At 69.3% G+C, this 55,275-nt stretch carries 56 protein-coding genes, 1 tRNA gene and 1 pseudogene (1 of these 58 only partly in view); 31 read left to right on the top strand and 27 right to left on the bottom strand.

Annotated features, from left to right (window positions below):
• Both GAS53_RS08570 and GAS53_RS08565 read right to left on the bottom strand, forming a co-directional pair.
• On the bottom strand, positions 1–312 hold the 5' portion of the coding sequence (locus GAS53_RS08570) for a response regulator transcription factor (RefSeq protein ID WP_151476865.1). 300 nt of this gene lie to the left of the window's left edge; only the first 312 of its 612 coding nucleotides appear in the window; it begins with the start codon at positions 310–312; the stop codon falls past the left edge of the window.
• Positions 306–1,376 (bottom strand): sensor histidine kinase, encoded by a 1,071-nt coding sequence (locus GAS53_RS08565; protein ID WP_151476864.1) that lies wholly within the window; start codon positions 1,374–1,376, stop codon positions 306–308. Before GAS53_RS08565 ends, GAS53_RS08570 begins: the two co-directional genes overlap by 7 nt.
• Positions 1,377–1,564: 188 nt before the next feature.
• On the opposite strand from GAS53_RS08565, the gene GAS53_RS08560 reads away from it, so the two are divergent.
• Genes GAS53_RS08560 through GAS53_RS56125 form a run of 4 tightly spaced genes read left to right on the top strand, consistent with a single transcriptional unit; the run spans position 1,565 to position 3,532 of the window.
• Positions 1,565–2,791 (top strand): tannase/feruloyl esterase family alpha/beta hydrolase, encoded by a 1,227-nt coding sequence (locus tag GAS53_RS08560; RefSeq protein WP_151476863.1) that lies wholly within the window; start codon positions 1,565–1,567, stop codon positions 2,789–2,791.
• Between the two features lie 7 nt (positions 2,792–2,798).
• Positions 2,799–3,173, top strand: coding sequence for a type II toxin-antitoxin system RelE/ParE family toxin (locus GAS53_RS08555; protein WP_192583034.1), 375 nt, complete (start codon positions 2,799–2,801; stop codon positions 3,171–3,173).
• A 9-nt stretch (positions 3,174–3,182) separates the two neighbouring features.
• A complete protein-coding gene (locus GAS53_RS56130; protein ID WP_225858807.1) occupies positions 3,183–3,362 on the top strand; it encodes a hypothetical protein in 180 nt (59 codons plus the stop codon).
• Complete coding sequence (locus GAS53_RS56125; RefSeq protein ID WP_263974113.1) at positions 3,347–3,532, top strand: helix-turn-helix domain-containing protein; 186 nt, start codon at positions 3,347–3,349, stop codon at positions 3,530–3,532. The genes GAS53_RS56130 and GAS53_RS56125 overlap by 16 nt, the downstream gene beginning before the upstream one ends.
• Before the next feature lie 279 nt (positions 3,533–3,811).
• Here GAS53_RS56125 and GAS53_RS08545 read toward each other — a convergent pair.
• Positions 3,812–3,885 (bottom strand) — tRNA-Gly (locus GAS53_RS08545).
• Between the two features lie 273 nt (positions 3,886–4,158).
• Between GAS53_RS08545 and GAS53_RS55035 the strand changes: the two genes are divergently transcribed.
• The 7 genes from GAS53_RS55035 (at position 4,159) to GAS53_RS08520 (ending at position 8,194) form a co-directional block, all read left to right on the top strand.
• On the top strand, positions 4,159–4,320 hold the full coding sequence (locus tag GAS53_RS55035) for a hypothetical protein (protein WP_192583020.1): 162 nt from the start codon (positions 4,159–4,161) through the stop codon (positions 4,318–4,320).
• Positions 4,321–4,396: 76 nt separating this feature from the next.
• Positions 4,397–4,972 (top strand): dCTP deaminase, encoded by a 576-nt coding sequence (dcd, locus tag GAS53_RS08540; protein ID WP_151476862.1) that lies wholly within the window; start codon positions 4,397–4,399, stop codon positions 4,970–4,972.
• Positions 4,973–4,983: 11 nt separating this feature from the next.
• Positions 4,984–5,493 (top strand): phosphoribosyltransferase, encoded by a 510-nt coding sequence (locus GAS53_RS08535; protein ID WP_151476861.1) that lies wholly within the window; start codon positions 4,984–4,986, stop codon positions 5,491–5,493.
• Positions 5,494–5,665: 172 nt separating this feature from the next.
• Positions 5,666–6,070, top strand: coding sequence for a pyridoxamine 5'-phosphate oxidase family protein (locus tag GAS53_RS08530; RefSeq protein WP_151476860.1), 405 nt, complete (start codon positions 5,666–5,668; stop codon positions 6,068–6,070).
• Between the two features lie 174 nt (positions 6,071–6,244).
• A complete protein-coding gene (locus GAS53_RS55030; RefSeq protein WP_192583019.1) occupies positions 6,245–6,382 on the top strand; it encodes a hypothetical protein in 138 nt (45 codons plus the stop codon).
• Positions 6,382–7,446 (top strand): DMT family protein, encoded by a 1,065-nt coding sequence (locus GAS53_RS08525; protein ID WP_225858825.1) that lies wholly within the window; start codon positions 6,382–6,384, stop codon positions 7,444–7,446. Before GAS53_RS55030 ends, GAS53_RS08525 begins: the two co-directional genes overlap by 1 nt.
• Positions 7,447–7,591: 145 nt before the next feature.
• The gene (locus GAS53_RS08520) at positions 7,592–8,194 is read left to right on the top strand and encodes a hypothetical protein (protein WP_151476858.1); all 603 of its coding nucleotides are present in this window, start codon (positions 7,592–7,594) and stop codon (positions 8,192–8,194) included.
• A gap of 17 nt (positions 8,195–8,211) precedes the next feature.
• Here GAS53_RS08520 and GAS53_RS08515 read toward each other — a convergent pair whose 3' ends face one another.
• Positions 8,212–9,462, bottom strand: coding sequence for a sulfite oxidase (locus GAS53_RS08515; protein WP_225858806.1), 1,251 nt, complete (start codon positions 9,460–9,462; stop codon positions 8,212–8,214).
• Positions 9,463–9,614: 152 nt separating this feature from the next.
• Between GAS53_RS08515 and GAS53_RS08510 the strand changes: the two genes are divergently transcribed.
• Positions 9,615–11,024 carry an FAD-binding oxidoreductase gene (locus GAS53_RS08510; protein WP_151476857.1) on the top strand — a complete coding sequence of 470 codons (1,410 nt, stop codon included), beginning with the start codon at positions 9,615–9,617 and terminating at the stop codon, positions 11,022–11,024.
• 27 nt (positions 11,025–11,051) lie between these two features.
• On the opposite strand, the gene GAS53_RS08505 is transcribed toward GAS53_RS08510, so the two are convergent.
• The 7 genes from GAS53_RS08505 to GAS53_RS08475 all read right to left on the bottom strand — a co-directional run bounded on the left by GAS53_RS08505 (position 11,052) and on the right by GAS53_RS08475 (position 18,677).
• Entirely contained in the window at positions 11,052–12,056 is a 1,005-nt protein-coding gene (locus tag GAS53_RS08505; RefSeq protein ID WP_151476856.1) for a Yip1 family protein, read from the bottom strand.
• Positions 12,057–12,146: 90 nt separating this feature from the next.
• Complete coding sequence (locus tag GAS53_RS08500; protein ID WP_151476855.1) at positions 12,147–12,542, bottom strand: nuclear transport factor 2 family protein; 396 nt, start codon at positions 12,540–12,542, stop codon at positions 12,147–12,149.
• Positions 12,543–12,644: 102 nt separating this feature from the next.
• Positions 12,645–13,391, bottom strand: a complete 747-nt coding sequence (locus GAS53_RS08495; RefSeq protein ID WP_151476854.1) for a bleomycin resistance protein — start codon at positions 13,389–13,391, stop codon at positions 12,645–12,647.
• A gap of 68 nt (positions 13,392–13,459) precedes the next feature.
• The gene (locus tag GAS53_RS08490; RefSeq protein ID WP_151476853.1) at positions 13,460–14,920 is read right to left on the bottom strand and encodes an FG-GAP-like repeat-containing protein; all 1,461 of its coding nucleotides are present in this window, start codon (positions 14,918–14,920) and stop codon (positions 13,460–13,462) included.
• Between the two features lie 330 nt (positions 14,921–15,250).
• Positions 15,251–16,723, bottom strand: a complete 1,473-nt coding sequence (locus GAS53_RS08485) for a VCBS repeat-containing protein (protein WP_151476852.1) — start codon at positions 16,721–16,723, stop codon at positions 15,251–15,253.
• A 291-nt stretch (positions 16,724–17,014) separates the two neighbouring features.
• On the bottom strand, positions 17,015–18,322 hold the full coding sequence (locus GAS53_RS08480) for an FG-GAP repeat domain-containing protein (protein ID WP_192583018.1): 1,308 nt from the start codon (positions 18,320–18,322) through the stop codon (positions 17,015–17,017).
• Positions 18,323–18,494: 172 nt separating this feature from the next.
• On the bottom strand, positions 18,495–18,677 hold the full coding sequence (locus GAS53_RS08475; protein WP_151476850.1) for a DUF1737 domain-containing protein: 183 nt from the start codon (positions 18,675–18,677) through the stop codon (positions 18,495–18,497).
• 71 nt (positions 18,678–18,748) lie between these two features.
• Here GAS53_RS08475 and GAS53_RS08470 point away from each other — a divergent pair, with 71 nt between their 5' ends.
• Positions 18,749–19,171, top strand: coding sequence for an SgcJ/EcaC family oxidoreductase (locus tag GAS53_RS08470; protein ID WP_151476849.1), 423 nt, complete (start codon positions 18,749–18,751; stop codon positions 19,169–19,171).
• A 32-nt stretch (positions 19,172–19,203) separates the two neighbouring features.
• Here the strand turns inward: GAS53_RS08470 and GAS53_RS08465 are convergent, their stop codons facing one another.
• Positions 19,204–20,571, bottom strand: coding sequence for an FG-GAP repeat protein (locus GAS53_RS08465; RefSeq protein ID WP_151476848.1), 1,368 nt, complete (start codon positions 20,569–20,571; stop codon positions 19,204–19,206).
• A gap of 69 nt (positions 20,572–20,640) precedes the next feature.
• Entirely contained in the window at positions 20,641–22,923 is a 2,283-nt protein-coding gene (locus GAS53_RS08460) for a (Fe-S)-binding protein (protein WP_151476847.1), read from the bottom strand.
• Between the two features lie 378 nt (positions 22,924–23,301).
• On the opposite strand from GAS53_RS08460, the gene dnaK reads away from it, so the two are divergent.
• From dnaK to GAS53_RS08440, 4 genes are all read left to right on the top strand, one after another.
• The gene (dnaK, locus tag GAS53_RS08455) at positions 23,302–25,164 is read left to right on the top strand and encodes a molecular chaperone DnaK (RefSeq protein ID WP_151476846.1); all 1,863 of its coding nucleotides are present in this window, start codon (positions 23,302–23,304) and stop codon (positions 25,162–25,164) included.
• Positions 25,161–25,859 carry a nucleotide exchange factor GrpE gene (gene grpE / locus GAS53_RS08450; RefSeq protein ID WP_151476845.1) on the top strand — a complete coding sequence of 233 codons (699 nt, stop codon included), beginning with the start codon at positions 25,161–25,163 and terminating at the stop codon, positions 25,857–25,859. The genes dnaK and grpE overlap by 4 nt, the downstream gene beginning before the upstream one ends.
• An 87-nt stretch (positions 25,860–25,946) precedes the next feature.
• On the top strand, positions 25,947–27,131 hold the full coding sequence (gene dnaJ / locus GAS53_RS08445; protein ID WP_151476844.1) for a molecular chaperone DnaJ: 1,185 nt from the start codon (positions 25,947–25,949) through the stop codon (positions 27,129–27,131).
• 7 nt (positions 27,132–27,138) lie between these two features.
• Positions 27,139–27,597 carry a heat shock protein transcriptional repressor HspR gene (locus GAS53_RS08440; RefSeq protein WP_151476843.1) on the top strand — a complete coding sequence of 153 codons (459 nt, stop codon included), beginning with the start codon at positions 27,139–27,141 and terminating at the stop codon, positions 27,595–27,597.
• A 132-nt stretch (positions 27,598–27,729) separates the two neighbouring features.
• Here GAS53_RS08440 and GAS53_RS08435 read toward each other — a convergent pair whose 3' ends face one another.
• On the bottom strand, positions 27,730–28,509 hold the full coding sequence (locus GAS53_RS08435) for an MBL fold metallo-hydrolase (RefSeq protein ID WP_151476842.1): 780 nt from the start codon (positions 28,507–28,509) through the stop codon (positions 27,730–27,732).
• 114 nt (positions 28,510–28,623) lie between these two features.
• Here GAS53_RS08435 and GAS53_RS08430 point away from each other — a divergent pair, with 114 nt between their 5' ends.
• Both GAS53_RS08430 and GAS53_RS08425 read left to right on the top strand, forming a co-directional pair.
• Positions 28,624–29,244: a CGNR zinc finger domain-containing protein gene (locus GAS53_RS08430; protein ID WP_192583017.1), complete on the top strand. Its 621-nt coding sequence runs from the start codon at positions 28,624–28,626 to the stop codon at positions 29,242–29,244.
• Positions 29,245–29,459: 215 nt separating this feature from the next.
• A complete protein-coding gene (locus GAS53_RS08425) occupies positions 29,460–30,029 on the top strand; it encodes a hypothetical protein (RefSeq protein WP_151476840.1) in 570 nt (189 codons plus the stop codon).
• Positions 30,030–30,122: 93 nt separating this feature from the next.
• Here GAS53_RS08425 and GAS53_RS08420 read toward each other — a convergent pair whose 3' ends face one another.
• Entirely contained in the window at positions 30,123–30,863 is a 741-nt protein-coding gene (locus GAS53_RS08420) for a class I SAM-dependent methyltransferase (protein WP_151476839.1), read from the bottom strand.
• 394 nt (positions 30,864–31,257) lie between these two features.
• Positions 31,258–31,512, bottom strand: a complete 255-nt coding sequence (locus GAS53_RS08410; RefSeq protein WP_151476838.1) for a hypothetical protein — start codon at positions 31,510–31,512, stop codon at positions 31,258–31,260.
• A gap of 392 nt (positions 31,513–31,904) precedes the next feature.
• On the opposite strand from GAS53_RS08410, the gene GAS53_RS08405 reads away from it, so the two are divergent.
• Together GAS53_RS08405 and GAS53_RS08400 are read left to right on the top strand one after the other, a co-directional pair.
• On the top strand, positions 31,905–32,378 hold the full coding sequence (locus GAS53_RS08405; protein WP_151476837.1) for a helix-turn-helix domain-containing protein: 474 nt from the start codon (positions 31,905–31,907) through the stop codon (positions 32,376–32,378).
• Positions 32,379–32,401: 23 nt separating this feature from the next.
• A complete protein-coding gene (locus GAS53_RS08400; protein ID WP_151476836.1) occupies positions 32,402–32,749 on the top strand; it encodes a hypothetical protein in 348 nt (115 codons plus the stop codon).
• Between the two features lie 98 nt (positions 32,750–32,847).
• Here GAS53_RS08400 and GAS53_RS08395 read toward each other — a convergent pair whose 3' ends face one another.
• Positions 32,848–33,429 carry a dihydrofolate reductase family protein gene (locus GAS53_RS08395; protein ID WP_151476835.1) on the bottom strand — a complete coding sequence of 194 codons (582 nt, stop codon included), beginning with the start codon at positions 33,427–33,429 and terminating at the stop codon, positions 32,848–32,850.
• Positions 33,430–33,684: 255 nt separating this feature from the next.
• Positions 33,685–34,182 carry a hypothetical protein gene (locus tag GAS53_RS08390; RefSeq protein WP_151476834.1) on the bottom strand — a complete coding sequence of 166 codons (498 nt, stop codon included), beginning with the start codon at positions 34,180–34,182 and terminating at the stop codon, positions 33,685–33,687.
• A 397-nt stretch (positions 34,183–34,579) separates the two neighbouring features.
• Here GAS53_RS08390 and GAS53_RS08385 point away from each other — a divergent pair, with 397 nt between their 5' ends.
• Positions 34,580–35,692 carry a sugar ABC transporter substrate-binding protein gene (locus GAS53_RS08385; protein WP_225858805.1) on the top strand — a complete coding sequence of 371 codons (1,113 nt, stop codon included), beginning with the start codon at positions 34,580–34,582 and terminating at the stop codon, positions 35,690–35,692.
• A gap of 123 nt (positions 35,693–35,815) precedes the next feature.
• Here the strand turns inward: GAS53_RS08385 and GAS53_RS08380 are convergent, their stop codons facing one another.
• From GAS53_RS08380 to GAS53_RS08370, 3 genes are read right to left on the bottom strand one after another with little or no spacing between them, the layout of a single operon-like run.
• Positions 35,816–36,658 carry a transglutaminase family protein gene (locus GAS53_RS08380; protein ID WP_151476833.1) on the bottom strand — a complete coding sequence of 281 codons (843 nt, stop codon included), beginning with the start codon at positions 36,656–36,658 and terminating at the stop codon, positions 35,816–35,818.
• Between the two features lie 8 nt (positions 36,659–36,666).
• Positions 36,667–37,599, bottom strand: coding sequence for an alpha-E domain-containing protein (locus GAS53_RS08375; protein ID WP_151476832.1), 933 nt, complete (start codon positions 37,597–37,599; stop codon positions 36,667–36,669).
• A gap of 56 nt (positions 37,600–37,655) precedes the next feature.
• Positions 37,656–39,200, bottom strand: a complete 1,545-nt coding sequence (locus GAS53_RS08370; protein WP_151476831.1) for a circularly permuted type 2 ATP-grasp protein — start codon at positions 39,198–39,200, stop codon at positions 37,656–37,658.
• 267 nt (positions 39,201–39,467) lie between these two features.
• Between GAS53_RS08370 and GAS53_RS08365 the strand changes: the two genes are divergently transcribed.
• Positions 39,468–40,925 (top strand): AAA family ATPase, encoded by a 1,458-nt coding sequence (locus GAS53_RS08365; protein WP_404829194.1) that lies wholly within the window; start codon positions 39,468–39,470, stop codon positions 40,923–40,925.
• Between the two features lie 197 nt (positions 40,926–41,122).
• Here GAS53_RS08365 and GAS53_RS08360 read toward each other — a convergent pair whose 3' ends face one another.
• Positions 41,123–41,803: an adenylate kinase gene (locus GAS53_RS08360; protein WP_151476830.1), complete on the bottom strand. Its 681-nt coding sequence runs from the start codon at positions 41,801–41,803 to the stop codon at positions 41,123–41,125.
• Between the two features lie 341 nt (positions 41,804–42,144).
• Positions 42,145–42,366 carry a LuxR C-terminal-related transcriptional regulator gene (locus GAS53_RS58285; protein WP_192583016.1) on the bottom strand — a complete coding sequence of 74 codons (222 nt, stop codon included), beginning with the start codon at positions 42,364–42,366 and terminating at the stop codon, positions 42,145–42,147.
• A gap of 258 nt (positions 42,367–42,624) precedes the next feature.
• Here GAS53_RS58285 and GAS53_RS08350 point away from each other — a divergent pair, with 258 nt between their 5' ends.
• From GAS53_RS08350 to GAS53_RS08340, 3 genes are all read left to right on the top strand, one after another.
• A complete protein-coding gene (locus GAS53_RS08350; protein WP_151476828.1) occupies positions 42,625–42,957 on the top strand; it encodes a hypothetical protein in 333 nt (110 codons plus the stop codon).
• A gap of 115 nt (positions 42,958–43,072) precedes the next feature.
• Positions 43,073–43,819 (top strand): ATP-binding cassette domain-containing protein, encoded by a 747-nt coding sequence (locus tag GAS53_RS08345; RefSeq protein WP_151476827.1) that lies wholly within the window; start codon positions 43,073–43,075, stop codon positions 43,817–43,819.
• A gap of 1,239 nt (positions 43,820–45,058) precedes the next feature.
• On the top strand, positions 45,059–45,745 hold the full coding sequence (locus tag GAS53_RS08340) for a hypothetical protein (protein ID WP_151476826.1): 687 nt from the start codon (positions 45,059–45,061) through the stop codon (positions 45,743–45,745).
• A 46-nt stretch (positions 45,746–45,791) separates the two neighbouring features.
• Here GAS53_RS08340 and GAS53_RS55025 read toward each other — a convergent pair whose 3' ends face one another.
• Positions 45,792–46,373 carry a helix-turn-helix transcriptional regulator gene (locus tag GAS53_RS55025; RefSeq protein ID WP_192583015.1) on the bottom strand — a complete coding sequence of 194 codons (582 nt, stop codon included), beginning with the start codon at positions 46,371–46,373 and terminating at the stop codon, positions 45,792–45,794.
• A gap of 720 nt (positions 46,374–47,093) precedes the next feature.
• On the opposite strand from GAS53_RS55025, the pseudogene GAS53_RS58770 reads away from it, so the two are divergent.
• Positions 47,094–47,421: pseudogene (locus tag GAS53_RS58770) on the top strand (hypothetical protein); the annotation flags it as partial.
• Between the two features lie 661 nt (positions 47,422–48,082).
• Positions 48,083–49,126, top strand: a complete 1,044-nt coding sequence (locus GAS53_RS08325; RefSeq protein WP_192583014.1) for a helix-turn-helix transcriptional regulator — start codon at positions 48,083–48,085, stop codon at positions 49,124–49,126.
• Here the strand turns inward: GAS53_RS08325 and GAS53_RS08320 are convergent.
• Both GAS53_RS08320 and GAS53_RS08315 read right to left on the bottom strand, forming a co-directional pair.
• Positions 49,080–50,075, bottom strand: a complete 996-nt coding sequence (locus GAS53_RS08320; protein ID WP_151476823.1) for a helix-turn-helix transcriptional regulator — start codon at positions 50,073–50,075, stop codon at positions 49,080–49,082. The two genes, GAS53_RS08325 and GAS53_RS08320, sit on opposite strands and share 47 nt — an antisense overlap.
• Positions 50,076–51,059: a helix-turn-helix transcriptional regulator gene (locus tag GAS53_RS08315; RefSeq protein ID WP_151476822.1), complete on the bottom strand. Its 984-nt coding sequence runs from the start codon at positions 51,057–51,059 to the stop codon at positions 50,076–50,078.
• Positions 51,060–51,292: 233 nt separating this feature from the next.
• Between GAS53_RS08315 and GAS53_RS56120 the strand changes: the two genes are divergently transcribed.
• On the top strand, positions 51,293–51,454 hold the full coding sequence (locus GAS53_RS56120) for a hypothetical protein (protein ID WP_225858804.1): 162 nt from the start codon (positions 51,293–51,295) through the stop codon (positions 51,452–51,454).
• Positions 51,451–51,786, top strand: a complete 336-nt coding sequence (locus GAS53_RS08305; RefSeq protein WP_151476820.1) for a Rieske (2Fe-2S) protein — start codon at positions 51,451–51,453, stop codon at positions 51,784–51,786. Before GAS53_RS56120 ends, GAS53_RS08305 begins: the two co-directional genes overlap by 4 nt.
• Positions 51,787–51,931: 145 nt before the next feature.
• On the opposite strand, the gene GAS53_RS08300 is transcribed toward GAS53_RS08305, so the two are convergent.
• Positions 51,932–52,345 carry a pyridoxamine 5'-phosphate oxidase family protein gene (locus tag GAS53_RS08300; RefSeq protein WP_151476819.1) on the bottom strand — a complete coding sequence of 138 codons (414 nt, stop codon included), beginning with the start codon at positions 52,343–52,345 and terminating at the stop codon, positions 51,932–51,934.
• Between the two features lie 142 nt (positions 52,346–52,487).
• Between GAS53_RS08300 and clpB the strand changes: the two genes are divergently transcribed.
• Positions 52,488–55,094: an ATP-dependent chaperone ClpB gene (gene clpB, locus GAS53_RS08295; RefSeq protein WP_151476818.1), complete on the top strand. Its 2,607-nt coding sequence runs from the start codon at positions 52,488–52,490 to the stop codon at positions 55,092–55,094.
• Positions 55,095–55,275: the final 181 nt, after the last annotated feature.

Genomic DNA, 55,275 nt, shown 5'->3' with positions numbered 1-55,275 from the left:
TTTCAGCAGATAGCCGGCCGCTCCGGCGCGCAGGGCGCGGGTGACGTACTCGTCGTCGTCGAAGGTCGTCAGCATCAGGATCTTTACGCCGGGGAGCCGGCGGTACAGCGCCTCGGTGGCGGCGACGCCGTCCATCTCCGGCATCCGCACGTCCATCAGGATCACGTCGGGCCGGGCGTCCGGGGCCTTCGCGACAGCCTCGGCCCCATCGCCCGCAGTGCCCGCCACCTCAATACCGTCCTGCAGGCCGAGCAGTGCGGCGATGCCCTCGCGTACCAGGTCCTGGTCGTCGACCACGAACACCCTCACCACGGGACGGCCACCTCCAACGTGGTGCCCGAGGCGGAGGTGGCGATCTCGACCGTCCCACCGGCGGCCCGCACCCGCTCGCGCAGTCCGCGCAGCCCGAAGCCCTCGGGGGCGCCGTCGAAGCCGCGGCCATCGTCATCGACCCGCAGCCGGGCGCCCTGCTCGTCGTACGAGACGTGGACCCCTATCCGTGAGGCGCGGGCGTGGCGACAGGCGTTGGCGAGGGCCTCCTGGGCGGCCCGGTAGAGCACCAGCGGCGGCCGCCGGTTCGTCCCGGTGACCGTCAGGGTGACGCGGCGGTCGTCCCCGTCCAGCCGGGCCACCAGCTCCTCCAGCGCTCCGCCGAACTCCGCATCGTCGCCGTCGCCGAGGGCTCGTACCGACGAGCGGACCTCGTGCAACGCCTGGCCGGCGGACCAGCGCGCGTTGGCCACCGCCTTGGCCGACCGCTCCGGGTCGAGGGCGCCGAACGCCTCGGCCGTCTCCAGCTGGACGCCGATCGCCGTCAAATGGTGGCCCAAGCTGTCGTGGATCTCCCGGGCCAGCCGGTTGCGCTCCCGCGCCGCGGACAGCTCCGCCACCCGCTCCCGCGCCTGCCGCTCCCGGACCGCGACGGCCGCCATGGTCGTCGCCAGGACGACGCCGAGGGCGAACATCAGCAGGTCCGAGATGTACGCGATGCGCGTCCACCACGAGTCGACGGCCACGGTGAAGGCCACGGCGACGGCGCACACACAGCCGGCGCCGAGCCAGATGGCCGTCCGGCGGCCGAAGGCGAAGTAGCCCAGGAACGGCACCAGCACGAACAGCACCCGCGACAGCCCCGAGGTGTCCAGCGCGGCCACCGCGCCGAATGCCGCCGCCCGGGCCGCCAGCACGGCGACCGCGGCGCGCGTCCCGGCCGTGCCCGTGCGGGGGCGCAGCTCCCACAGGACCAGGGCGGTGAGTACGGCGGCGAAGGCCGCGCTGCGCCAGCCGAGGCCGGGGCCGATGGCGGCGTAGTACAGGCCGCCCGCGAGGACCGCGCCGTACAGGACGGGCGGCACCCAGGGGACAGGGTGCGACATGCCGCCTCCTTCGGGGATGCCGAGGGCAGCTTATGCGGCGGGGGGCCTGGGTGGCAGTGCCGGAAGGCACGTGACCTCCGGCTGCGGAGGCGGGGGCCGGATCGCACTTCTGAGGGGCGGGGCGGGGTTCTTACGGTCGCGGTGTGCATCCGGCCGACGAGGCCGACGCAGCCGCAAAGGAGCTCCCCGTGATCCGAGCCAGACTGATCGCCCCCGCCCTGCTCTTCGCCCTGACCATCCCCGCCGCACCCGCCGCCGCGCAGACCGGGGGCTGCCCCGGGGTCCGGGTGCCCGGTGCCGAACGCGCGGTGACCTCGTGCCTGGACGACCTGACGACCGCGGGGACGACCCGCAGCGGGCACACCGACCCGGCGGACTGGGCGGGGCTGGTCGCCCCCGGCACCGTGACCCCGTCCGGGGTGCCCGGTGTGCAGGTGGACGGCTACTTCCCCGACACGTCCACCACCAACACCAACCACGGCTGGCAGCACGACGCCCAGTTCGTGCTGCGGTTGCCGCGCGACTGGAACGGCGGCCTCGTCGTCGCCGGACCGCCCGGCACCCGCGAGCAGTACGCCAACGACCCGATCATCGCCGACCAGGTGCTCGCCAAGGGCTACGCCTACGCCGCCACGGACAAGGGCAGCACGGGAGCGGCCCCGGCCACGCCCGGCCAGCGCCCCGGCGCCTCGATCGCGGAATGGCACCGGCGCGTCACCCAGCTCACCCGCGCCGCCAGAGCTACCCTCACCGGCCACTACGGGCACGCCCCCACCCGCACCTACGCCGCCGGACTGTCCGTCGGCGGATACCTCGTGCGGTGGCAGCTGGAGCACCACCCGGAGCTGTACACCGGCGGGGTGGACTGGAACGCGCTGATCTTCACCCCGGACACCAGCCTGCTCACCACCCTGCCGCCCGCCCTGCGCGCCTATCCGGCCTACGCCGACGGCGACCCGGCCGCCCACACGGCCCTGCTGACCGCCGGTTATCCGGCCGGCTCCGAGCCCGCCTGGGCCTTCAGCTTCCGCAGCCTGTGGACGCCCCTGCTGCACCAGGTCCGCACCGAACTCGACCCGGCCTACACCGGTGAGGACTCCGCGTACGACCTGTCCGCCCGCCCCCGCAGCGTGCACCGCGCCATCGCCCGGATCTCCCTGACCGGCCGGCTGACCCGGCCGCTGATCAGCGTCCAGGGCAGCCTCGACGCCCTCACCCCGCCGTCCCGCTACGCCGCGGCGTACACCCGACTCGTCGCAGATGCGGACCGTACCCGGCTGCACCGGACCATCGCGGTGCCCGGCGGGCCCCATACGGACGGGCTGACCCCGCTCGCCCCGGACTTCCGGCCGGTGCTCCCCGCCTTCGCGGCGGCGTTCACGAAGCTCGAGGGCTGGACCCAGTGTCGGCGTTGAACGCCTCCTGCACCCGCCTGGATCTACGCCCCGGGCCGACCCGCATGAGTACGCGGAGTGGTTCCGGCAGCTGATCAAGGAGGATCTCGGTTCTGCCTCCCAGGTTGCCCAGGCCGTTGCCGCACTGCGTGACGCTGGTCCCACTCTGGGCCGTCTTCTTGCAGACCGGCTGAAGGGATCGGACCTGCATCACCTCAAGGAGCTGAGGCCGGGATCGGGTGGCCGGTCCGAGATCCGGATCATCTTCGCCTTTGATCCGACTCGTTCGGCCCTGCTACTCCTCGGCGGCGACAAGGCGGGAAACTGGGATCGTTGGTACCGCGACAACATTCCTCTGGCTGAACAGCTCTACCGCGACTACGTCGGCGACACGGAGGACTGAGGAGTAGGCATGCGCAAGAAGGCCCCGCAGGACTGGGAGATCCTGGAGCAGGAGCTGTACTCGGCCGGTGTGGAACCCGCCGAGGTGGAAGCTGGTGCGCGCCGTCTGCCGGCGAAGCCCGTGGTCATCAACTCGCCGAGGCGCGCAAGCAGTACGGGCTGGCCCAGAGGGACGTGGCTGCCCGCATGAGGGTGAGCATCGCTCGCGTATCCCAGATCGAGCATGGTGAGGTCGCCACTCTCGATGTCATCGCACGTTACGTCGAGGCGCTCGGCGGCAGATTGGACCTCGTCGCCGACTTCGGTGACCACACGCTGCGGATGCCGGCCAGTGGTGATCAGGGCAGCGCGGCGGCGTAGCCTGCCCGAAGGCTTTGGAGTGGTCCCCTACGGTGCACCGCTCGGCAGCGTTCTTACGGGAAAAGCAGGCTGAGGGCTCTCCTTATATGATCTTGCGCTGCTCGGCGTGAAAACAGCAGGTCAGCGATACATACCGCTATGAGGAGCAGAGGCTTGCTCGCCTCAACTAAGCACTCGTGCCCACCGCGTGCCCAATCTTCGAGTGCGTGGCGGGGTGAAAGGCACCGGAGAGCCGGTGGCGCAACAGAAGCCCCAGGTCGCTGACCTGGGGCTTCTCTCTGGAGCGGGTGACGAGAATCGAACTCGCGCTCTCAGCTTGGGAAGCTGATGTTCTACCATTAAACTACACCCGCGTAAGACGCCGGTTCGGACGGTTTGGACCGGTGTCGGAAACGCGGAATCACCATACCTCATGCCAGGCCCCCGGCGCTGAAGCCGTGGGGCCTGTGGCTGTTCCGGGGGGTGGACGGGGCTGCGGGGAGCGGGAGTTGGGGCGTACGGTGGAGGGGTTGGAGAGGGGCCGGGCGGGATCGGAGTGCCGCCTCGAAGGCCATCCCTTTCATCCCGTAATGTGGCTTTCCTCGTCAGTCAGACGCGGCTCTTGGGGAAGGGACTCTGAGGACTTGATGGAACGCAGCACCGTCGTCCGTTGTGCCGAAGGGCACGTGTTCAGCACCGCTTCGCTTCCGATGCAGCAGGCCGAGCGGCTCGGTCCCGGCCGGCTGATCCGGTGTCCGCGGTGTGCGCGGCTCCGCAATGTCGTGCCGGTGGAGTTCGAGAAGCGCTAACCACGTTCACATCCGTACGGGCCCGCCACGATGACTGGATTGTGGCGGGCCCGCACGCTCTGCGTATCCTCGGGACGTGCTTCTCTCTGACAAGGACATCCGGGCCGAGATCCACGCCGGGCGGGTCCGCATCGACCCGTACGACGACTCCATGGTGCAGCCCTCGAGCATCGACGTGCGGCTCGACCGCTACTTCCGGGTGTTCGAGAACCACCGCTACCCCCACATCGATCCGTCCATCGAGCAGGCGGATCTGACGCGGCTCGTCGAGCCCGACGGCGACGAGCCGTTCATCCTGCATCCCGGGGAGTTCGTCCTCGCCAGTACGTACGAGGTCATCACGCTTCCCGATGATCTTGCGTCCCGGCTGGAGGGCAAGAGCTCGCTGGGGCGGCTCGGGCTCGTCACCCACTCCACCGCCGGGTTCATCGACCCCGGCTTCTCCGGACACGTGACCCTTGAGCTGTCCAACCTCGCGACCCTGCCCATCAAGCTCTGGCCGGGCATGAAGATCGGGCAGTTGTGCATGTTCCGGCTCAGCTCGCCGTCCGAATTCCCGTACGGCAGCGACCGGTACGGGTCCCGCTACCAGGGACAGCGCGGACCGACCGCCTCGCGGTCCTTCCTCAACTTCCACCGGACCCAGGTGTGAGTGCCGGCGCCATGAGTGACATACGCGAGAACCTCACCTACGAGCGCTTCGGCGTCGCCGTCCGCGAGCTCGCCCAGACCATCGCCGACGACGGGTACGAGCCCGACATCGTGCTCAGCATCGCCCGCGGCGGAGTCTTCGTCGCCGGCGGGCTCGCGTACGCCCTCGACTGCAAGAACCTCCACCTGGTGAACGTCGAGTTCTATACGGGCGTCGGTACCACCCTCGACATGCCGGTCATGCTCGCTCCCGTGCCCAACGTCATCGACTTCTCCGACAAGAAGGTGCTGATCACGGATGACGTGGCCGACACCGGCAGGACCCTGAAGCTCGTGCACGACTTCTGCCTCGACCATGTCGCCGAGGTCCGGTCCGCCGTCATCTACGAGAAGTCCCACTCGCTCGTGAAGTGCGAGTACGTGTGGAAGCGGACCGATGAGTGGATCAACTTCCCGTGGAGTGTTCTGCCTGTAGTACGTAGGTCGGGCGAGCTGATCACGCCGTCGAAGGAAGCGCTCTGACCTCCGTGCCGTAGGCGCCACCCGCAGCCGGCCCGCACCCGTACCCGCGTATCCGCACCCGTACATGGCCCAGTCCCGGATGGTCCTAGTCCTATGGAAGTAGGGCGCATGTCCGAGGCGTCCGGGCCGTCGGGCCGAGGCGTTCCGGCGGGGGTGCGGGTGAGATGGGGGCATGAGTGATCCCCTGTCTCTGCCCGGGGCCGCGGTCCGTGACCGTCTGGCCCAGGAGAAGCACGCCTGGCTGTGCACCGTGCGCGCGGACGGGTCTCCCCATGTGACGCCGGTCTGGTTCGTGTTCCTGCGGGGCACTTGGTGGATCGGTACGGACGGGGATTCGGTCAAGGTCCGCAATGTCGAGAGGTTCTCACGGGTCGCCCTGACCTTGGAGGGCGGGCGGCTTCCCGTCGTGGCCGAGGGGGAGGCGGTGTCGCACCGCGGTCTGTTCCCGGAGGAGATCACGGATGCCTTCGCCGCGAAGTACGGATGGGATGTCTCCGCCCCGTACCGACCGGGCGTGGACCGCGTTCTGCTCGAAGTCCCTGTGAGGCGCTGGCTGTTGGCCGGCGTGGCTCAGTGATCGTCCCGCCTGGCTCTCGTCCTTGGGACGGGTGTCGGGGCGCGTGCCTGATCCGGCTCCGTTAAAGAAACGCTTGCGTTTCTCTCAAGGCCCCCGTAGCTTACGTGTACGAAACCGTTTCGTATCGATGGGGGGTTCCGGGTTGTGTCCAGCCACCGCAGCAGCAAGCCGGAAATGATCGCCGCGCAGGCTCGCCGTGCCGATGCCGGTGCTGGTGCTGGTGCTGGTGCCGGTGTTGGCGTCGTCATCGGCACTGGCATCGCCTCCATCGCCGCCCGCGCGATCCTCACCGCCGTGCGGGCCCCCCGATGATGACCGCCCCGGTGTTCCTCGCCGTCGCGCTCTCCCTGGTCTCCGCGATCTGTTACGCCACGGCCGCCGTGGTCCAGGAACGGACCGCCGCCGGTACGGCGGACCTGCGCGGCACGTTCAGCCGCGGCTCGTGGTGGTGGTCCGTGGCCCTCAATGCCGCCGGTGCGCTGCTGCACGTGGTCGCTCTGCGGTACGGGCCGCTGACCCTGGTGCAGCCGCTCGGTGCGCTGAGTCTCGTGGTGGCGGTGCCCCTGGGCTCGCTGGTCGCCCGCCGCAGGACGTCGGGCATGCAGTGGCGCGGCATGGCCCTGACCCTTGCCGGGCTGACCGCGCTGCTGGCCGTCACCGCCTCGGGTCATGCGCCGGACGACACCCTGCACGTCACCGAGGTCCTCGTGGTCGCGCTCGCCGCCGCCACCGTCATCGCGGTGCTCATCCGCTTCGCCTCGGGCCGCGTCGTCTCGGGCCGCTCCGCCCTGGGCGGTCTCGCGTTCGCGGCGGCCTCCGGCATCGCCTCCGGGGTCGGCTCCACGCTGGCCCAGAAGCTCGCCGTCGGACCGGAGACCTCCTGGAGCGTGGCGGTGGTGGCGGTCCTCACCGTCGCGTTCGCCGGGGGCGGGCTGCTGCTCTCCCAGAAGGCGTATCGCAGTGGTCTCGGCGGCCCGCTCGCCCTGCTCACCCTGGTCAACCCGGTCGCCGCGTCCGCCATCGGCATCACCCTGCTCGGCGAGGGCTTCCAGTACGGCGCGACCGGCACGCTGCTCGCTCTCGCCGGTGCCGCGGCGGCCGTCCACGGCGTGCTCTTGCTCAGCCAGCCCCAGCCCCAGCCCCAGCCCCAGCCCCAGCCCCAGCTCCAACCCAAGCCCCAGCCTCAACCCCAGCCGCGCCACGACCTTCCCGTCCGCCTCGGCGGCAGTGTCGCCCAGCCGCGCGCACCACGCCGGACGGGCCCGGGCGCCGCGCCGGGCCTGCGACCCGCCCGCGTGTTCCGTTCCGCACTGCCGTCCACCGGACCGGTACGCGCGGTCACGACCGACATCACCGGCATGAGCCGGGCCCTCTGAGACGAAGAAGACCAAGAAGACGGAGATCACGACCATGAGCACCCTTCAAATCCCCCCTCAAATCCCCCTGCAAGTCCCTCTTCGGAACAGCCCCCTTCGCAACAGCCCTCTCCGGACGGCCGTGCGCGCGGCCGGACTGGTGGACGTGCCCGCCGTGGTTCGCCTGTTCGCCCCGTCCCCGCCGCCGTTTTCCGCCCCGGCCGCGGCCCGGGACCGCTCCGCGGTGGACTGGGAGCAGGCGCAGCGCGCCATGCGGCTGATGCTGGCCCACCACGCTCTCGAGGAGGGCCAGGTATGGGTGGCCGAGCGCGACGACGGCACGCTCCTCGCGGCCGGCATCTGGCTGCCGCCCGGCATCGGGACCGAGCCTCCCGACACGCGCTTCGGCAGTCTCCTCTCCCGTGAACTCGCCGACTGCCCGCCGGAACACCCGGTCATGGCGCAGGCGCTGAAGGCGGCCGGGCCCGACGAGCCGCACTGGACGGTGGTCACCGCCTGCGCGCTCGACGACACGGAAGCCTGGGACCGTACCGTGGTCGCCGACCTGCTGGCCCCGGGGCTGCGCGCCGTTGACGATCAGGGCGCCACCGCCGTCGCGATCACGATCTCCGCCCGCCACATGGACCAGTTGAGGCCCCTCGGGTTCCGCGGGCCGCACGAAGTCCGCCTCGCGCCGGGTGCGAGCGTATGGCTGACGACCCGTCACCCGAAGGCCCGGCCGGGCGACTTGAGGGGCACGGCCCTGTAAAAGCTGGGGGTACGTCCCTACAGGCACACCACCGGGATCCGCTGGACCAGGTTGTTGCCGAAGCCGCCCCGGTTCCAGGGTTGGGTGACCGGCTGGGTGCCGCCCTCGGCGTCCGTCGCGCGGGCCGTCAGGACGTGGGAGCCGGGTGCCGCCGTCCAGGACGCCTGCCAGTGGCGCCACGACCAGGCACGGCTGTCCGGCGGGGAGAGTTCGGCGGCCCTCCACGAGGCGCCGTCGTCCGTGCTGACCTCGACCTTCGTGACGGGCGCGCGGCCCGACCAGGCACGGCCCTCCAACCGCACCGGACCGGGGCGTACGACCCTCGTGCGGGACATGAAGTCCGGGAAGCCCGGCGGGATCATCAGCGCGCGCGGTGCGATACGGGTGACCGGTTCGCCCGGCTCGTCCGGGGACTGGCGGTAGCGGTACGCCACCGCCTGCTGGAAGCCGGTGAACGGCGTGTCGGTGAGCGTGATGTCGCGCAGCCACTTCACATGCGCCATGCCGTACCAGCCGGGGACCACCAGGCGGAGCGGGTACCCGTGCTGCGGCGGGAGCGGGGTGCCGTTCATCTCGTACGCCACCAGGACCTCCGGATCGGCGGCGGTGGCGTCCGCGACCGGCAGGCTGCGCTGGTAGTCCTGCTCGACGCCGCGTTCCACGCCGTGGTCGGCTCCCGTGAAAACCGCCTCGACGGCGTCCGGCTCCACTCCGGCCTCGGCGAGCAGCGTCCGCAGGGGTACGCCGGTCCAGTCCGCCGTGCCGACCGCCTCGACCAGCCAGGGCTGGCTCACGGGGCGCGGGGTGAGCCGGGCCCGGCCGTTGCCCGCGCACTCCATGGTCACGCGGTGGGTGACGGGCGGGAGCGAGTGGAGGCCGGGCAGGTCCAGGGTCAGGGGCGTACGGACGCGGCCGCCCACGGTGAGGGTCCACGCGTCGGCCTCGGTGGCCGGGACGTAGGGGATGTCGTAGTGGACCAGTACGTAGTGCAGTCCGGGTGGGGTCACGTCGTGGCGCAGGGTCTCCAGGGGGAGGCCGTGATTGCGGGCGGCCAGGGCGAGTTCCTCGTGGCTGATGCCCTCCTCGGGGCCGGCGACGCGCCCCGGCGCGCTGACGTCGGCCAGTGAGCCGGCCTCGCCGATCCGTCCGGCCAGGGCTTCGGCTTCGGTTTCCGCTGCGGCTGCGGCTGCGACCTCGGTTTTGGCTTCGGCTTCGGCCGGGAATCCGTCCACGGGTCCGGGTCCGGGTCCGTCCAGGGCTCTGTCCATGGCTCCATGGTCCTCCAGCCGTCCGGCCCGGGCACCCCGCTCGCGATTGCCAGTCCACCCGAGCGGCGAGACCCTGGACATACCGGCCCTGTAGCGGATGAAGTACGCGAACAGAACGGACCGTACCGGACCTCGCGAGGAGAGCGATCGGCATGGACGGCAGCATCGACGACACCACATGGGAGGCGATGCGGACCGTACTGCGCGGCCCGGTCATCACTCCACAGAACGCGGAGTACGACGAGGCCCGCACGATCTACAACGCGATGATCGACCGGCGGCCGGCCGCCCTCGTGCGGTGCGCGGACGCCGGGGACGTCATGAACGCGGTCGACTTCGTCCGCGACCACGGGCTCGAACTCGCCGTGCGCGGCGGCGGACACAGCGGCCCGGGGCTGTGCCTGGTGGACGACGGCGTCACCCTCGACCTGTCGCCGATGCGCTGGGTACGGGTGGATCCCGTCGCGAAGACCGCGCAGGTCGGCGGCGGCAGCACGCTCGGCGACCTGGACCATGCGGCGCACGCTTTCGGCCTCGCCACCCCGGCCGGGATCATGTCGACGACGGGCGTCGGCGGGCTGACCCTCGGCGGCGGACACGGCCACCTCACCCGCAGGTACGGGCTCACGGTGGACAGCCTGCTCTCCGCGGACGTCGTCCTCGCCGACGGCAGCTTCGTCACCGCGAGCGACACCGACCACCCGGACCTGTTCTGGGCGCTGCGCGGCGGGGGAGGGAACTTCGGGATCGTCACCTCCTTCACCTACCGACTGCACCCGGTGCACACGGTGGGCGTCGGGATCACGGTGTGGCCGGTCGACCACACGCGCGAGGTGCTGCGCTGGTACCGCGAGTTCCTGCCGCAGGCGCCCGACGACCTGAACGGCTTCTACACGGCGCTCGCCGTGCCGCCCGGGCCGCCGTTCCCGGAGGAGCTCCACGGGCACAAGATGTGCGGTGTCGTGTGGTGCTGGACCGGTGATCTGGCCCTGCTGGACGAGACGCTCGCAGTGGTGAACGACGCGGGCCGGCCGGCCTTCCACTTCACGACCCCCATGCCCTACCCGGCTTTGCAGAGCATGTTCGACGAGCTGATCCCCAAGGGCCTGCAGTGGTACTGGCGCGGCGACTTCTTCGACCGGATCACCGACGAGGCTGCCGACATCCATCTCAAGTACGGCGAGAACCTCCCCACCGACCTGTCGCTGATGCACCTCTACCCGGTCGACGGAGCCGCCGCCCGGGTCGGCTCCTACGACACGGCGTGGGCCTACCGCGACGCCCTCTGGTCCGGCGTCTTCGCCGGCGTCGACCCGGACCCGAACAACGCCGAGCTCATCAGGCAGTGGTGCGTCGACTACCAGGAGGAGCTGCACCCGTACTCGATGGGCGGTTCGTACGTGAACTTCATCGGGCCGGGCGAGGGCCAGGAGCGGGTCAGGGCCACCTACCGCGACCACTACGACCGGCTCGCGGCGGTGAAGCGGACCTACGACCCGCACAACCTCTTCCACGCCAACCAGAACATCGAGCCGGCGCGCTGGCCCCAAGGTGACGCCTAGGCCCCAGGGGAGAGGCCCAGAACGTGCCTAGAACGTGCCCAGCTTGATGATCGACAGCAGTGCGATCAGCTGGATCGCCGACGCTCCCAGGGCCTTCGGCCACGGCAGGTCGTGCGACTTCTTGACCATCAGCGTGAACAGCGCGCCGGCCGCCACCCAGGTCGCCCAGCCCAGGAGCTGCACGAACGACGCGTCGCCGCCCGCGAACATCGCGACCACCAGACGCGGGGCGTCCGTGAGCGACATGATCAGCATGGAGAGGCCGACCGTGGGCTGCCAGGCGCCGTCGCCGCCGAGCTGGCGGGCGAGGGTGTGCGTGACCACGCCCAGGATGAACGAGCTGATGACGATCGCGATCGCCGTCGTCAGGACGATCGGCACGGCCGAGGACAGCGTGGCGTTGATCGCGTCCTCGCGGGCGCCGTCGAAGCCGAAGACCGCCAGCAGGCCGTAGAGGAACGTCACGATGAGGGCCGGGCCCCACATCGTGTAGTCCCGCATCTGCAGGAAGGTCTGGTTCGGGCGCATGATCACGCCGCTCAGCAGTTGCTTCCAGTGCAGCCGCGGGCCCACCGGGGGCGGTGCCGCCTGGCCCGCGCGGTAGGTCTCGCCCTGGCTGTACGGGTCCTCGCCGACGGAGAACGCCGTCGTGTGGCCAGGTTGGTTGGCCGCGTACGGGTCCGGGCCCTGGGCGTGGTGGTCGTGGTCGCCGAAGTACTCCGGCTCGCCGTGCCCGTTCGCATGGGGCCACTGCTGCGGGCCGTTGCCGTTGCCGCCGCCGCTGCCGTACTGCGGCTGCTGCGGTGGGTACGGCTGAGGCGCAGGAGGGTAGCCGTACGACGGGCCGCCCTGGGGGGCCTGCTGTCCGTACGGCTGCTGCCGCGGGTGTTGTTGCGGATGCGCTTGCGGGGTGCGGTTGTCCCGGCCGCGTCCGATCCTGAATCCAGCCACGTAATCGAACGTACCTGGTCCCGCGCGGTCACGTGCCGGGCCCGGGGCAACGGGCCCGGCATTGCTGCTGAGCTGTGACATCCCCTAAGGGGGCGGCCAGGGGTTTTTCAGTGGCTGCTCAGGGTTTCGCCGTACGTGAGCGCGTTTGACGGGCGGGCGGGCCGGGCTTGGCTACGACCAGAAGGAGTTGATCTTGTCGAGGTCCTCGGTGCACTCGTCGAGGTCGGTGACCATGTCGCCGACGATGCGGAAGACGATGCACGCGTTCTCGTCCAGCTGCCTGCCGTTGCGCTCGGCAGTGAAGCGGTGCACGGCGACCGCGTGGCCCCTGTCGTCGACGAGGATCTGGCGCAGCTCGGCGCGCATGGTCCCGTTCGTCTCCTGGGCGAGCCGGCCGTAGAGGTCGATGATCGCGTCCTGGCCCTTGTAGTCGCCCGACAGGATGTGGTCGCCGGGAACGTGGTGCGTGGCGTCCCCTGCTATCAGCTGGCGCAGGGTGTCCATGTCACCGCGCGAGAAGGCCTCGTAGCCCTTGCGGACGAGTGCTGCGTGCGGGTGTTCGGCCATGATGGTCGCCGCCTTCCTGCGGCTCGTACGGTATGAGGCTTACGCGGTCAATTGTCCGGCCTTGCCGACGTCAGGGCCACTGGATCACCGCCGTCGGCGCCGTCACTGCCCGGGCGTGCTGCCCGTCAGGGCCCCCTCCAACTGCTGGGCGACAGTCAGTGTGTTGGTGAGCTGCTCGCGCTCGGTGTCCAGCAGGGCCGTGTCGCGGACCTGGGTCAGGAGTGTGCGGGCGCGGGACGGGTCGTCGAGACGCAGGGCGAGTTCCGCGCGGTAGACGAGGGCTTCGACGAGTTCGACGGGGTGGGCGGCCGCCCGCTCACGCGTCAGTGTCGCGTCGAGGATGCGCGCGGCCTGCCGGTCGTCGCCCTTGGAGTCGCCGAGGACGATGGCGTTCTCCAGAGCCTTGGTGAGCTTGCCCGTGGGGTGCGCGGCATCCTCCGCCTCCTCCTCCTCGTCCTCCGCGACCGGGAAGAAGCGGATCCAGTTGCCGCCGGGGTCGACGACGCTGAATCCGGCCCTCTTCCCGGTGTTCTTGCGCTTGCGGGGGCTGGTCATCCGCGGAATCCCGGAGACCAGCAGCTTGCCGTGGGCGGCCCGCATGCCCTCGGCGAAGGCCTGGTGCAGGGCCCCGGTGTCGGGGACGTACACCAGGCACGAGCCGTAGGACTGCTCCGGGTCGAAGCCCTCGATCCCGAAGAAGTGCAGTTCGAGGTCCTCGCGTCGGACGCAGACGTAGGGGTTGGGGCGGGTCTGCCGGTAGGTCGTGGTGAACCCCAGCATGCCGTAGAACTGGGTCATGTCGTCGATCGACCGGCAGGGCAGCAGGGGGACGGTCACCTCGTTGGCCATGCGGCTCCCTCGGGTAGTCAAACTTGAAGACCCTCCGAGGGTAGCCGTGGCGCGCACGCTGGTGGAGGTCAGTCCGCCAGTTCGGCCCAGAAATTGGTGAGGGAGGTCAGGCCCAGGCTCGTGAGCGTGAGCATCTTGGAGCCGGTGCCCGTCGGACCCGACGAGGTGCCCGGGAGAAGGTGGAGGCGGTTCGCCGACGGGGCCGCGGCGACCAGTTCGGCGCGGCCGTCGCGGGTGTAGTCACGGAGGCTGACCGAGTGGCCGAGAGTGGCCCTCTCGCCGGGTTCGCCCTCGACGCCGGCGGTGTTGTAGTCGTACGTGCGGGCGTTCCTGCCGGTGAGACCGGACGTTCCGCCGCGCAGGACGGTGACTCCGCCGGCGGACATCCGGGGCGGCGGGCCGCCTGCCATGACGGACACGCCCGTGTCGGCGGAGGACGTTGCCGCGGCGATGATCTCGCCCGGGGTGCCCACGGCGAGGTCGGCGTAGCCGTCACCGTTGGTGTCCCCGGCCGAGACGTCACCGCCGAAGCCGTCGCCGTCCTCCGGGGTGCCGGGCACGCCGGACGTGGCCTGGGTGATGGTCCTCACCGAGCTGCTGGGACCCGTCGAGGTGCCGGGCAGGACGTACACGGCGCCGCCGGTGCCCGCGCGTTCGGCGCCGATCGCCAGGTCCCCGTACCCGTTCCTGTCGAAGTCGGCGATCGCCGCGCCGCTCGACACGAGGGTCGTGGAGGACGGGAGTTTGACGGTCTTGGTCCTCTTCGGGGCGCCGGAGCCTCCCTTGTAGAACCAGACGGTGTCCTTGAACGCCCCGACGGCCGTGTCCCATTCGCTGCCGAGGACCGCGAAGTCGGCGGTTCCGTCCTTGGTGACCTTTCCGGCGACCACGGTCTCCGGAGTGATCTCCTCGCCGCCGCGGGGGTCGAAGTCGGTCACCTTGCCACGGGAGCCGGACGTGGTGAACGGGCCGCGCATGTAGAGGATGTTCTCGGAGTCGACGGCGACCACGTCCGGCCTGCCGTCCGCGTTGAAGTCGCCGACCGAGATGTCCTTGGCGAAGCTGCGGTCCGGGTACAGGGGGTTCATGTACGAACTGCCGCGGGTGAGACCGGACCTGGAGCCCCACAGAACGGTGAACGCGCCGGAGCGGCCGTCGTGGGTCTCGCCGATCGCCGTGACGATGACGTCCCCGTAGCCATCCTGGTTCAGGTCGGCCGTGGTGATGTCCGTACCGAAGTAGTCGTTCGACTCCGACGTGCCCGCGATGCCCGGGCTGTTCTGGGTGACGACCGTGCGTCTTGCCGGGTCCAGTCCTCTGGACGTGCCCCAGATGACGACGACCGCGCCCGCGTTCCAGTGGTCGCCGACCTTGGCGCCGCGATCACCGACGGCGAGGTCGCGGTAGCCGTCGCCGTTGAAGTCGTCGGCGTACTTGGCGGCGGCCGCCGTGGCGGGCGAGGCCAGGGCGAGCGGGGTCAGTCCGGAGGTGAGGAGCGCGGCGGCCAGGAGGCAGGTGCGCTTGCGCAAGGAAGCTCCAATGGTGGTGGCGGGCCCGCACGTGGGTGCGGGCCCAACTGCCGGAAGATGTCCACCGGTTGTTGCCTGCGGCCCGACCGTCCGAGCGTGTGCGTCGGACGGTGGAGGCGAGGGCTGTGCCCGGCTTCAGAGGTATGGCTGTTAACCAGAGGTATGGCTGGTTAACAGGAGACCTCTGAGGCTGAGTGAGGGTTGTAAGGGGAGGTCGAGGTTCGGAGGATTTCCGGAGCCCGGTGTGCGGCGGAAACGGGAACTGGGCCCGCACCCTTCGCGGGTGCGGGCCCAGTCCGACGACGTACGTCAGTTGGTCGGCAGCGTTGGCTAGTTGGCCGCGTTGGCGCCGAACGTCGGCTGCGCGTCCGTCGAGACGCTCAGCGAGGACGGCGACAGGGAGCGTGCGCCGGTCGTGGTGATCTTCGTGCCGTCGGAGGGCAGGTAGACGACCGAGCCGTTGAAGCTGTTCTCGCCGTACGCGCCGACCGTCAGGTCCGCCTTGCCGTCGCCGGTGACGTCGGTGAGCTTCACCTCGCCGCCGAACCGGTCGTCCTTCTCGTCCGAGCCGGGGACACCGGCCGTGGACTGGGCGAAGTACTGGTAGCCGGAACCGGTGTTCAGGCCGGAGCCCGAGCCGTAGAGGACGGTCACCGCGCCGGTGTTCACCACGCCGCCCAGGTTCTCGCCGGGGGCGCCGGCCACCAGGTCCGCGTAACCGTCGCCGTTGATGTCGCCGAGGGACAGCTCGCTGCCGAACCAGTCGCCGCGCTCGGAGGAACCGGGCACGTTGCCGCTGTTCTGGGACACGGCGACCGTGGTGGCCGGGCCGTCCGCGGAGCCGTAGACGATGTGGACCTTGCCGCCGTCGACCGACTCGGGCACGGACGGGCTGCCGTCCTTGGTGGGGTCCCAGTCCTGGCCGGTGACGATGTCGCCGAAGCCGTCGCCGTTGACGTCGGCGATGCCGGTGATGACGCCGCGCTTGAGCTCCTGCGCGTACGCCGCGTCCAGGCCGGAGGCCGTGCCGGGCACGTAGAAGTTGGTGTTGAAGCCGTAGTCGCTGTCGGTCTCGTAGCCGTTGACGACCAGGTCGGTCCGCTTGTCGCCGTTGACGTCGCCCGCGGCGAGCACCAGCGTGCCGGTGTCGCCACCGGACTGGAGGTCCGTCCTGAAGGAGTGGCGGCCGCCGTACGTGCCGGACTTGGTGATGCCGCCCTTGAAGACGTACACCGAGTTCGACGAGGAGCCGACCGCGAGGTCCTCCGTGCCGTCGCCGTCGAAGTCGCCCGCGGCGAGCGCCGTGCCCCAGCGGTCGTGCGACGAGGGCGCCGCGTCCTTGATCGTGGTGGCGCCGGACAGACCGCTCGTCGAGCCCCACGCGATGAGCACGGTGCCGCCGTCGGTGTCGCCGTCGACGTCCTCGTACGGGGCGGACACGGCGAGGTCGTCGAAGCCGTCGCCGTTGAAGTCGCCGTACGCGCTGACCCAGCCGAACCCGTCGTTGGTCTCGGCGGTACCCGGGACACCGGTCGTGTTCTGGCTGATCGTCGTGCGCTTCGTGGTCGTCACGCCGCTCGCCGAGCCGTACAGGGTGACGATCTGGCCGGCGCCCTTCTTGCCGCCGACGGTGGCCCAGCCGGCCGAGTACGCGACATCGCCGTAGCCGTCGTTGTTGAAGTCCGCCACGGGGTGGTGGACCGAGTCCCCGGCCGTCGCCGTCGAGGCCGAGAACGTGAGCAGACCACCCGTCAGCGCGGCAGCGGTCGCCGTCGCGAGGGTGAGTCGCAGGTGCTTGTGCATGCGGGATTCTCCTGCTGCATGCGGGGACGCCTGGCGGGCGCCCGCAGTTCAATGGGGTGCGTACCGTCCGCGTTTGCCCGAAGTTTCCCCGGGGTTGGCGGGTGGTTGGCGATCAGGAGACCCGTGAGGTGGGGGCAGGGTTGTATGTGGGGCGGAGGTTTTCTCAGAGACTTCTGAGGTCAGAGGGCTAATTGGGGCATACGGGGAGAGGGTGAGCCCCTTTAGTTGCGCGGACGGGGAGAAGCCGACATACGACCTGATTCCGCCGGTCACTCCGACCGCAACGGCACATCAGCCTTCCATCCCCAGGAACCCGGAACTGGAGAAGGAGAGCTCGGGCTTGCGCGCGATCAGGCCCTGCTTCGCGCCCCGGTACACGGCAACCGTGTCCTTCGTGTCCCCGCGATACGTCCGCACCACCAGATCCGCCCGCCCGTCCCCGTCGAAGTCGGCCACCTTCAGCACCCGGGTGGTGCCCTGGGCCGGCGGCGGAACGGTCACCATCCCGGACGCGGACACTCCGTCGGCGCGCCCCTTGAACACCCGCAGTTCCGAGCCACTGGAGACGAGTTCGCTCACCCCGTCCGCGTCGAAGTCACCGGAGTCCAGGACCGAACCGGCGACGTCGAGTTCACCGCGCCGGGCGCCCGGAACGTCGTAACGCAGCGCAGTCCCCCGCATCGAACCGATGGCCGCGTCGAGCCCCTCGCCCGCTCCGAACTGTCCGAAAGTGACGTCGATACCGCTCGGGAGGGCGACCGGAGCACCGGTGGGTCCGGCCGGTCCGCCCGGGACGAGGGCGGAGGTGGAGGAGGAGGCGGCGGAACCCTCGGTGGTACGGACGAGAAGGTCGTCGTATCCGTCACCGTTGACGTCCGCGGCCGGGGGAGCGGGGACGTTCCCGGGCGAGACGAGGGGCGCACCGGCCGCCTCGGGCGCTCCCTTACGCGTGAAAGGCCCCCGCAGATAGCTGAGTTGCCGGTCGGAGGCGTGGACGACCAGATCCATCGCCTCATCCCCGTCGAAATCCCCGCACACGGGCTGATCCGGCCAGTCATTGCCGAAACGTGCCTGCGCGGGAATCACCAGCTTCACACCCTTCCCCGCCAGCCCCCGGGAGGATCCGAAGAGGATCTGCAACGGCACCGGCGGCTGCCCCAGCCCGTCGTACGGCGGATCGGTCGAGACGACGAGATCGGTGAACCCGTCCTGGTCGAGGTCGCAGCTCGCCTCGGCGTCGAAGACGGCGGGCACCTGCCCGCCGGTGGCGGCGGCGTGCCGCGCGGCGCTCAGCAACTGCCTTGCTCCCGGGGCGAGTCCACGCGCCGACCCGTAGACGACGCCGATCCCGCCGTCGTCCCCATGGCTGTCGCGCTTCACGAGGTCGTTGAGGACGAGGTCGCGGTGCCCGTCCCCGTTGAAGTCGTCGGCCGTACGGCTACCCCTGCCGAGCGGGACGGGAAGCCGGGCGGGAGCTTTGGCGACGGTGACGGATTTGCGTTGTCCCGCCGCGGCTCCGTCGCCCTTTGGGCCGGGGGTGGAATCGCAGGCGACGACGAGGCTGCCTACGACGAGACATCCGGCGAAGACTGCCGCCACACGCGTAACTGCTCTTCGCCCGCTCAACGTGAACCTCACCTGGCCCGGAGACAACAACGCGGGTCATCATGCACTTGTTCGAGCGGGGGGTAAATGGCGATGTCCGGTTCCGTCACTCGGAAGTGACCGGCGAGTAGGGGTGGCGCCACGCCCTCCTCCGCAGCGGTGTGGTCTACCGCGTCGGCCAGACCAGCGCCTGGGCGACGATGACGCGTTCGCCGTTGAAAGTGACGGCCGGGCCTTCGTGCAGTTCGTAGCCGAGGCCGAGTGCTTCGCTCACCCGCCGGCAGAACGTCTCGTCGTCCGGGCCGGTCAGGACTCGATAGGCGGGCAGTCCGTCTGGTGGCATGCTCATGAGGGCAAGGATCTCAGACGGGCGGGGAAGGAGATTGACCTGAACTTAACTTCAGGTTTTAGCGTTGCCGCATGGACACCACGAACTCCACTCTCCCCGCCCAGGACATCGACGAGCAGCGGATCCGCGAACTCGTCGCGCGGAGCCAAGAGGCGCAGACCGACCCGGAGGTGCTCCCGGCACTGCACACCTCCGACCTCGTCCTCATCAACGTCGCCGGCCGACGCCTCTTCGGACGCGAGACCTTCGCCTCCGCCATGGCCGAGGCGCTCTCCTCCTCGCTGAAGGACGTCCGCACCGAGCTGGCGATCGACGACATCCGGTTCGTCACCCCCGACGTCGTCATCGTGAGCCTGACCAAGACGATCCACGACGAGCGAGCCGAGTCGGAGAACGCGTCCGCACTCCCCTCGACCGGCGCGATGACCTACGTCATGACCCGCGAGAACGACGACTGGCGCATAGCCCTGGCACAGACGACACCGATCCGCTGAGCACCGAGCACCGGAGGCGACGGCACCCGGGGTCATTCCGTCTCCGTGAACCGTCCGTCGTGGAACGCCACCACATCCTTGCCGCCGCCGTCGACGACCCAGACGTACGAGGGTCCCCGCTCCGGCAGCGTCCAGTGCAGGACGACCTCGTCGCGGCCGTCCTGGTCGAAGTCGCGTACGGCGGCGAGACGGGCGTACCGATCGTTCTTCTTCACGCCTCGGTCGGTGCCGGGGACGCGGGCGGGGCCGATGCGGCTCAGCGTGTCGGTGCCGGGGGCGGCGCGGTCGCGCAGGAGGCCGCGTACGACGGTGACGTCCGGGTGGACGGGGTACGTGTCCGTCGTGTCGCCGATCAGCAGTTCGTCGCGGCCGTCGCCGTCCAGGTCGCCGGTGAGGTAGTCGCCGGCGAGGTCCAGGTCGTACGGCCGCGGCGGTCCTCCGTCGCCCGGGTAGACGGTGAAGGTGCCGTCCACGCCGGGTGCCTCGGTCTCGTACCCGGGTTCGTCGTTGCGGCTGCCGCTGTCCCCGACGACCAGATCGCCCTTGCCGTCCCCGTCGAAGTCACCGGAGGCGACCGAACTGCCGGTCCTCAACTTCCTTGCCCGCGCGGCGAATCCGCCGGGACCGTCGCCCGCCTCGAGCAGGAATGCCTCACGCTGCTCGTCGTCGGTGGTCCTGGAGGCGACGAGGTCGGCGGTCCGGTCGCCGTCCGCGTCGACGGCGCGGAGCGAGTACGCGTTGTAGGAGTCGGGGTGGTTGACGGGGTCCGGGCGGCTGTCACCGCGCCGGGACGGGCTGCCGTTCCGGTCGATGGGGCCGTACAGGACGCGGAAGGCGGGATTGTCCTGGGTGTCCTCGACGGCGGGCAGGTCGAGACGCCCGTCGCCGTCGAAGTCGCCCGGCGTGCCGGTGAGTTCGGCCAGGCCGGTGCTCTGCGTCCGCGGGTCGGGGCCGGTCGGACCGCCCCAGATCACATCCGGGCCGAACTTCAGGTCGGCGTAGCCGTCGGCGTCGAGATCGGCGAGGACGGGGTACGGCTGAAGGACCGGGCTCAGCTTGACGGGCAGGGCCGCGACATTCGGCTCCAGGACGGTGCGGACCGCGGGGTCGAGGCCCTTGGCGGAGCCGTAGACGACGACCGCGCAGTTCTGCCTGGCCCTGCCGTACTCGTCGGCCCGGCCGTACGCGGCGGCGTACGCGAGGTCGGGATATCCGTCGCCGTTCACGTCGTCCGCGATCGTGCCGCCATCGCCCCGCGGCACGGGCACGGCGCTCACGGGAGCCGCCGATGGCGCCTCTTCCGGCGTGCCGTCGTCGCCGCTGTCCGCGCCGCACCCGATGACACCGCCCAGCACCACCACGGCACACGCCCCGGCGACTGCCCCGCGCAACGCTCTCATGCCACGACAACACCCCATGTCCCGGGTCTGAGCCAGGACATGGGGTGCTTCGTTACGGGGCCGTGCCCGCTACTTCACCGGCTCGGGCTTCGGTGTGCTCTGCGCTTCCGCCTCGCCGGCCGGGTCCACCGGTGTCCTGACGGAGTCGAGGAGCAGCTGGGCCACGTCCACGACCTGGATGGACTCCTTGGCCTTGCCGTCGTTCTTCTTGCCGTTGACCGAGTCGGTCAGCATGACGAGGCAGAACGGGCAGGCCGTCGAGACGATGTCCGGGTTCAGTGAAAGGGCTTCGTCGACGCGCTCGTTGTTGATGCGCTTGCCGATCCGCTCCTCCATCCACATCCGCGCACCACCGGCGCCGCAGCAGAAGCCGCGTTCCTTGTGGCGGTGCATCTCCTGCTGGCGCAGGCCCGGGACGGCCGACATGATCTCGCGCGGGGGCGTGTAGATCTTGTTGTGGCGGCCCAGGTAGCAGGGGTCGTGGTAGGTGATGAGCCCGTCCACCGGGGTGACCGGCAGCAGCTTGCCCTCGTCGATGAGGTGCTGGAGCAGCTGGGTGTGGTGGATGACCTCGTAGTCGCCGCCGAGCTGCGGGTACTCGTTGGCGATGGTGTTGAAGCAGTGCGGGCAGGTGGAGACGATCTTCTTGGCGGACTTCGGCTTCTTCGACTCCGCGGTGACGTTGCCCTCGTCGTCCGTCTCCTCGCCGAACGCCATGTTCAGCGCGGCCACGTTCTCCATGCCGAGCTCCTGGAAGAGCGGCTCGTTGCCCAGACGCCGGGCGGAGTCACCGGTGCACTTCTCGTCGCCGCCCATGATCGCGAACTTGACGCCCGCGATGTGCAGGAGTTCCGCGAAGGCCTTCGTGGTCTTCTTGGCGCGGTCCTCGAGGGCGCCCGCGCAGCCGACCCAGTACAGGTAGTCGACCTCGGAGAGGTCCTCGAGGTCCTTGCCGACCACCGGCACCTCGAAGTCGACCTCCTTGGTCCACTCCAGGCGCTGCTTCTTGGCCAGGCCCCAGGGGTTGCCCTTCTTCTCCAGGTTCTTGAGCATCGTGCCCGCCTCGGACGGGAACGCGGACTCGATCATCACCTGGTAGCGGCGCATGTCGACGATGTGGTCGACGTGCTCGATGTCGACCGGGCACTGCTCGACGCAGGCACCGCAGGTGGTGCAGGACCACAGGACGTCCGGGTCGATGACGCCGTTCTCCTCGACGGTCCCGATCAGCGGCCGCTCGGCCTCGGCGAGGGCGGCGGCGGGTACGTCCTTGAGCTGCTCGGCGCTCGCCTTCTCGTTGCCCTCCATGTCCTTGCCGCCGCCGGCCAGCAGGTAGGGGGCCTTGGCGTGCGCGTGGTCGCGCAGGGACATGATCAGCAGCTTGGGGGAGAGAGGCTTGCCGGTGTTCCAGGCCGGGCACTGCGACTGGCAGCGCCCGCACTCGGTGCAGGTGGAGAAGTCCAGCAGGCCCTTCCAAGAGAACTGCTCGACCTGGGAGACGCCGAAGACGTCGTCCTCGCCCGGGTCGGTGAAGTCGATCGGCTTGCCTCCGGAGGTCATCGGCTGCAGGGCGCCGAGGGCGGTCTCACCGGTGGCGTTGCGCTTGAACCAGATGTTCGGGAAGGCCAGGAAGCGGTGCCAGGCCACACCCATGTTGGTGTTCAGCGAGACCACGATCATCCAGATGAACGAGACGCTGATCTTCACCATCGCGGTGAAGTAGACCAGGTTCTGCAGCGCGGAGACGCTCAGCCCGTCGAAGGCGAGGACCAGCGGGTACGAGGCGAAGTACCCGGCCTCGTAGCCCTCCACGTGGTGCAGCGCGCCCTCCAGGCCGCGCAGGGTGTAGATCGCCAGGCCGATGGTGAGGATGACGTACTCGACGAAGTACGCCTGGCCGGCCTTGGAGCCCGCGAACCTGGACTTGCGGCCCGCCCTTGAGGGCAGGCTCAGCAGGCGGATCACCATGAGCACGGCGATGCCCAGGACGGTCATCACGCCGATGAACTCGGTGTACATCTCGAACGGCAGGAAGTCGCCGATGACCGGCAGCACCCAGTCGGCCTGGAAGAGCTGGCCGAACGCCTGCACCAGGGTCGGCGGCAGCGTCAGGAAGCCGACCGCCACGAACCAGTGGGCGAAGCCGACGACGCCCCATCGGTTCATCCGCGTGTGGCCGAGGAACTCCCGCACCAGCGTCACACTGCGCTGGTAGGGGTTGTCGATACGGCTCCCCGCGGGCGCGGGCTGGCCGAGCTTGAAGTACCGGACGAACTGGCCGATGGCGCGTGCGAGCAGCGCGACGCCGACCACGGTCAGAACCAGCGACACGATGATCGCGGCGAGTTGCATTTGGGGCTCCTCGGGCCTGCGAGGCTTCCTCCGAGCGGCCTCCACGACCTCTCGAAGCTCATTACTAAGCGGTAACTTATGCAGTCCTCTGAGACTACCCACTTCTAGTGCCGCACTGTAGCCAGAGGTGCGGTGATCTGCGTCGCTGAGGTTTGCCTGAGTGGTTCCGTTGTCGTCTGCGGGTCGTCGAGGGCTGGTCGCGCAGTTCCCCGCGCCCCTTTCGGGGCGCACCCACCTCCCGGTCTCGCAGGTCAAACCCTCATTGCGCGTAAGGAAGAGATAAGAGTTGAGCCAGGTCGACTCAGCTCCTTTGACCCAGCGGCGAGCGTCGTGCACACTTGAGTCCGTTCCACTCAAGTCATTGCTGGAGGAATCGAAATGGCACGTGCGGTCGGCATCGACCTGGGCACGACTAACTCCGTCGTCAGCGTTCTGGAGGGCGGTGAGCCCACCGTCATTACGAACGCCGAGGGCGCCAGGACCACGCCGTCCGTCGTCGCCTTCGCCAAGAACGGTGAGGTGCTCGTCGGCGAGGTCGCGAAGCGCCAGGCGGTCACCAACGTGGACCGGACCATCAGGTCCGTGAAGCGTCACATGGGTACTGACTGGAAGATCGAGCTGGACGGGAAGCCCTTCAACCCCCAGCAGATCTCCGCCTTCATCCTGCAGAAGCTGAAGCGCGACGCCGAGGCCTACCTGGGTGAGAAGGTCGCGGACGCGGTCATCACCGTTCCCGCCTACTTCAACGACTCCGAGCGTCAGGCGACGAAGGAGGCCGGCGAGATCGCGGGTCTGAACGTCCTGCGGATTGTCAACGAGCCGACGGCCGCCGCCCTGGCCTACGGTCTCGACAAGGACGACCAGACCATTCTCGTCTTCGACCTCGGTGGCGGCACCTTCGACGTCTCGCTGCTGGAGATCGGCGACGGTGTCGTCGAGGTGAAGGCCACCAACGGTGACAACCACCTCGGTGGTGACGACTGGGACCAGCGCGTCGTCGACTACCTGGTGAAGCAGTTCGCCAGCGGCCACGGCGTGGACCTCGGCAAGGACAAGATGGCTCTCCAGCGCCTCCGCGAGGCCGCCGAGAAGGCCAAGATCGAGCTGTCCTCGTCCACCGAGACCTCGATCAACCTGCCGTACATCACCGCGTCCGCCGAGGGCCCGCTGCACCTGGACGAGAAGCTCACACGCGCCCAGTTCCAGCAGCTGACGGCCGACCTTCTGGAGCGCTGCAAGACGCCGTTCCACAACGTCATCAAGGACGCCGGCATCAACCTCTCCGAGATCGACCACGTCGTTCTCGTCGGTGGCTCCACCCGTATGCCGGCTGTCGCCGAGATCGTCAAGGAGCTGACCGGCGGCCGGGACGCCAACAAGGGTGTGAACCCGGACGAGGTCGTCGCCATCGGCGCCGCGCTCCAGGCCGGTGTCCTCAAGGGTGAGGTCAAGGACGTCCTGCTCCTCGACGTGACCCCGCTGTCCCTCGGTATCGAGACCAAGGGCGGCATCATGACGAAGCTCATCGAGCGGAACACGACGATCCCGACCAAGCGGTCCGAGATCTTCACCACCGCCGAGGACAACCAGCCGTCCGTCCAGATCCAGGTCTACCAGGGCGAGCGCGAGATCGCGGCGTACAACAAGAAGCTCGGAATGTTCGAGCTCACGGGCCTTCCGCCGGCCCCGCGCGGTGTCCCGCAGATCGAGGTCGCCTTCGACATCGACGCCAACGGCATCATGCACGTGACCGCGAAGGACCTGGGCACGGGCAAGGAGCAGAAGATGACCGTCACCGGCGGCTCCTCGCTGCCGAAGGACGAGGTCGACCGGATGCGCCAGGAGGCCGAGCAGTACGCGGACGAGGACCACAAGCGCCGCGAGGCCGCCGAGAGCCGCAACCAGGGCGAGCAGCTCGTCTATCAGACGGAGAAGTTCCTCAAGGACAACGAGGACAAGGTCCCCGGCGACGTCAAGACCGAGGTCGAGACGAGCATCGAGGAGCTGAAGACCGCGCTCAAGGGCGAGGACACCGCCGAGATCCGTACGGCCACCGAGAAGGTCGCCGCCGTCTCCCAGAAGCTCGGCCAGGCGATGTACGCCGACGCCCAGGCCGCGCAGGGTGCCGCCGCCGGCGCCGAGGCCCCGGGTCCCGACGCGGGCGCCGGTGCCAAGGCCGCTGACGACGACGTCGTCGACGCCGAGATCGTCGACGAGGACCGCAAGGATGGTGCCGCGTGACGGAGGAGACCCCGGGCTTCGACGAGCAGCCGCAGCAGGCCGCGTCGCCGCAGCAGCCCGACGTCCCCTCCGGCGCCACCCCTGAAGACGCCGAGCCGAAGGCTGCCCCCTCCGTGGAGGAGGGGGCGGCCCCGGCCGGGGACGCGGCAGCAGCAGCGCAGATCGCAGGCCTCACGGCTCAGCTGGACCAGGTGCGCATGGCGCTCAACGAGCGCACGGCGGACGTCCAGCGGCTCCAGGCCGAGTACCAGAACTACCGCCGCCGGGTCGAGCGCGACCGGATCGCGGTCAAGGAGATCGCCATCGCGAACCTCCTGACCGAGCTCCTGCCCGTGCTCGACGACATCGGCCGCGCGCGGGAACACGGCGAACTGGTCGGCGGTTTCAAGTCCGTGGCCGAGTCGCTGGAGACCGTCGCGGCGAAGATGGGCCTGCAGCAGTTCGGCAAGGAGGGCGAGCCCTTCGACCCGACGATCCACGAGGCCCTGATGCACAGCTACGCGCCGGACGTCACGGAGACGATGTGCGTGGCGATTCTGCAGCCGGGGTATCGCATCGGCGAGCGCACCATCCGCCCCGCGCGGGTGGCGGTGGCCGAGCCGCAGCCGGGCGCGCAGACGGTCAAGTCCGACGAGACGGATGCGACGACAGCGGCGGCCGACGACAAGGAGAGCGGTGGCCCGGACGAGGGCTGACGTGAAACAGGGCGTACGCGCGCGCGTATGGATCAAGAACACCAAGCGCGTACGTGACAGGGACGTACGGAAGGAGGGGCGTCGAGGATGAGCACCAAGGACTTCATCGAGAAGGACTACTACAAGGTCCTCGGCGTCCCCAAGGACGCCACCGAGGCCGAGATCAAGAAGGCGTACCGGAAGCTCGCCCGCGAGTACCACCCGGACGCCAACAAGGGGAACGCGAAGGCCGAGGAGCGCTTCAAGGAGATCTCCGAGGCGAACGACATCCTCGGGGACCCCAAGAAGCGCAAGGAATACGACGAGGCACGCACCCTCTTCGGCAACGGCGGCTTCAGGCCCGGACCCGGCGCCGGAGGCGGCTCCTTCAACTTCGACCTGGGCGACCTCTTCGGAGGCGGCCCCCAGGGCGGAGGACAGGCGGGGGGCGGCTTCGGCGGCGGCATCGGTGATGTCTTCGGGGGCCTGTTCAACCGCGGCGGCGCGACCACCGGCACGCGTACGCAGCCGCGGCGCGGCCAGGACATCGACACCGAGGTCACGCTGAGCTTCACGGAGGCGGTGGACGGCGCGACCGTTCCCCTCCGCATGACCTCGCAGTCGCCCTGCAAGGCCTGTTCGGGCACCGGCGACAAGAACGGCACGCCGCGTGTGTGCCCGACCTGCGTCGGCACCGGCCAGGTGGCCCGGGGTTCGGGCGGCGGCTTCTCGCTGACCGACCCCTGCCCGGACTGCAAGGGCCGCGGCCTGATCGCGGAGCACGCGTGCCTGGTCTGCAACGGCTCGGGGCGCGCCAAGTCGTCCCGGACCATGCAGGTCCGTATCCCCGCCGGGGTGTCGGACAGCCAGCGCATCCGCCTCCGCGGCAAGGGAGCGCCGGGCGAACGGGGCGGGCCCGCGGGCGACTTGTACGTCACCGTGCATGTGGACGCGCACCCGGTCTTCGGCCGCAAGGGCGACAACCTCACCGTCACCGTGCCCGTCACCTTCGCGGAGGCGGCGCTCGGCGGCGAGGTCCGCGTGCCCACGCTCGGGGGACCCCCGGTCACCCTGAAGCTGCCGCCGGGCACGCCCAACGGCCGTACGATGCGCGCCCGCGGCAAGGGTGCGGTCCGCAAGGACGGCACCCGCGGAGACCTGCTGGTCACCGTCGAGGTGAGTGTCCCGCAGGACGTTACGGGGAAGGCTCGTGACGCGCTTGAGGCGTATCGCGAGGCGACCGCGGGTGAGGATCCGCGGGCGGAGCTGTTCCAGGCCGCGAAGGGAGCATGAGGACACCATGGACGCAACCGGACGCCGTCGTAACCCCTATGAGCTGACGGAAGAAACACCGGTGTACGTCATCTCGGTGGCCGCCCAGCTCTCCGGTCTGCACCCGCAGACCCTGCGCCAGTACGACCGCCTCGGCCTGGTCTCCCCGGACCGCACGGCCGGGCGCGGCCGCCGCTACTCGGCCCGCGACATCGAACTGCTGCGCACCGTCCAGCAGTTGTCGCAGGACGAGGGCATCAACCTCGCCGGCATCAAGCGCATCATCGAACTGGAGAACCAGGTGGCCGCCCTCCAGTCCCGCGTCGCGGAACTGGAATCGGCCCTGGACGGCGCGGCCACGGCCATGCAGCAGCGCGAGGCCGCCGTCCACGCCTCGTACCGCCGCGACCTGGTCCCGTACCACGAGGTCCAGCAGACGAGCGCGCTGGTGGTGTGGCGGCCGAAGCGACAGCAGTCCTCGGACTGACGCTTCGTCAACTGAGTGAAGCGGCCCGGAGGTTGAGCAAACCTCCGGGCCGCTTCGCGCTGTCAGGCGTTTTCCCGGCTCCCTCGCTCTTGATCGCCCGTGCTGATGCACGCTGGGCCGGTCGGCGGCTGTTCAGCCCAGTTGCAGGCGGTCGGCCAGGCCCGCCGCGGTGAAGGCATGCACCACGTCGTCGCGGTTTTCTGTGAAGTGGGCCCAGCTGTCGCAGTGGACCGGGACCACCCGGCGGGCTCCGAGGATCTGGGCGGCTTCGGCGGCCTGGGCGCTGTCGAGGACGAGCGGTGCGCCGTCAAAGAGGAAGGGGAAACGGGGAGCCCCGGCGAAGAGGACGGCGGTGTCGACCGGGCCGAACCGCTCGGCTGTCTGCTTGACCAGAGTGAGTGAGGCGTTGTCGCCGCTGACGTAGACCGTGGGCAGGTCGGCGGAGGTCAGGACGAAGCCGACGACCTCGCCGGTGATCGACTCGACGTCCTCGACGCCCTCGGGGCCGTGCAGGGCCGGTGCGCCCGTCACGGTCACGGTGCCGCCGTCGGGGCGGTGCAGGTCGACCGAGTCCCAGGGCGCGAGGCCCTGCGCGGTGCCGCCGAGGCGGGCCGCGCCGCTGGGAGTGGTGAGCGTGACGGGTACGTCGGCGAGGAGGGCCCGGCCCGAGTTGTCGAGGTTGTCGGGGTGCTCGTCGTGGGAGAGCAGGACCGCGTCGACGGGGCCGAGGTCGGCGGGCGTGATGGAGGACGGCGCGGTCTTGGTCAATGAGGCGCCCGGTCGTTGGTACTCACCGGGTGCGTCGAAGGTGGGGTCGGTCAGGAAGCGCAGTCCGCCGTACTCGATGAGGGCCGTCGGGCCGCCGAAGACGCGGACGGGGATCTGGTCGGCGGGTGTGCGGGCAGCGGTCATGGCAGGGAACACCTCACGGATCTCGGGGCTCACGAATGCATGTCTCACGGATGAGTTGCGTTCTATCCGTGATGTGACCGTAGTCGCTCCTCACGGATGGGCGCAAGCCGTACCATGAGAACCGTGAACGAGAACGTGACCGCCGAGTCCGTGGAGCCCACTCCGCCGCCCGCGCCGGGCGCGGAGCAGTACCCCGCGCTCGACTTCGCCAACAGCGCCGTCGCCCTGCCCGGCGGCCAGTTCCTCGACTTCCTCGGCACTCCCGCCGCGGCCAATCGGTGGCTGACCGAGCACGGCCTCGCCCCCGTGGACGCCGGAATGCGGGAGATGTGCGCCGCGCAACTGCGTTCCCTGCGCGAACAGATCCGGTCGCTGCTCGCGTCCCGCGTTGCCGGCCTGCCCGCGCTGCCCACGGCTCTGTCCGCCGTCAATGACGCGCTGACCAGGGTTCCCACGGCCGCCCTGCTGCAGTGGGACGAGAAGAACGGTCCCTACCGCGCGGCCCCGCACCCGACCACCGAGATCGTGGACCACGCCCTCGCGACCCTCGCCGCGGGCGCCGCCGACCTGCTCACAGGGCCCGACGCCGAACGCCTCACCGCCTGCGGCTCACCTCCCTGCAACCGTTACCTGGTGCGGCACGGCCGCCGCCACTGGTGCTCGACCCGCTGCGGCGACCGCGCCCGCGCGGCCCGCGCCTACGCCCGCCGGACCCGGCCGCAGTCGTCAGATTGACGACGCGTCAGGCGCCCTGAGTAGCCCGGAGTTTTGCCTCCCAGCCCCTTATCTGTTTCCCCAATCCTGGGCATCTGCCTTGCGGTTGGGGCATCGAGGCATTGGGGCATCCTTACGGTTACGGCGCGAGCAGGGGGGATCGGGTGGCGCGAGTGTGGGAGAGAGCCGGAGTTGTGGCCTGGGCTCCGGTCCGACTGCGGCTTGCCGGGGCGGTCTTGGGGGTCGCCGTATCCCTGCTGGTCATCGGCGTCGCGGGGCTGGCGTTCGTGGTGCGGGGCGACGGTCAGGGAGCGCGGAACCTTGTGTGGCTCGTGGTGTTGCTCGGCGCGATCGGCCTGATCGGCCTCGCCGGCGCGGGCGACTGGCCCTCGTGGCACGGCAGAGTGGCCCTGGTTGTCGCGTCGCTCTTTCTCCTGACGCTGCTGGAGCTCATGGCCGACGCCGTCCTCGACTGGCGGGGCGAGGCCACGGAGATGCAGGTCACCGACCGCGTCACCAAGGAGGAGGGCGCACCCGTGATGACGAACTCCCGCTGCGAACTCCGACGTCCGGACAACACGTCCCTGGTGCTCGACTCGAGCAAGGGGCTCTTCCGGCGGGGCCAGTGCGACGCGAACGTCCAGGTCGGCGATCGCATGGTGGTGTACGAGGACCCTGAGGGACTGGTGGCACCGCGCTCGTTCGGTCCGTTGGTCTCCGTGGGCCAACTGGGCCTGATCGCGGGCGGAGTCACGATCGTACTGATGACCCTGACCGCCGAAGCGGCGGTCCGCAGCCGCGATTGACGTGGGTGCGGGTGCGGGTGCGGGTGGTTGGGGGTTGCGAGCGCGGGGGTTGGGGCGCCGCGTCACGGCCGGGGTACTGTTCCCCACCCGACATCAGGTCTGGCCGGACCCCGGACGCCGTGCGACGAAGACGAACTCCCGGCTCGGCCGGTCGGGTGCGTCGCGGATGTCCTCCACCACGTACCCCTGCGCGATCAGCTCCGTCTCGATCTCCTCACGTTCGCGGAAACGCAGCGTCGAGTCCGACGTCAGCTTCTGCCCGTCTGTGGCGAACACATAGGTCCAGCGGAACGTCACCAGCGGTCCATTGACCTTGATGAGATCGACCCAGCTCTCGACCGCGCCGACGCCGGGAATCTCCGTAATCCCGTACGAGGCCTCGCGGTTCCACTCCGACCAGGCACCCCTGGCCGGATCCCGGGTCTCGAAGACCAGATGGCCACCGGGGCGTAGAGCTTCGTAGATTCCGCGCAGTGTCATCCGCCATGCGTGGGGATCGACCATCTCCTGGGCGACGTTCGCCGTCATGGTCGCGAGGTCGACCCGCAGTGGAGGGAGTGCTGTCGCGTCACCGCAGATCCAGCGCACCCGTTCGCTGCCGGGCTTGCCGCGGGCCACATCGACGGATGCCTGGGCTGGATCGACACCGATGACCTCGATACGGCGATCGGCGAGCAGGAGCGCGAACACGCCTGTCCCGCAGCCGATGTCCAGGACCTGACGCGCCCCGACCTCCTCCGCGATGCGGACGTATGCGTCGAGGTCGCTTCGGTCGGGGTCGAGCGGGTCGTAGATCGCGGCGAGCCGCGGATCAGCGAAGGCCTCGCCCGCCATCAGGTGTTGTGAGGCGGGCGGGCGTTTGCACTGACGTGGTGCAGAAGGCCGGCGAGGTCCTGCGGGCCGCCGTTGAACGTCGACTTCTGCCAGTTGAGTTCAGGCATCCGCGCCTCCCTAAAGGGTGTAGAGGACGTGCTGGATGAGGGCCAGAGGATCCTTCACGGAGTGTGCTTCCGGGGCCGACGATACGTCGATCGGGGCCAAGGCGTGATCGGCGAGCCGCTCGAACAGCCTCCCGTACTGAAGCAAGGCTCGCCGGGTGCGGGCCAGTCATCCCCACCCCCGACCGGAGCCGACGCCCATGGATTGCCGTCGTCCGAGTGGCCCGGCTGCGGGAAGAAGCCGAGAAGTCGAGAAGCCGAGTCCGTCGGCCCCCTCCCGCAGCGTGGGGCTACCGGCCCAGCGACTGCCAGATCGTCAGCGCCAGCGCCATGCACGACGTTGCCGCCGCGAGGGAAGGCAAGGGCCAGCGTGTGCGTTCCAGGGCCTCGATGCGCGCCTCGTGTTCGTCGAGGGTCTTGTCGGTCTGGTCGGCGCGCTGGAGGAGAAGCGCGAGATCGCCGCGGGTGGTGGCGAAGCCGACGTCCACCGAGCGACGCAGCCGCTCCAGCTCCAGGACGACCTCCTCGGCCTCGGTCGAGTTCATCGGCGGCCTCCCGGTGTGATCGGGCCGGTTAACGGCTTGGCGGTGCTCACGGGGCGGTTCAGTGCGGTGTCCATGAATCGATGGCCTTCGTTTCGAGTTCTTCGGGGCACCGGCCGCAGTGCGAGCCGTTCGCTTACGGCTGCAACCCCATCCCAGGTATGGGAACATATGTTCGATCGTTGCGAACGAGCGAACAGGGTTGCATGGTGCGAGCGCGTGCGCAAGTTGATTCGCCTGGGAGGGCTGGTGTGATGGCAGAGCTACGGACGGTGCCTGAACAGGCTTGTGTGGAGCACTCGTTGCCGAATCTCCACGGTTACGTGCGAGCGCGCACACTTGCCGGTGCAGGTGCGATAGGTACCCTCTCCCCGCGACGACAGGAGAGCGGACACATGGGTTCCAGCTCACGGGCCGGAGCCCGTACAGACCACACCTACCGGGCCGCGGGACTCGAGGAGTTCGCCGGCTGGATCGAGGATCTGCTGCGCGGCCGCGGCTACGACATCGACAGCCCGCGAGGCGGTGGCCGTTCGAAGCTCGCCGATGACGCCGGAGTGCACAGGGCCGCCGTCAGCCGGCTGCTCCAGCGGCAGTCCATGCCCGACCTGGAGACGATGCGGCGCATCGCGGCCGTGCTCGGCGTGCCGTTGCGGGAGATGCTCATCCGCTCGGGCCGGCTGACCGAGGACGATCTGCCGCTCACGGGTGGCGGTCGCCCCGTGGACGGTGACGGGGGCTGGGACGGGAGCGGCGAGGGCCACACGTTGCTCAGCCCGGAGGAGGCCGCTCGCCGCATGGGCGTCCCGCCCGAACTGCGGGACCTGTTCGCCAAGGTGGCGCGGCAGTTCCTGCCGGAGGGCGGTTGACGGCGAAGGGGCCGGGGCGCGGCATGGGGAATCCAGGAGGGGGCCGTGGCGACGAGACGGAACGCGTCGCCGTACTCATGGGCGAACTCCTCGCCGTATTCGCCGAGAAGGTCAGGACGGCGGGTCCGGAGTCCGTCCGCGTCCTCACCGAGGAAGAACTCCAGCGTCACCAGCTGAACTGGTTCCGCGCGGGCTGGGACGAACACGCCCGCGCCACCGGCCGGCAGCACCTCGAAGGCCCGGCCCGTCCGTCGGCCCGCCCCGGCTCCGACCCCGGCGAGCACCCCGACACCGAGGACTTCCCGGCCCCGCCCCCGGCCCGCCTCCTCCGTTTTCCCGACCGCCCGCACGAGGGGCACGACAAGGACTGAACGGCGTGAGGTACCGCGCCCCGTAAGGGGCGCGGGGCTGTATTGATATGCGGCTCCGCCGCGTGGGCGCGACCAGCCCCCACCGGCCCGGAGGTTCATCACCGTTCTTCCAGCGGAGCGCTTAGGCGCTCGTAGCGCAGGAGCACCACGCCGTTGCCGAAGACGCGGGATTCGGTGAGGCGGAGGCGGGCGAGGGCGTCGGTTTCGCGGAAGAGAGGGTTGCCGCGGCCGAGGAGGACCGGGTGGACGTAGATCGAGTACTCATCGATCAGGTCGTGCCGCCGGAACTCCGCCGCGAGATTCGCCCCGCCGACCACGAGGTCCCCGTCGGCCTGTTCCTTGAGCGCCCTGATCGCCTCGGGTACGACCTCCCGTACGACGGTCGCGTTCCAGTCGGCCTTCTCCAGCGTCCGTGAGAACACGATCTTCGGCATGTCCCGCCAGATGCCGGCGAACTCGCGCATGGGCTCGGAGAGCTCCGGGTCCTGGTCCGCGGTCGGCCAGAACTCCGCCATCAGCTCGTGTGTGACACGGCCGGTCAGGAGGCCGCCCAGCGCTCCGATGCGCGCGTTGAAGTGCCGCAGCAGTTCGTCGTCGACCGTGTGCCAGTCAATCTCGCGGTTCGGCCCCTCGAAGAACCCGTCGAGGGAGACGGACATGCTCAGGATGATCTTTCGCATCGCTGACCTCGCCGTGGAGTGTCGGGGCGGATCGGATCGGATCGGATCGGATCGGAGCGGATCGGGGCGGATCGGGGCGGATCGGAATGCCAGTGCCACTCCATCGCAGGAGCCGGGCGCGGGCAAGCGCGTCGCCGTGATGCGGCGTGGCACAACTAGGGAGAGCTGGGGGGAGGGAGGACCAGGGGGAAGAGGCGGTCACCGACCAGCCCCTTCCCCGTGTCCTCCGTCGGGTCACCGAGCCGGGCGGCGCGCCTACGGCTCGTCGAAGATCTCGGCCAGGTCGCAGGCCAGGTCGGAGGCCCAGTCCACCGCGTCGGCCCCGAGCCAGTCCACCGCGTCGGCTCCCAGCCAGTTCGCCACGTCGGCCCCGGTCCAGTCCGCCACGTCGGCCCCGGCCCAGTCCTTCTCCGCCTCGGCCGTCCCCGTCCCGGTCTCTGTCTCGGCCTCGGTCTCTGTGGAGTTCTCCTGCTCCTTGGGCGGCTTCGACGGGGCCTGGAGCCAGCTTTCCCAGCTTTCGAGGTCGCGCTCCATGTACTGCTCGACGCAGGCGACGATCGCCTCGTGGAGAGTGTCGGATCCGGTGAGGCCGAGCTTGGTCCAGTCGACGTCACACGCGTCGGGGAGGGGGGCGGGCGCTGCCTTCGGTGCGGCACCGGTGTCGGCCGGGGCGGCCGTCGCGGGCGTACCGGCCGTCAAGGCCAGGCAGCCGGCCGCCATGAGAGGTATGAGGCATCGGGAGATCGTGCGCATGGTGACTCCAACGCGAGTGGGGACGTGAGCGGGACGAGCTGTCTGGTCCCGGCAACTCCTCCCAGCAACTTCCGAGAGCCGCGCCGCCGCAATCCGTACGCGGCTGATCAGGTGCCTTCACTGACCCGGACGTGGTGTTCTGCCCCGTTCTTCCCCGTTCTCCCCCGCTCTGCTCCGCTCCGGCCCTTCCGCCCACCCCTGTGCCATCCCGCCCGCTCGCCTCGTACGACGGCCCTGTGGGCCCCCGTCCGGCGGATCCCCCCGACATCACCCCGGTCTCTCCACAGGTTTCTGTTGCGATCTCGTTAGCAGTTACTCCTTGACGCCTCGGGAACCCCCGCGTTGGCTTTTCGTCACCTGGGCACGCACTTGCGCCCTCGTCCGGAAGGCACCCGAAGTGAACAGCGCCATACGTCGAACCGCCATAAGCATCACTGCTTCCACTCTGACCCTCACGCTCGCCGCGTGCGGAGTGCTCGACGGGAGCAGCGACGGAGCGGAAGCGAGCCCGACCAAGGGTGACGACATCACGGTGGGCCTGCTGCTCCCGGAGAAGGCGAACTCCCGCTACGAGAAGTTCGACTACCCCATCGTCAAGAAGAGGGTCGACCTGCTGACCGACGGCAAGGGGAAGGTCGTCTACGCCAACGCCGAGCAGGACGCCGACGCACAGAACAAGCAGCTCACGCAGATGATCGACGACAAGGTCGACGTACTGCTCGTGGACGCGGTGGACTCCAAGGCCATCGCCTCCGGTGTGAAGAAGGCCAAGGACGCGGGGATTCCCGTCATCGCGTACGACCGGCTGGCCGAGGGCCCGATCGACGCGTACGTCTCGTTCGACAACGAGGCGGTCGGCCAGGTGCAGGGCCGGGCCCTGGTCGACGCGCTGGACGACGACAAGTCCCAGAAGATCGTCATGATGAACGGCGCGGTGACGGACCCGAACGCCGCCCAGTTCAAGGCGGGCGCGCTCGCCGAGCTCGACGGCAAGGTGACCATCGCCAAGCGGTACGACACCAAGGACTGGAAGCCGTCGAACGCCCGGGCCAACATGATGGCGGCCATCTCCTCCATCGGCGTGGACAACATCGCCGGCGTGTACTCCGCCAACGACGGCATGGCGGGCGGCGTCATCTCCGCGCTCAAGGCCGCGGGCGTCACCGACCTGCCGCCGGTCACCGGCCAGGACGCGGAGCTCGACGCGGTGCAGCGCATCGTCATCGGCGACCAGTTCATGAGCGTCTACAAGCCGTACCCGCAGGAGGCCGAGACCGCCGCCGAGATGGCCGTGGCCCGCGTCCGCGGCCACGGCATCGAGTTCGACGCCCTCACCCCCGACAAGGTCTCCAGCCCCAGCAACGAGAACATTCCGGCCAACCTCCTCCAGGTCTCCGCCCTGACCAAGGACACCGTCATGTCCACGGTCATCCGGGACGGCATCTACACGGTCGACCAGATCTGCACGTCCAAGTACAAGGCGGCGTGCGAGTCCCTCGACATCAAGTAGTTCTGTTCGACGTCGACGCGCGTAACCGGGACGGGTCAGGATCATCCACGCATCCACGCATCCACGCATCTGCGCATCTGCGTGAAGGCGTCCTGACCCGCCCACCCTCCGGTGGAGCTCCGTTCACGCCACCCGCGTGAACTCCACCGTCACCTCCGGCGGTCCTCCGGCCACTCCCCGGTACACCCCCTTGTGCGGGGTCACGTCGTCGTAGTCGCGGCCGCGGCCGACGACCACGTGGGACTCGTCGGCGCGGGTGCGGTTGGTGGGGTCGTAGCCGGCCCAGTCGCCCGCCCAGTACTCGATCCAGGCGTGGCTCTGGCCGGCGACGGGGCGGTGGAGTTCGGCGTCGCGTTCCGGGTGGAGGTAGCCGGAGACATAGCGGGTGGGGAGGCCCAGGGCGCGGAGGAGTCCCGCCGTGAGGTGGGCAATGTCCTGGCAGACGCCCGCGCCCTGCTCCCAGGCCTCGGCGGCGCTGGTGTTCACTCCGGTGGAGCCGGGGATGTACGAGACCCGGTCCGCGACCAGGTGAGAGACCGCCACGGCCGTTTCGTGGGGATCCAGGCCCGCGGCGGCCGTACGGGCCCGGTCGATCAGCTCTTCGGGGACGGCTGTGCGCGAGGTCTGTACCGCCTGTTCCAACAGGCGGGAGTTCGCGACCCGTTCGGCCACCTCGGTCCAGGAGGGGGCAACGGGCAGACCGGCCGGCGGGGCCGTCTCCACCAGGCTCACCGCTGTGATCGTCAGGTCCTCGTGCGGCTCCATCAGGTCGAAGCCGGTGACCTGGGTGCCCCAGTAGTCCCAGTACGACCAGGTGGCGGTGGACGGGTTCACCAGCACCCGGGCGTCCAGCGTCGTCTGGCCGGGGAGCGTCAGCGGGGTCATGCGGACCTCGTTGTGGGAGGAGACCGCGGCCTGTGCGTACGAGACGCGGGTGATGTGGCGGATGCGGAGTCGGCGTGTCATCGGCGTCCTCACGCTCCTTCCTGGGCCCACTCGACGGGCCCCTGGTACGGGAAGAACTTCTCCGCGACCGCCTCGGCGGACGTCATGCAGGACGACTGCAACTCCTGGAGAAGGGACGGGAGTACGTCCTCCAGGGCCGTCGAGTCCAGGTACTCGAGGCGGGTGCGCATCCTGCCGATCGGGCGGCGTGCCGGGTCCTGGCGCGCGCGGCCGAGCGCCGCCAGGCACTCCTCCGCGGTGGTCAGCGCGTGCAGCACCGAACGCGGGAAGTGCCGGTCCATGATGAGGAATTCGGCCACCCGGGCGGTGTCCCCGAAACCGCCGTACACCCGCGCGTACGCCTCGTCCGCCCCGCTCGCGCTGAGCAGCGTCGGCCAGTCGGGCGCGTGCGGCGCGTCCAGCACCCGTACGGACAGCAGTCGTACGGTCATGTCCACCCGCTCCAGGCTCCTGCCGAGGACGACGAAACGCCAGCTGTCGTCCCGGCTCATCGTCGAGTCGGCGAGCCCGAAGAACAGCGCCGCCCGGCGCCTGACCAGCTCCAGATAGGCGTACGGGCCGGTGCGGCGGGCCGCGAGGCGCTGGTCGGCGAGGGCGTGCCAGGTGGAGTTGAGGCACTCCCACATCTCGGAGGAGACGGCCTCGCGGGCGCTGCGCGCGTTCAGCCGGGCGGCGCCCAGCGCGCCCTCGATGGAGCAGGTCGAGCGCCCGTCGAAGGCCAGCTGATCCAGTACCTGCTGCATGTCGACGCGTTCGTCCCCCGCGTCGACGCCGAGGATCGCGTACAGCGAGCGGCAGGCCACGTCCTCGTCCCGCCAGGGGTCTTCGAGGAGCCGGTGCAGATAGGCGTCGAGGATGCGGCCGGTGGCGTCGGCCCGTTCGACATAGCGGCCCGTCCAGGTCAGCGCTTCGGCGATGCGGGAGAGGATCACGTCGTTCACGGCCGTACCTCCTGCTCCTTGGGCTCCTTGAACTGAGTGTGCTGCGGGGGTGGTCGTCACTGCTGCTGCGCCCCTTCCTGCGCGACGGCCCGCTCGCCGTCGGGGCCGAGCTGGCGCGGGGCGACCTCGGGGACGGCCCCGGGTTCCTCCGGGAGGGGCCCGCCGGTCGGTCCTTCGGCGAGCACCCAGGTGTCCTTGGAGCCGCCGCCCTGGCTGGAGTTGACGATGAGGTTGCCCTCCTGGAGCGCTACCCGGGTGAGCCCGCCGGGCAGCACCCACACATCGCGACCGTCGTTCACGGCGAACGGACGAAGATCGATGTGCCGCGGAGCCATCCGGTCGCCCGCGAGGGTGGGGGAGGTGGAGAGGGCCACGGGCCGCTGGGCGATCCACCCGCGCGGGTCGGCGATCACCTCTTCGCGAACGCGATCGAGTGTCGCCCGGTCCGCGTGCGGGCCGATCACGATGCCCTGCCCGCCGGCCCCGTCGACGGGCTTCACGACCAATTGGTCGAGCTGGTCGAGGACCGCCTCCAACTGTCCTGGCTCGTCGGGGCGGAACGATTCGACATTGGGGATGACCGGCTCCTCCCCGAGGTAGTACCGGATGAGATCGGGGACGTATGTGTAGAGGAGTTTGTCGTCCGCGATTCCGTTCCCCACGGCGTTCGCGAGTGTGACGTTCCCGGCCTGGGCCGCGTTCATGATGCCCGGGCAGCCGATCACCGAGTCGGGCCGGAAGTGCAGCGGATCGAGGAAGTCGTCGTCGAGCCGCCGGTATACGACATGGACGGGCATCTCGCCGCGTGTGGTACGCATCCACACGCGGTTGCCGCGGCACACCAGATCGTGCCCCTCGACCAGCTGCACGCCCATCAGCCGCGCCAGCAGGGCGTGTTCGAAGTAGGCGGCGTTGTTCGGGCCCGGCGTGAGGACGACGACGCGCGGGTCGCCGATCCCGTCGGGCGCGGCCGCGCGCAGCGCCGCGAGCAGCCGTTGCCCGTACCCGTCGACCGGCAGGACGTGCTGCTCGGCGAAGAGGGAGGGGAAGATCCGGGTCATCGCACGCCGGTTCTCGATGACGTACGAGACGCCGGAGGGGACCCGTACGTTGTCCTCGAGCACCCGGAAGTCGCCCGCCTCGTCGCGTACGAGATCGATGCCGGCGACGTGGATGCGTACGCCGCCCGGGGGTTCCACGCCGTGCGCGGCCCGGTGGAAATGGGCGGAGTTGAGGAGGAGCCGCCAGGGCACGACTCCGTCCTCGAAGGCCCGGCACGGCCCGTATGCGTCGGCGAGATACGCCTCGAGGGCCCTGACCCGTTGAGACACCCCCCGCTGTATGAGATCCCATTCCAGCGCGTCCAGGACCCGCGGTACGAGGTCCAGCGGCCAGGGCCGCTCCTCGCCCGCGAAGGCGTAGGTCACGCCCCGGTCCGTGAAGGCCCGTGCCATCTGATCGGCCCTGAACCGAAGTTCGGCCGGTTCCATCGGTTGAAGTGCCGCCAGCACCGGCTCATAGGCGGTCCTGACCTCACCCGGCCGCTCAAACATCTCGTCCCACGCGTCGGCCAACGCGTACGCGTCAAATATGTCCGCCATGACGTGACGGTAGATGTGGCACGTAACGCGACGATCACTCGGTGATTTCCGGCAGCTCACGCGCGTGATCGAGGGCGAGGGCCTGATGGATGTGGAGTGTCCGGCCGGACCGATGGCGCCCCTCGGTGTCTCGTGGCGAGCGGGGCCAACTGCGTCGATGGCGTGCGGGGTCAATGATAAGCACGCCTATAATAGATGGCCTGTCTATTGAACCCCAGCAGCAGACGTGGCACACCCGGAGGCCTCGTGATCCACAAACCTGAGACCATGTTCGACCGCGACTTCGAGTGGGCCGAGCTGGTGCGCTACGCGGGTTACCAGGGGCCCGAGGCCACATTGGGAGTCGTGTCCGGGCGTCGGCGGCAGGGCAAGACCTTTCTGCTGGACGGGGTGTGCCGGGCGACCGGCGGGTTCTTCTTCGCGGCCAGTGAGGCCACCGAGGCCGAATCGCTACGGCAGTTCGGCGCGGCGATGGCCCGGTTCCAGGGGCGGCGGACGCCGTACCGGTTCGCGCACTGGGACGAGGCCGTCGAGGCGATGATGCGGCTCGCGACGCCGGACACCGGGCCACTGCCCGTCGTACTCGACGAGTTCCCGTTCCTGGTCAAGGCCTCGCCCGAGCTGCCGTCCCTGCTCCAGCGCGCCCTCGGGCCGCAGGGGCGCCGGGAGGGCGGGCCCGTCCGGCTGCTGCTGTGCGGATCGGCGCTGTCCTTCATGGGCAACCTGCTCTCAGGTACGGCGCCGCTGCGGGGCCGGGCGAGCCTTGAGCTGGTCGTGCCGACGCTCGACTACCGGTCCGCCGCCCGGTTCTGGGGTGTCGAGGACCCCCGTCTGGCTCTCGTGCTCAACTCCGTGGTGGGCGGCACTCCCGCCTACGGCCGTGAGTTCGTGCTCGGCGACACTCCCGCCGACCTCGACGACTTCGGCCCTTGGATACTGCGCAACGTCCTCAACCCCGGTCGCCCCCTCTTCCGCGAGGCCCGCTTCCTCCTCGCCGAGGAGCCGGACCTGCGCGACACCGCGCTCTACCACGGCGTCCTCGCTGCCATCGCCCAGGGCAATCACACCCGGGGCGGTATCGCGAGCTTCCTGGAACGCAAGTCCACCGACCTGGGCCACGCGCTGACCGTCCTGGAGGACACCGGCCTGATCATGCGCGATCCGGACGCCTTCCATGGCAAACGCTCCGCCTACCGGATCGCCGAGCCCATCCTCACCTTCTACTACGCCGTCATGCGCCCGGAGTGGAGCGACCTGGAACGGCCGGGACAGGCGCCGGCCGTCTGGGAGCGGTCGCAGTCCACCTTCCGCAGCAAGGTCGTCGGCCCGCACTTCGAGCGGATCTGCCGCACGTGGGCCCGCTGGTACGCCTCCGCCGACACCCTGGGCGGACAGCGAACCCGCGTCGAGTCCGGCACGGTCCCGGACCCCGCGGCCAGGACCAGCCACGAGGTCGACCTGGCGGCCTTCGGACGTACGGACGACGGCCGTGAGGTCCTGCTGGCCATCGGCGAGGCCAAGTGGAACGAGACCATGGGCGCAGGTCACCTCGACCGACTTCGCCGCATCCGCGAGCTGTTGCACAAGCGCTCGGGTTTGGACGCCGCCGGTACCCGCTTGCTGTGCTTCAGCGGGGCGGGGTTCAGTGACGGCCTCCGGGCCACGGCTGCCGCTGATCCGTCCGTCCAGCTGGTTGACCTCGAGCGGTTGTACGGAGGGGAGTGAGGTGGGGCTACGGGCGGATCCTTTGGCTGCTCCGGGGCGGGCCTGCGTGACGTCCGGCAGACAGGCGCTGGGTGCTTCAGGGCCGATCCCCCCTGTCGAACCGACGACTTGGGGGAACGGGCGCGGCGGCTCGGGCGGGCGGAGCTTGCAGGCCTCGGCGGCGGTCGTCAGGGTCCCGCACCTTCCCGGCGGAGGGGTCAAGAGCAGGACGCGCCGGAGGCATCGACCTGGCCCTGGCCGATCGCGACCAGCGCGCGGTCCAGGACTTCCTGGACCTGGCCGAGGGCGGAGATCGTGGTTACCAGACCCGGGGCCTGGTAGTGGTCGACGACCGGCGCCGTCTCGCTGCGATAGACCTCCAGTCGCCTACGAACAGTTGCCTCGCGGTCGTCATCGCGCTGGTACAGCTCACCGCCGCAGACGTCGCAGGCTCCTGCCACTTCAGGCGGGCTGTAGTGGACGTGGAAGATGTGTTCGCGGTCCCGACGGCACAGCCGTCGTCCAGCGATCCGCCTGACCACCTCGGCCTCGGGAATCTCCAGGTCGAGCACGGCATCCAGCCTCGACTCCGAGTCGGCCAGGATGCCGTCCAGCGCCTCTGCCTGGGCAAGATTGCGGGGGAAGCCGTCCAGCAGGAATCCGCGCTCGGTGTCCGGGCGGGCAAGGCGCTCTTTGATCACCCCGATCGTGACCTCGTCCGGTATCAGAAGGCCGGCGCGCATGTGCGTGTGGGCGTTCTGCCCGAGCTCGGTGCCCTGGTCGATGTGCTCGCGGAACAGGTCACCGGTGGAGATGTGCTGGATCGACAGATGCGCGGCAAGGCGCACTGCCTGCGTGCCCTTGCCGGCTCCGGGCGGCCCGATCAGGAGGATGCGCATCGATGAGGTGTCCCTTCGTCATGCGTGGCCGGCCGGGGTCAATCCCAGGATTCGAAGGAGCTGGGCGTCGTGACTGCGTGGACGTGGACGCCCTTTGTGCATTCCAGCAAGACGATGATGCCGGACGCGGTCTGTGCATCGTCGCCGCTCTCGCCGACGCCTGGGGGTGTCCTCCACGCGTTGGCCGAAAAGCTGGTGTGGTTGGAGTTACCGATCGTGCGCGTCTCGGGGGCGAGCTCATGACGCCCCACCGCCAACTCGCCCTGACCTTGCCGACGAGCTTGAGTGCAGGGGAGCAGCCGATAAGTACGCCCGCGGCGTGCGTCCTGCGGACATGGTGTTCACGGACGTCGAGCACATGCACTGTCCCGCCCAGCCACGCGGGCACCGTGTAAAGGGCATTCCACCAGGCCCCGTTGCCAGGCCGGCACGCCGACCGTGACTCGGTTGCCGGTGCCGATCTCGATGTGGATCGAGCTGATGTGACCTTTGATGGTGTCGGTGCTGACTGTTAGCCGTTCGGCGATCGCCGCATTGCTCAGCCCGACTGCGAAACCGGACACGCAGATCAAACCCCAGCATTGCCCTGCGAGTCGAGCATGTTACAGACAGTTACTGGCATGTGATCTTTCTCACCCCCCTCTCGCGGGGAGTGAGTGCGAATGGCAGACCCTGTCGGGGGGTGTGGTGAGCCATCGGCGTCCGCAAGGATCAGGAGGCGCCGACGGCATGAATTCCGTCGGTGCAACACATCCCGATGGCCGCAAGTCGGCCCTATCGGGAGTGAATTGGTAATTCTAGGAGAAAGGTTCTTTATGCGGATGAATTCCATCGTACGTGCGCGGACGGCGTCCACCCTCGCCGCACTGCTGGTAGTGGGCGGGGCAGCGGTCACGATCGCACCTCAGGCCTCGGCTGCCGGTGACGGTAACAAGGTGCACAACTGCTTTGGCCGTTGGTACAACACCGACTGGGACCAGAAGTGCAGCAGCCCGGGTGCGGTGTACGCCGGCACCTACGAGTCCAAGGCCATCTGCACCCTTGAGCCCGACAATTGGATGGACCACTGGCGGGCAAGAGGCAGCACCGCGACGTACGACGGCCACGACTGCGACTGGTCTGTGACGGGCGTCCAAACCCGGTTCTACCAGTAAGCGTCGCACCGCCGCAGGTGGCCTGAAGCGGCAAAGCCGCGGCCCGTCTGCCCGCACTCCAATTGCGGGCAGACGGGTCGCGTTTCGATGTTACTCACCACGGAGAGGGGCCCATATGCATGTTCACATTTCCGACCTCCGCCAGGGATACCCGGGGCGGGTGGTCCTCGAGGACCTCGACCTCGAACTCCGTCCCGGCGTGACAGGGCTCCTCGGACCCAACGGCGCAGGCAAGTCGACCTTGATGCGAACCCTGGCCACGGTGCAGCCACCGCTGCGCGGCCGTATCGCTCTCGACGGAGTGGCCATCGACGGCGAGAAAGCCGCGCGGCACATCCGCCGTCGGATCGGCTATCTGCCGCAGCGGTTCGGATGGGACCCAGGGATGCGGGTACGAGACTTCGTCGAGTACGGGGCGTGGATGCGCGAGGTGCCTGGCGAACACCGGTCACGGGCCGTGGAGCGGGCACTGAGCCAGGTTGACCTGGTGGACCGGAAGCACGAGCGGATGTCCCGGCTCTCCGGTGGCATGCGACAGCGTGCGGGGATCGCGTGGGCCATCGTCGGCGACCCGGGCCTGGTGATCCTGGACGAGCCCACCGTGGGCCTGGACCCGCGCCAGCGCCTGCAGTTCCGCCGGATCCTCGCCGGACTCACCGATACCACCGTCCTGCTGAGCACGCACCTGATCGATGATGTGGCCGCCGCATGCGACCGCGTCGTCGTCCTGCACAGTGGGCAGGTCCTCTTCGACGGCAAGGTGCCCGAGATGGCGGACCGGGCCGGTGACGGTGCCGCCGGACACACCCCGCTGGAGCGTGCCTATATGGAACTCCTGCCGGAAGGAGAGCGGGAACTGTGACCTCCTTCTTTCTGGCGCTGCGCCACTCTCCCCTGCGGTGGCTGCTCGTCCCCTTGGTTGCGCTCGATCTCACCCTCATCCTCGCCCGCGACGGCTACTGGCACGGCCTTTGGGGAGACTCCGGCGCCGCGGGGCAGGTGCCCACCCTCTTTCTGGGCGTCTTCGCCGCGGCTGCGGCCGCGTGGACCTCCTCGCTGCGCCGTCCGTCCGAGGTGGCGGAGACTCTGAGCGCGATGCCCCGGCCGGGACCACAGGCTGAACTGCCACGCATTGCTGTGGTCCTGTGTGCCTTCCTCGTCCCGTACCTGGTAGGGCAGGCAGTCTGCTTTGCGGTTACCGCGCCCTCATGGCCGCCCGGCTTCACCCAGTACCTGGGATATCTCCTGCTCGGTGTCTCGAGCCTACTGACGGCCACGGGGTTGGGCTGGGTCATCGGGCGGCTGCTGTCCAGCCGCTGGGGTGCGGCCGCCGGTGGGCTTGGCTGGCTGCTCATCAATATGGCTTTCGGCAACGACCTTTCTGTGGTGAACGGCCCGGCCCGGATGCAGCCCGACGTGCTGGAGATTAGCCTGCACGCGGCGGCTGCACTGCTGCTGCTCGTCGCCTGCCTCTGGCTGCCGTACGGCCCGCGGATCACGCGTGTCCGCCCGCTACCGGGATTTGCCGTCGTCCTGGCACTCGCCGCGACCGCGGCAGCCACCGGCAGCCCGGTCATCGACGAGCGGCACGGCTCCGGATCGAAGACCTGCGTCAAGGGCCGCACCGAGATCTGCCTGTGGCCCGAGGAAGAGAAGTACAAGCCGATGGCCCAGGACGTGCTGACCCGGGCTGAACACCTGCCCCGGGACCTGGCCATGCCCAAGGCGGTGCATTCCCTCGGCCTTGTCTACACCATGGACCGCACGTGGGGCGGCGACTTCGACCTGGACAGCGGTTCCGTATGGGCGATGGCCGACGGGGTGACAATGGCGATCAGCGCGCAGACGTTCGCTGCCTGCCGGGACAAGGACTTCAAGGGCTTTGAGGCGCAGCTGAAGGCCGACGACCAGTCGGTCCTCGCTCTGGAGCGGTGGCTTGAGAAGCGGCTGGCAGGTGGCGGAGAGCCGGAGTACCGGGAAGAGGGAATGACGGCATCCATGGAGAAAGCAGTGGAAACCGGCAAGGAGATGGCCGACCGGCCTGAGGCAGAGCAGAGAGCGTGGGCCACGGCAACGGTGCGGCACGTCCTGGAGAAATACTGTGACCGACAGCCGCGCCGGCACGCGCATCGACGCGCTGCTGCCGGCCTGGCGGACCGGTCCGGGCAGGCGTTTCTACCCGCCGTGCGGCGTGCGGCGGCCGGGGAGCGTCCTGCTCTTGGTCCTGCTCAGCGGACTGGTCGTGGCCTGGCTGGGGGACAGGCTGGCCCCCCTGCCCACCGTGGCGGGTGCTCAGGCCGCGGGGACTCCGAGCTGGCGAATGCTCGCCATGTTCGCGGGAGTCCTGCCGGTTCTGTCCCTGCACAGCCGCATGGCAGAGCTGGAGGCGGTCGGCACCAGCCGCTTTCACCGCGGGAGGGCGTTGCGGCTGACGACGCTGTGGGCCACGAGCATGGCCCTCTTCCTGGGCGTCTGCGCCGTATCTGTGGAGGGCCGGGTGCTGGAGGTCATGGCTGGCGCTCTCCCGGCATGGACCGGGCTGGGGCTGCTCAGTGGTCGCCTGCTCGGCTGGCGGCAGGGGTGGATCCTGCCTGCACTGGTTCTCCTGCTCGTCGGCTACTGGGGCGTCCAGGACGGAACGGGCGGCTACCCGTGGTGGGACTTCACCCGCTCACCCGTGGTGGAGCAGCCGATTGGTCTCGGGATCAGTCTGGGGCTGCTGGCTGCTGGGATGCTGGCCTACTGGATGACACCCTGGCGCTTGAGGGGGCTGCTCCGGCGGTCGTGACGAGGGGCCTTCCCCCGCGAGTCGCCAACTCGTCGGCTCGGTGTTTTCAGCGCGAGGGGGAGGCCGGGGAAACCGGGCTCGTTGAGTGAGTTCCGGGCATGGGCCCCACCGAGTGTTCCCATGTCGGTCGGTGCGCCTTCCCCTGTCTCTGCACGGAGTTCTCGCTCCGCGTGTGCTCCTGAGCCTGACCGCGTTCCGCTGCCTGCGCCGCCTGTGCTTGCCAGGCGATCCGCGCAGCCTGGACCCGGTTGTCGACGCGGAGTTTGGTGTAAACCGCACGGATGTGGTCCTTGACGGTGTGGCTGCTGATGCCCATAGCTTCGGCCATGTCGGGATTCGAGGTTCCCTCTGCGAGCAGCCGCAGAATCTCGCTTTCCCGTGGACTGAGTGCTGCCGTTCTGTCCCGAGCGGCGGCAGCCTCTTCGGACAGTCGGCCTGGCCGCACGTACTGGTCGACCAGGAGGTGGGCTGCGGCGGGGGCGAGCGCGATGCTGCCCGCAGCGGCGGCCCGAACGGCCCAAGGCAGATGCTCCACGGAGTCGTCTCTGAGCAGGATTCCGCCGGCTCCGTGACGCAGCAGCATACGGAGAGTCTTCTCGGACAGCTGACTGGTCAGCACGACTGCCACGGGGGCCGGAGTGCCCGATGAGCCGACTCGCAAGGACCTGAGTGTGCTCAGCGCCTCGTCGTTGCCGTGGTCATTGATGATGAGGACGTCCGGGCGGGCTGTCCGCACGACGTCCGAAGCTTGTCCTTGCGCCCCTTCGCCGACGACCCGGGCCCTTCCGTCCTTCTCCAGGACACGCCGAACCCCGGCGCGTTCCAAGGCATGACGCCCGAGTATCCCCACGCGTATCACGATCTCTGTCCCTCCCCCGTCTGCATGGCAAACCAAAGGAGACCGCCCGGACGGGGGCGAGGGGGACATCCGGCCGGCATCCGAGGAATGCCACGCATGCCGCGGGAAACAGCCCGCGGGAGAACTCATGCATCTTCGTCAGCGCTTTCGCCGAGCGACAACCGCACGACGCGCTCGTGGGCAGTACTTCGGCGATGCCCCTGCCGTCGCCGAATCCGTAGGCGGGATTGGTCACCTTCTCGCCTTTACTCATCCTGCGGGAGATGTCCATGTCACCGCCACCTTCAGCTTGTTGCAGGGAGCAGACGAGGAGGGGTGACATTGAGGGATGTATAGGGGCGTATCCGTTGCGGAAGCGGCACTGGCCAGAAGAGGAGGCTGGCCGGGGCCGCCGAGGGGGCATGGCGCCCTGGGAAGTGTGTCCACCATGCACCGCACATCTGAGGTGCACCACTTTCATCTTGTGGCAAGGGAGCCAGTAGGGGAGAGATATTCCTATATATATGGAGAATTGGGGTCTTTAAGTTGCGGAGTCGTGTTGCGGAGAAGGTCCAGGCCGCGCGTAGTTGCGCAGCGAACGCTGGAGCCAGGGGTGGGGGATGACCGGGCACGGGACGGACATGCATCCGCACGGAGCTGACCGGCTGTGCGAGGCCGGGGATCGGGTGTATTCCCGCGCGGTACGGCGCGGGCGCGTGCCGCGGTCGGACGCCGAAGCCGTGCCCTGCCTGGTCGAATTGGCGCTGCTGCACCCCAACCCCGACGACGTGGGCTGGCTGGTGCCGACCTCACGCAGGAGGTCATGACCCGGCTGCTGAACGTCGCCGCACGCCTCACCCACGGCGGCCGCCGTCTGCGCTTGTGGATATCAGCGACCTGGCCCCGGAGACACGAACTCGCCACGGCTTTCCACCGCCTCGCCGCACTGCCCGTCCCGCCAGCTGACCGGCAAACCCTGCCCGCCCACGACCCGAAGGACCTTGGCGAACCCGGCCACCGCGCCGGGACTCCGTCATGCCTGGGCAGTGAAAACACTTCGCCCATCCGACAACTGACGATCAGCGACGCCTCATCACCCCAACCGAAACAGCGAGGCTAGACAATCATCAATCTCGCAGGTCAGATGCACATTTTACTCACGTGATCACCTGGCGGGCAGCAGTCCACGCGAAAGCGCGAGATCAATTGGAATGCCGACGATGGCCTATACGTCGCCAGTCCACGGGGTGCCCTAATCGGATGGGTATTTGGCCAAGGCGGCCCAGGGGCCCTTGCTGGTCGTGGGAAGCGGTTCCACCATGCGTTGGGTGTGTGTGCCTCCTCACCGTCAGCTTGTTGCAATGAGTCATACGGAGGTGTGGATAAAAAGGGACCAAATATATCGAAAGAGGATGTGGATGAGGCGCAGCCGTGTTGCGGAGGCGGGGACAGCCGCGCATAGTTGCGCTCCGAAGAGGCTGGAACCGGGGGTTGGGGAGATGGCCGGGCACAGGACGGAAGCGCATCCGCACGGTGCTGACCGCCTGTGCGACGCCGGGGACCGGGTGTACTCCCGGGCGGTACGACGTGGCCGGGTGCCCCGCGAGGACGCGGATTCCGTGCCCTGCCTGGTCGAGTTGGCACTGCTGCATCCCGACCCCGACGACATGCGGTATCTGGTCCCGACCTCGCCGCAGGAGGTCATGACGCGGCTGTTGCGGGAGATGCACGCACATGTCGTCGCGACACAGTCGCGCATGGGCGCGGCCGTCTCCGCGTTCGAGTGGTACGCGACGCTCGGTGGCAACGCGCGCTCACCCGCCGAGGGCGTGGCGATCCGGGTGCTCGACGGACTGCCCCGGATTCGTGCCGCCATGGACGAGGCGACCGAGGCGTGCACGTCCGAGGTGCTGGCCGTCCAGCCGGGCGGCATCCGCCGCGAGGACGAACTCTCCGAAGGCCTGCACCGAGCGCTCGCGCTCCGCCGCCGTGGCGTGCGCATGCGCGACCTGTACACGCACGTTGCCCGGCACGGACAGGGCCTGATCAACTACATGGAGCTGATGGGAGACGCGGCCGAGGCCCGCACCCTCGACGAGGTCCCCGAGCGGCTCATCGTCTTCGACCGCACGGTCGCCTTCCTCCCGGCGAGCCCGGACCGCACGATCGCCCTGGAACTGCGCCACCCGGCGTTGGTGGACTACCTGGTCACCGTCTTCGAACGGCTCTGGCGCCTCGCGATCCCCCTCACCGCGCCGCTCCCTGACACGGGCATCGAGGGCATCACCCACCGCGAACGCTCCATCGCGGCGCTCCTGGCGGAGGGCCACCAGGACGCGGTGGTCGCGGAGCGGCTGGGCATCAGCGTCCGCACCTGCCGGGCGCACATCGCCCGCCTCTCGGAGACGCTCGGCGCCGCCAGCCGTACGCAACTCGGCGTCCGCATCGCCCAGGCCGGCCTCGACGGCCCGCCCCGCTCCCCGGAGCTCCAGCCCCTCACCGCTCCTGGTCCGACTGCTCCAGAATCCCCGACTGACCGATGAGGTAGCCGAGTTGGGCGCGGCTTTCGCTGCCGAGGGTGGCGGCGAGCTTGGCTATGTGGACGCGGGCGGTGCGGACGTTCAGGCCGAGGCGTTGCGCGATGACGGTGTCGGTGTGACCTTCGATGAGGAGGGCGGCGATGGCTCGTTGGCGGGGGGTGATGCCGTTCACCGAGGACTGTTGGGTGGCCTGGGGATACATGGGGGTGGCGAGGCGCCAGAGGCGGTCGAAGGTGGTGGCGAAGTGAGCGACGAGGGCCGGGTGCCGGATCTGCAGGGCGATCGTGCGGTCCGGGCTCGCGGGGATGAAGGCCACGGCCCGGTCGATGATGATCAGCCGGTCGGTAACCTCGTCGAGCGTGCGGACCTCGACATCGCCGTCAAGCTGCTCGTAATGGGCCATGACCGCGGACGAGTAGCGGGAGGTGTGCTGGTAGAGCGTGCGCATCCGGGCTCCTCGGGAGAGCAGGGCTTGCTCCCGCGGCAGGGCGGTGGCCAGGATTTCAGGGGATCGGTTTCCGCCGGGTTGGATTGTCAGCATTTCCTGCGACGACTCGGCCACTGCCTGGTTGATGGCGGCGTTGATTCGAGGGAATCCCTGAAGTGCGGTGACCAGGGCAGAGCCGGAGGACTGGGCGCCTTGGGCCTTCAGGTCCATGAGCGGCTCGAACGTCTCGGTCAGCTTCGCCGCCCGGCGGTGTTGCCGCGCGACTTCCTCGTCAAAGGTGCGGAGCAGCCTCGGAAGGGCGACGGCGGGTGCGGTGGGCCTCAGCCATCGGGAGTCCTCGGGGTCGGGGTGGAGGAGGCCGAAGTCGAGCAGGCAGGGTGACTCCTCTGCGTCCTGCTGCCGTACACGTCCTTCGCGCAGTGCGCAGGCGTACAGCAGCGCCCCCGTCTCGCACAGTTCCTCGACCTCGTGCGTATGGTGCTCGAGACCCTTGTCGGCGGACATTCAGTGATCCTGCTCCAAGATTCCCGACTGCGCTATGAGAAATCCGAGTTGGGCCCGACTGCCGCTGCCCAGGGCCGTGGCCAGCTTGGCTATGTGAGCCCGGCAAGTGCGGACGTTCATCCCCAGCCGGCGGGCTATGGCCTCGTCGACGTGGCCCTCGATGAGAAGCTTGGCGATGGAGCGCTGGACGCCGGTGATGCCGTTGGGGTCGACGTCGTTCGGGACATCCTCGGTCAGTGGGACCGCGCGCTGCCAGAGCTGCTCGAAGACCCTGCTGAGGTACATGACGAGTCCGGGGTGACGGAGTTCCAGGGCCACTCGCCGGTCGTCGCTGGCGGGGATGAAGGCGACGGTACGGTCAAAGATGATCAGACGCTCGATGAGTTCTTCCAGTGTGCGGACCTGGATCTTGCCGCCGGATATTCGCTCCACATAGGCGAGTGTTCCCTGGCTGTGTCTGGCTGTGTGCTGGTACAGCGTGCGGATACTGACTCCACGGTCGGTGAGAGGTCTGTCGCGCTCCAGCGCCTGCATGAGAGCGTCCGCGGGGCGACCGCCGCCGGGCTGGATCGTCAGCATCTCCGTGTTGCACTCGGCGGTGGCCGAATTGAGCGCGGCGTTGATCCGGTCGAATCCTTCCAAAACAGTGATCGCGTGGATGCTTGCCTGGCTCTGCGTGCTGATCGCGATGAACGGATCGAAGGAGTCGGTCAGCTCGATCGCCTGACGCCGCCGCTCCTGGATCTCGCGTTCCAGGGGGTGCAGGCGTTGTGCGAGCGCGACGGAAGGGGGGACGGGGCGCAGCCACTTCTCGTCGTCGGGATCGGGATGAAGCAGCGCGAAGTCCAGGAGACAGGGAGCTTCTTCCACCTCGACCCGAGTGATGCGTCCAGAGTGCAATGCGCTGGCGTAGAGGCGGGCTCCTTCGTCACACAGCGTGGTGACAGCATGGGGATGTGTCGGTTGTGAGTTGTTTGTGGGCAAATCTCCACCCCCCAGGGTCCTGAACGTGCAGGAACATGATGCATCGCTCCTGTGGCATTGACGTGCCTGAATGAGCCATCGTCTTGTGACGACGGGGGAGAAGATTCCATCAAGTGAGGACGAAGCCGACTATGCGAGCGAGATTGCTTGGTTCAGTGCTTGCCGCAGTCTTCTCTGTCGCTGTGGCCTTCGGCGCCCTGGGGGGCTCGGACCTTGACGCCCTGGATGCCCAGATGTCGGCCCCACCGGACAGTGGCTGGACGGCACCCCAGCTGGACAGCGGCTGGACCGGCACGGACGCGACTCCGGCGGACAGCGGCTGGACCAAGGTGGTGTCGGCGGAAGCCCCGCCGGACAGTGGCTGGACGAGTATTCCCGCGGACGCAGAAGCATGACGACTCCACCCGACGACCGTTCCTTCCGCAGAGAAATGGCCACAGCCTACCGCTCGGGCTGGCACTTCATCGATCTGGCCACCGCCATCCCCCACAGCGGTGACTCGTTGATGGTGACCGTGTTCGGGGAGCCCGTCGTGGTGACCCGGGACGAGGACGAGGACGTGCGGGCGTACCGGTGTCTGCGGCGGCCCCGGGGCGCGCCGCAACCCGTGCGGTGTGCCATTCGGTACGGAATGATCTTTGTGAACCTCGACCAGCGCGACCACCGGCTGGTCGAGCCGGAAGCCCCGGACGTACGAACCATCTCAGCCACCCCCCGCAGTGCCTGACGCGATTCCCCCGTCGTTGTAAATCGCTCAGGCGCTTCCCCCCGCAGCGGCGTCACCGTGACCTGAACACGGTGACGCCGCTGCAGTTTCTGGGGAAATCTCCGGACATCCACCGGTCTTGACAAGGGCTGAAATCAGCCTGGCATCAGCCGCGCCCCATCGCCGACGTCAGCCCGATCTCGATGACCACCCGGGACGGGTTGGGAGACGGAGTCCGGCCGTAGCGCTCGGCGTACCGGCGTTCCGCCTCGGCGATCCGCGCGGGGTCCACGGACACCGTCGCCCGCCCCTCCAGCGTCGCCCACCGCCGCCCGTCCACCTGACAGACCGCGGCCAGGACCCCGTCGGGCCCCGCGGCCAGCACGTTCCGTACCTTCGCGCTGGACTTGTTGGCGATCACCCGAGCGAGACCGGCCTGCGGATCGTATGTAACCCCGACCGGCACCACGTGCGGAGTGCCGTCGGGGCGGAGGGTCGTCAGGGTGCACAGATGGCGTTCCCGCCAGAAGCTGAGGTACGGGTCGTCGGGATCGCGCGGGTTCACGGGGTACGCGGGCATGGTCGGGAATGTAGCTCCTACCGCGCCACGGCTTGGCCCGTACCCCTCCCGCCAAGCTACTTGAGTGGAATAGACTCAACTTTGTGTACGTTGGTTGGGTCAGCCAACGTGGTGGCAGCATCAGGAGGAGGAGAACGGACACGTGGACGCCGAGCTGACCAACAGGAGCCGGGACGCGATCAACGCGGCCAGCAACCGGGCCGTGACCGAGGGGCACCCGGACCTCACCCCCGCGCACCTGCTGCTCGCGCTGCTCGAGGGGCAGGAGAACGAGAACATCACCGACCTGCTGGCCGCGGTCGAGGCCGACCAGGCCGCCGTACGGGCCGGCGCCGAGCGCGTACTGAGCGCGCTCCCCAGCGTGACCGGCTCGACCGTCGCACCGCCGCAGCCCAACCGCGAGCTGCTCGCCGTCATCGCCGACGCATCGGAGCGGGCCAGGGAGCTGGGCGACGAGTACCTCTCCACGGAGCACCTGCTCATCGGGATCGCCGCGAAGGGCGGCCAGACCGGGGACGTACTCTCCCAGCAGGGGGCCAGCGCGAAAAAGCTGCTTGAGGCCTTCCAGAAGAGCAGGGGAGGGCGCCGGGTGACGACTGCGGATCCCGAAGGCCAGTACAAGGCACTCGAAAAGTTCGGTACGGATTTCACGGCGGCCGCACGGGAGGGGAAGCTCGATCCCGTCATCGGGCGCGATCAGGAGATCCGCCGCGTCGTGCAGGTGCTGTCCCGGCGGACCAAGAACAACCCCGTGCTCATCGGTGAGCCCGGCGTCGGCAAGACCGCCGTCGTGGAGGGGCTCGCGCAGCGGATCGTGAAGGGCGACGTGCCCGAGTCCCTCAAGAACAAGCGGCTCGTCGCGCTCGACCTGGGCGCGATGGTCGCGGGCGCCAAGTACCGCGGTGAGTTCGAGGAGCGGCTCAAGACGGTGCTCGCGGAGATCAAGGACTCCGACGGGCAGATCATCACCTTCATCGACGAGCTGCACACCGTCGTGGGCGCCGGTGCCGGCGGCGACTCCGCCATGGACGCCGGCAACATGCTGAAGCCCATGCTCGCCCGCGGTGAGCTGCGCATGGTCGGTGCCACCACCCTCGACGAGTACCGCGAGCGGATCGAGAAGGACCCGGCGCTGGAGCGCCGCTTCCAGCAGGTGCTCGTCGCCGAGCCGACCGTCGAGGACACCATCGCGATCCTGCGCGGACTCAAGGGCCGGTACGAGGCCCACCACAAGGTCGTGATCGCGGACAGCGCGCTGGTCGCGGCCGCCACCCTCTCCGACCGGTACATCACCTCGCGCTTCCTGCCCGACAAGGCCATCGACCTCGTCGACGAGTCCGCGTCCCGGCTGCGGATGGAGATCGACTCGTCACCCGTCGAGATCGACGAGCTCCAGCGCGTCGTCGACCGGCTCCGTATGGAGGAGCTGGCGCTCGACAAGGAGACCGACCCCGCCTCCAAGCAGCGCCTGGAGAAGCTGCGCCGCGACCTCGCCGACAAGGAGGAGGAGCTGCGCGGCCTCACCGCCCGCTGGGAGAAGGAGAAGGAGTCCCTCAACCGGGTCGGTTCGCTGAAGGAGAAGCTCGACGAACTGCGCGGCCAGGCCGAACGGGCCCAGCGCGACGGCGACTTCGACACCGCCTCCAAGCTCCTCTACGGCGAGATCCCCTCCCTGGAAAGGGACTTGGAGGAGGCTTCCGAGGCCGAGGAGGAGGCCGCCAAGGGCACGATGGTGAAGGAGGAGGTCGGCCCCGACGACATCGCGGACGTGGTGGGCGCCTGGACCGGTATCCCCGCCGGACGGCTCCTCGAGGGCGAGACGCAGAAACTCCTGCGGATGGAGGAGGAGTTGGGCCGCCGGCTCATCGGCCAGACCGAGGCCGTGCAGGCCGTGTCGGACGCCGTGCGCCGCACCCGTGCGGGCATCGCCGACCCGGACCGCCCGACCGGCTCCTTCCTCTTCCTCGGCCCGACCGGCGTCGGCAAGACCGAACTCGCCAAGGCCCTCGCGGACTTCCTCTTCGACGACGAGCGGGCCATGGTCCGCATCGACATGTCGGAGTACGGCGAGAAGCACACGGTGGCCCGGCTGGTCGGCGCCCCGCCCGGCTACATCGGCTACGAGGAGGGCGGCCAGCTGACGGAGACGGTCCGCCGTCGCCCGTACAGCGTCGTGCTCCTCGACGAGGTGGAGAAGGCGCACCCGGAGGTCTTCGACATCCTGCTCCAGGTGCTGGACGACGGCCGCCTGACGGACGGTCAGGGCCGGACGGTCGACTTCCGCAACACCATCCTCGTCCTCACCTCGAACCTGGGCAGCCAGTACCTGGTGGACCCGATCACCAGCGAGGAGGAGAAGAAGGAACAGGTCCTCGAGATCGTACGTGCCTCTTTCAAGCCGGAGTTCCTCAACCGGCTCGACGACCTGGTGGTCTTCTCGGCGCTGAACAAGGAGGAGTTGGAGCGGATCGCCAAGCTCCAGGTCGGCCGGCTCGCGAAGCGGCTCGCCGAGCGGCGGCTCACCCTGGAAGTCACCGACGAGGCCCTGGCCTGGCTCGCCGACGAGGGCAACGACCCGGCGTACGGTGCCCGGCCCTTGCGCCGGCTCGTCCAGACGGCCATCGGCGACCGCCTCGCCAAGGAGATCCTCGCCGGCGAGGTCAACGACGGCGACACGGTCCGCGTGGACTCCTTCGGCGAGGGCCTGATCGTGGGCCCGGTACCGGGCGCCTCCGGCAAGGAGCTGTAAGAAGGCCGGAGTTCGTCTGCGGGTGCCTCCGGCAAGGAGCTGCGGGGAGGCCTGGGTTCGTCTGCGGGCCCGGTGGGGGCTGATCGCGCAGTTCCCCGCGCCCCTCAAAAGGCAGGGGCTGCGCCCCTAGAGACGAAAGACAGGGGCGCAGCCCCGTCTTTCAGGGGCGCGGGGAACTGCG

The sequence above is a fragment of the Streptomyces albicerus genome (assembly GCF_008905045.1).
GTDB classification, from domain to species: Bacteria; Actinomycetota; Actinomycetes; order Streptomycetales; family Streptomycetaceae; genus Streptomyces; species Streptomyces albicerus.
The sequence above is the reverse complement of the archived record's forward strand: the minus strand, read 5'-3'. Positions and strand labels throughout refer to the sequence as shown.

Bases quoted from the DNA above. Each gene is read 5' to 3' on its own strand.
- dnaJ (WP_151476844.1), top strand. From the start codon at position 25,947: ATGAGCACCAAGGACTTCATCGAGAAGGACTACTACAAGGTCCTCGGC.
- GAS53_RS08470 (WP_151476849.1), top strand. From the start codon at position 18,749: ATGGACACCACGAACTCCACTCTCCCCGCCCAGGACATCGACGAGCAG.
- GAS53_RS08485 (WP_151476852.1), bottom strand. From the start codon at position 16,723: ATGCACAAGCACCTGCGACTCACCCTCGCGACGGCGACCGCTGCCGCG.
- GAS53_RS08380 (WP_151476833.1), bottom strand. From the start codon at position 36,658: ATGACACGCCGACTCCGCATCCGCCACATCACCCGCGTCTCGTACGCA.
- GAS53_RS08420 (WP_151476839.1), bottom strand. From the start codon at position 30,863: ATGGCGGGCGAGGCCTTCGCTGATCCGCGGCTCGCCGCGATCTACGAC.
- GAS53_RS08460 (WP_151476847.1), bottom strand. From the start codon at position 22,923: ATGCAACTCGCCGCGATCATCGTGTCGCTGGTTCTGACCGTGGTCGGC.
- GAS53_RS08430 (WP_192583017.1), top strand. From the start codon at position 28,624: ATGAGAACCGTGAACGAGAACGTGACCGCCGAGTCCGTGGAGCCCACT.
- GAS53_RS08305 (WP_151476820.1), top strand. From the start codon at position 51,451: ATGACGACTCCACCCGACGACCGTTCCTTCCGCAGAGAAATGGCCACA.
- GAS53_RS08495 (WP_151476854.1), bottom strand. From the start codon at position 13,391: ATGGCCAACGAGGTGACCGTCCCCCTGCTGCCCTGCCGGTCGATCGAC.
- GAS53_RS55035 (WP_192583020.1), top strand. From the start codon at position 4,159: ATGGAACGCAGCACCGTCGTCCGTTGTGCCGAAGGGCACGTGTTCAGC.
- GAS53_RS08350 (WP_151476828.1), top strand. From the start codon at position 42,625: ATGAATTCCATCGTACGTGCGCGGACGGCGTCCACCCTCGCCGCACTG.
- GAS53_RS56120 (WP_225858804.1), top strand. From the start codon at position 51,293: ATGTCGGCCCCACCGGACAGTGGCTGGACGGCACCCCAGCTGGACAGC.
- GAS53_RS08370 (WP_151476831.1), bottom strand. From the start codon at position 39,200: ATGGCGGACATATTTGACGCGTACGCGTTGGCCGACGCGTGGGACGAG.
- GAS53_RS08300 (WP_151476819.1), bottom strand. From the start codon at position 52,345: ATGCCCGCGTACCCCGTGAACCCGCGCGATCCCGACGACCCGTACCTC.
- GAS53_RS08505 (WP_151476856.1), bottom strand. From the start codon at position 12,056: ATGTCACAGCTCAGCAGCAATGCCGGGCCCGTTGCCCCGGGCCCGGCA.
- GAS53_RS56130 (WP_225858807.1), top strand. From the start codon at position 3,183: ATGCGCAAGAAGGCCCCGCAGGACTGGGAGATCCTGGAGCAGGAGCTG.
- GAS53_RS08360 (WP_151476830.1), bottom strand. From the start codon at position 41,803: ATGCGCATCCTCCTGATCGGGCCGCCCGGAGCCGGCAAGGGCACGCAG.
- GAS53_RS08530 (WP_151476860.1), top strand. From the start codon at position 5,666: ATGAGTGATCCCCTGTCTCTGCCCGGGGCCGCGGTCCGTGACCGTCTG.
- GAS53_RS08410 (WP_151476838.1), bottom strand. From the start codon at position 31,512: ATGAACTCGACCGAGGCCGAGGAGGTCGTCCTGGAGCTGGAGCGGCTG.
- GAS53_RS08390 (WP_151476834.1), bottom strand. From the start codon at position 34,182: ATGCGCACGATCTCCCGATGCCTCATACCTCTCATGGCGGCCGGCTGC.
- GAS53_RS08400 (WP_151476836.1), top strand. From the start codon at position 32,402: ATGGGGAATCCAGGAGGGGGCCGTGGCGACGAGACGGAACGCGTCGCC.
- GAS53_RS08320 (WP_151476823.1), bottom strand. From the start codon at position 50,075: ATGTCCGCCGACAAGGGTCTCGAGCACCATACGCACGAGGTCGAGGAA.
- GAS53_RS08325 (WP_192583014.1), top strand. From the start codon at position 48,083: ATGGCCGGGCACAGGACGGAAGCGCATCCGCACGGTGCTGACCGCCTG.
- GAS53_RS08365 (WP_404829194.1), top strand. From the start codon at position 39,468: ATGTTCGACCGCGACTTCGAGTGGGCCGAGCTGGTGCGCTACGCGGGT.
- dnaK (WP_151476846.1), top strand. From the start codon at position 23,302: ATGGCACGTGCGGTCGGCATCGACCTGGGCACGACTAACTCCGTCGTC.
- GAS53_RS08465 (WP_151476848.1), bottom strand. From the start codon at position 20,571: ATGAGAGCGTTGCGCGGGGCAGTCGCCGGGGCGTGTGCCGTGGTGGTG.
- GAS53_RS08500 (WP_151476855.1), bottom strand. From the start codon at position 12,542: ATGGCCGAACACCCGCACGCAGCACTCGTCCGCAAGGGCTACGAGGCC.
- GAS53_RS55030 (WP_192583019.1), top strand. From the start codon at position 6,245: ATGATCGCCGCGCAGGCTCGCCGTGCCGATGCCGGTGCTGGTGCTGGT.
- GAS53_RS08440 (WP_151476843.1), top strand. From the start codon at position 27,139: ATGGACGCAACCGGACGCCGTCGTAACCCCTATGAGCTGACGGAAGAA.
- GAS53_RS08405 (WP_151476837.1), top strand. From the start codon at position 31,905: ATGGGTTCCAGCTCACGGGCCGGAGCCCGTACAGACCACACCTACCGG.
- GAS53_RS08565 (WP_151476864.1), bottom strand. From the start codon at position 1,376: ATGTCGCACCCTGTCCCCTGGGTGCCGCCCGTCCTGTACGGCGCGGTC.
- GAS53_RS08515 (WP_225858806.1), bottom strand. From the start codon at position 9,462: ATGGACAGAGCCCTGGACGGACCCGGACCCGGACCCGTGGACGGATTC.
- GAS53_RS08525 (WP_225858825.1), top strand. From the start codon at position 6,382: ATGACCGCCCCGGTGTTCCTCGCCGTCGCGCTCTCCCTGGTCTCCGCG.
- GAS53_RS08345 (WP_151476827.1), top strand. From the start codon at position 43,073: ATGCATGTTCACATTTCCGACCTCCGCCAGGGATACCCGGGGCGGGTG.
- GAS53_RS08510 (WP_151476857.1), top strand. From the start codon at position 9,615: ATGGACGGCAGCATCGACGACACCACATGGGAGGCGATGCGGACCGTA.
- GAS53_RS08435 (WP_151476842.1), bottom strand. From the start codon at position 28,509: ATGACCGCTGCCCGCACACCCGCCGACCAGATCCCCGTCCGCGTCTTC.
- GAS53_RS08475 (WP_151476850.1), bottom strand. From the start codon at position 18,677: ATGAGCATGCCACCAGACGGACTGCCCGCCTATCGAGTCCTGACCGGC.
- GAS53_RS08395 (WP_151476835.1), bottom strand. From the start codon at position 33,429: ATGCGAAAGATCATCCTGAGCATGTCCGTCTCCCTCGACGGGTTCTTC.
- GAS53_RS08535 (WP_151476861.1), top strand. From the start codon at position 4,984: ATGAGTGACATACGCGAGAACCTCACCTACGAGCGCTTCGGCGTCGCC.